Origin of the sequence: Streptomyces sp. NPDC006463 (assembly GCF_042870715.1) — a bacterium.
GTDB lineage: Bacteria > Actinomycetota > Actinomycetes > Streptomycetales > Streptomycetaceae > Streptomyces.
Window position 1 is genome coordinate 395,206 of record NZ_JBIAHP010000001.1, and the last position, 45,448, is coordinate 440,653.

General features: G+C 72.9%; 48 protein-coding genes, 2 tRNA genes and 3 pseudogenes (1 of these 53 cut by a window edge). 24 read left to right on the forward strand and 29 right to left on the reverse strand.

Annotated elements, in window-relative coordinates; genetic code table 11:
* The 9 genes from ACFYOB_RS01925 to ACFYOB_RS01965 form a co-directional block, all read right to left on the reverse strand.
* Positions 1-1,551, reverse strand: partial view of a SpoIIE family protein phosphatase gene (locus ACFYOB_RS01925; protein WP_388553122.1) — the 5' portion only. The gene continues 534 nt to the left of window position 1, outside the view; the window shows 1,551 of its 2,085 coding nt (coding positions 1-1,551); the start codon lies at positions 1,549-1,551; the stop codon falls past the left edge of the window.
* A gap of 100 nt (positions 1,552-1,651) precedes the next feature.
* Positions 1,652-3,778: a xanthine dehydrogenase family protein molybdopterin-binding subunit gene (locus ACFYOB_RS01930; protein WP_388553125.1), complete on the reverse strand. Its 2,127-nt coding sequence runs from the start codon at positions 3,776-3,778 to the stop codon at positions 1,652-1,654.
* A gap of 8 nt (positions 3,779-3,786) precedes the next feature.
* Positions 3,787-4,803 carry an FAD binding domain-containing protein gene (locus tag ACFYOB_RS01935; protein ID WP_388553128.1) on the reverse strand — a complete coding sequence of 339 codons (1,017 nt, stop codon included), beginning with the start codon at positions 4,801-4,803 and terminating at the stop codon, positions 3,787-3,789.
* Positions 4,800-5,360 (reverse strand): 2Fe-2S iron-sulfur cluster-binding protein, encoded by a 561-nt coding sequence (locus ACFYOB_RS01940; RefSeq protein WP_388553131.1) that lies wholly within the window; start codon positions 5,358-5,360, stop codon positions 4,800-4,802. Before ACFYOB_RS01940 ends, ACFYOB_RS01935 begins: the two co-directional genes overlap by 4 nt.
* A gap of 137 nt (positions 5,361-5,497) precedes the next feature.
* Positions 5,498-6,484 carry an NAD-dependent epimerase/dehydratase family protein gene (locus tag ACFYOB_RS01945; protein WP_388553134.1) on the reverse strand — a complete coding sequence of 329 codons (987 nt, stop codon included), beginning with the start codon at positions 6,482-6,484 and terminating at the stop codon, positions 5,498-5,500.
* Positions 6,485-6,607: 123 nt separating this feature from the next.
* Entirely contained in the window at positions 6,608-7,399 is a 792-nt protein-coding gene (locus ACFYOB_RS01950) for a class I SAM-dependent methyltransferase (protein WP_388553137.1), read from the reverse strand.
* A gap of 57 nt (positions 7,400-7,456) precedes the next feature.
* Positions 7,457-9,532, reverse strand: coding sequence for a dynamin family protein (locus ACFYOB_RS01955; RefSeq protein ID WP_388553140.1), 2,076 nt, complete (start codon positions 9,530-9,532; stop codon positions 7,457-7,459).
* Positions 9,532-11,316: a dynamin family protein gene (locus tag ACFYOB_RS01960; RefSeq protein ID WP_388553143.1), complete on the reverse strand. Its 1,785-nt coding sequence runs from the start codon at positions 11,314-11,316 to the stop codon at positions 9,532-9,534. Before ACFYOB_RS01960 ends, ACFYOB_RS01955 begins: the two co-directional genes overlap by 1 nt.
* A 90-nt stretch (positions 11,317-11,406) precedes the next feature.
* Positions 11,407-12,819, reverse strand: a complete 1,413-nt coding sequence (locus ACFYOB_RS01965) for an Ig-like domain-containing protein (protein WP_388553146.1) — start codon at positions 12,817-12,819, stop codon at positions 11,407-11,409.
* A 225-nt stretch (positions 12,820-13,044) separates the two neighbouring features.
* Between ACFYOB_RS01965 and ACFYOB_RS01970 the strand changes: the two genes are divergently transcribed.
* Both ACFYOB_RS01970 and ACFYOB_RS01975 read left to right on the forward strand, forming a co-directional pair.
* Entirely contained in the window at positions 13,045-13,542 is a 498-nt protein-coding gene (locus tag ACFYOB_RS01970) for a GNAT family N-acetyltransferase (RefSeq protein ID WP_388553149.1), read from the forward strand.
* Positions 13,543-13,560: 18 nt separating this feature from the next.
* Positions 13,561-14,670, forward strand: coding sequence for a sulfite oxidase (locus ACFYOB_RS01975; RefSeq protein ID WP_388553152.1), 1,110 nt, complete (start codon positions 13,561-13,563; stop codon positions 14,668-14,670).
* Positions 14,671-14,679: 9 nt separating this feature from the next.
* On the opposite strand, the gene ACFYOB_RS01980 is transcribed toward ACFYOB_RS01975, so the two are convergent.
* The gene (locus tag ACFYOB_RS01980) at positions 14,680-15,420 is read right to left on the reverse strand and encodes an SAM-dependent methyltransferase (RefSeq protein ID WP_388553155.1); all 741 of its coding nucleotides are present in this window, start codon (positions 15,418-15,420) and stop codon (positions 14,680-14,682) included.
* A 98-nt stretch (positions 15,421-15,518) separates the two neighbouring features.
* Positions 15,519-16,025, reverse strand: coding sequence for a GNAT family N-acetyltransferase (locus ACFYOB_RS01985; protein ID WP_388553158.1), 507 nt, complete (start codon positions 16,023-16,025; stop codon positions 15,519-15,521).
* A 106-nt stretch (positions 16,026-16,131) separates the two neighbouring features.
* Between ACFYOB_RS01985 and ACFYOB_RS01990 the strand changes: the two genes are divergently transcribed.
* A tRNA-Met gene (locus tag ACFYOB_RS01990) sits at positions 16,132-16,205 on the forward strand.
* A gap of 51 nt (positions 16,206-16,256) precedes the next feature.
* On the opposite strand, the gene ACFYOB_RS01995 is transcribed toward ACFYOB_RS01990, so the two are convergent.
* The 3 genes from ACFYOB_RS01995 to ACFYOB_RS02005 are packed head-to-tail and all read right to left on the reverse strand — an operon-like array spanning position 16,257 to position 17,507.
* Positions 16,257-16,790 (reverse strand): SRPBCC domain-containing protein, encoded by a 534-nt coding sequence (locus ACFYOB_RS01995; RefSeq protein WP_388553160.1) that lies wholly within the window; start codon positions 16,788-16,790, stop codon positions 16,257-16,259.
* Complete coding sequence (locus ACFYOB_RS02000; protein WP_388553163.1) at positions 16,787-17,128, reverse strand: ArsR/SmtB family transcription factor; 342 nt, start codon at positions 17,126-17,128, stop codon at positions 16,787-16,789. Before ACFYOB_RS02000 ends, ACFYOB_RS01995 begins: the two co-directional genes overlap by 4 nt.
* 4 nt (positions 17,129-17,132) lie before the next feature.
* Positions 17,133-17,507 (reverse strand): VOC family protein, encoded by a 375-nt coding sequence (locus tag ACFYOB_RS02005; protein WP_388553165.1) that lies wholly within the window; start codon positions 17,505-17,507, stop codon positions 17,133-17,135.
* A 93-nt stretch (positions 17,508-17,600) separates the two neighbouring features.
* Here ACFYOB_RS02005 and ACFYOB_RS02010 point away from each other — a divergent pair.
* The 3 genes from ACFYOB_RS02010 (at position 17,601) to ACFYOB_RS02020 (ending at position 19,586) form a co-directional block, all read left to right on the forward strand.
* Positions 17,601-17,674: transfer RNA gene (locus ACFYOB_RS02010), tRNA-Cys, on the forward strand.
* 37 nt (positions 17,675-17,711) lie between these two features.
* Positions 17,712-19,151: an ankyrin repeat domain-containing protein gene (locus ACFYOB_RS02015; RefSeq protein WP_388553168.1), complete on the forward strand. Its 1,440-nt coding sequence runs from the start codon at positions 17,712-17,714 to the stop codon at positions 19,149-19,151.
* 51 nt (positions 19,152-19,202) lie between these two features.
* Complete coding sequence (locus ACFYOB_RS02020; RefSeq protein ID WP_388554000.1) at positions 19,203-19,586, forward strand: VOC family protein; 384 nt, start codon at positions 19,203-19,205, stop codon at positions 19,584-19,586.
* 16 nt (positions 19,587-19,602) lie between these two features.
* Here the strand turns inward: ACFYOB_RS02020 and ACFYOB_RS02025 are convergent, their stop codons facing one another.
* Entirely contained in the window at positions 19,603-20,529 is a 927-nt protein-coding gene (locus tag ACFYOB_RS02025; protein WP_388554002.1) for a DUF5937 family protein, read from the reverse strand.
* A 133-nt stretch (positions 20,530-20,662) separates the two neighbouring features.
* On the opposite strand from ACFYOB_RS02025, the gene ACFYOB_RS02030 reads away from it, so the two are divergent.
* The 5 genes from ACFYOB_RS02030 to ACFYOB_RS02050 all read left to right on the forward strand — a co-directional run bounded on the left by ACFYOB_RS02030 (position 20,663) and on the right by ACFYOB_RS02050 (position 24,616).
* Positions 20,663-21,571, forward strand: coding sequence for an aldo/keto reductase (locus ACFYOB_RS02030; protein WP_388553170.1), 909 nt, complete (start codon positions 20,663-20,665; stop codon positions 21,569-21,571).
* A 119-nt stretch (positions 21,572-21,690) separates the two neighbouring features.
* Positions 21,691-22,188 carry a SigE family RNA polymerase sigma factor gene (locus ACFYOB_RS02035; RefSeq protein WP_388553173.1) on the forward strand — a complete coding sequence of 166 codons (498 nt, stop codon included), beginning with the start codon at positions 21,691-21,693 and terminating at the stop codon, positions 22,186-22,188.
* Complete coding sequence (locus ACFYOB_RS02040; RefSeq protein WP_388553176.1) at positions 22,181-22,564, forward strand: hypothetical protein; 384 nt, start codon at positions 22,181-22,183, stop codon at positions 22,562-22,564. The genes ACFYOB_RS02035 and ACFYOB_RS02040 overlap by 8 nt, the downstream gene beginning before the upstream one ends.
* 87 nt (positions 22,565-22,651) lie before the next feature.
* Positions 22,652-23,851 carry a mannosyltransferase family protein gene (locus ACFYOB_RS02045; RefSeq protein ID WP_388553179.1) on the forward strand — a complete coding sequence of 400 codons (1,200 nt, stop codon included), beginning with the start codon at positions 22,652-22,654 and terminating at the stop codon, positions 23,849-23,851.
* Between the two features lie 24 nt (positions 23,852-23,875).
* Positions 23,876-24,616, forward strand: a complete 741-nt coding sequence (locus ACFYOB_RS02050; protein ID WP_388553181.1) for a tyrosine-protein phosphatase — start codon at positions 23,876-23,878, stop codon at positions 24,614-24,616.
* Between the two features lie 40 nt (positions 24,617-24,656).
* On the opposite strand, the gene ACFYOB_RS02055 is transcribed toward ACFYOB_RS02050, so the two are convergent.
* A complete protein-coding gene (locus ACFYOB_RS02055; RefSeq protein ID WP_388553184.1) occupies positions 24,657-25,283 on the reverse strand; it encodes a response regulator in 627 nt (208 codons plus the stop codon).
* Between the two features lie 18 nt (positions 25,284-25,301).
* Here ACFYOB_RS02055 and ACFYOB_RS02060 point away from each other — a divergent pair, with 18 nt between their 5' ends.
* Entirely contained in the window at positions 25,302-25,862 is a 561-nt protein-coding gene (locus ACFYOB_RS02060) for a 3-hydroxybutyrate oligomer hydrolase family protein (RefSeq protein WP_388553187.1), read from the forward strand.
* 68 nt (positions 25,863-25,930) lie between these two features.
* Here ACFYOB_RS02060 and ACFYOB_RS02065 read toward each other — a convergent pair whose 3' ends face one another.
* A complete protein-coding gene (locus ACFYOB_RS02065; RefSeq protein ID WP_388553190.1) occupies positions 25,931-26,326 on the reverse strand; it encodes a PRC-barrel domain-containing protein in 396 nt (131 codons plus the stop codon).
* Between the two features lie 118 nt (positions 26,327-26,444).
* Between ACFYOB_RS02065 and ACFYOB_RS02070 the strand changes: the two genes are divergently transcribed.
* Together ACFYOB_RS02070 and ACFYOB_RS02075 are read left to right on the forward strand one after the other, a co-directional pair.
* Positions 26,445-26,684, forward strand: a complete 240-nt coding sequence (locus ACFYOB_RS02070; protein ID WP_388553192.1) for an antitoxin MazE7 — start codon at positions 26,445-26,447, stop codon at positions 26,682-26,684.
* A 210-nt stretch (positions 26,685-26,894) separates the two neighbouring features.
* The gene (locus tag ACFYOB_RS02075; RefSeq protein ID WP_388553195.1) at positions 26,895-27,473 is read left to right on the forward strand and encodes a hypothetical protein; all 579 of its coding nucleotides are present in this window, start codon (positions 26,895-26,897) and stop codon (positions 27,471-27,473) included.
* 20 nt (positions 27,474-27,493) lie between these two features.
* On the opposite strand, the pseudogene ACFYOB_RS02080 reads toward ACFYOB_RS02075, so the two are convergent.
* Both ACFYOB_RS02080 and ACFYOB_RS02085 read right to left on the reverse strand, forming a co-directional pair.
* Positions 27,494-27,959: pseudogene (locus tag ACFYOB_RS02080) on the reverse strand (hypothetical protein); the annotation flags it as partial.
* Positions 27,958-28,388 (reverse strand): annotated as a pseudogene (locus ACFYOB_RS02085) (acetyl-CoA carboxylase biotin carboxylase subunit family protein); the annotation flags it as partial. The pseudogenes ACFYOB_RS02085 and ACFYOB_RS02080, both read right to left, overlap by 2 nt.
* A 96-nt stretch (positions 28,389-28,484) precedes the next feature.
* Here ACFYOB_RS02085 and ACFYOB_RS02090 point away from each other — a divergent pair.
* Entirely contained in the window at positions 28,485-29,315 is an 831-nt protein-coding gene (locus ACFYOB_RS02090; protein WP_388553197.1) for a class I SAM-dependent methyltransferase, read from the forward strand.
* A gap of 17 nt (positions 29,316-29,332) precedes the next feature.
* Here ACFYOB_RS02090 and ACFYOB_RS02095 read toward each other — a convergent pair whose 3' ends face one another.
* The gene (locus ACFYOB_RS02095; RefSeq protein ID WP_388553200.1) at positions 29,333-30,292 is read right to left on the reverse strand and encodes a LysR family transcriptional regulator; all 960 of its coding nucleotides are present in this window, start codon (positions 30,290-30,292) and stop codon (positions 29,333-29,335) included.
* A gap of 164 nt (positions 30,293-30,456) precedes the next feature.
* Here ACFYOB_RS02095 and ACFYOB_RS02100 point away from each other — a divergent pair, with 164 nt between their 5' ends.
* Positions 30,457-33,948 (forward strand): M28 family peptidase, encoded by a 3,492-nt coding sequence (locus ACFYOB_RS02100; protein WP_388554004.1) that lies wholly within the window; start codon positions 30,457-30,459, stop codon positions 33,946-33,948.
* Positions 33,949-34,067: 119 nt separating this feature from the next.
* Here the strand turns inward: ACFYOB_RS02100 and ACFYOB_RS02105 are convergent, their stop codons facing one another.
* The gene (locus ACFYOB_RS02105) at positions 34,068-34,361 is read right to left on the reverse strand and encodes a hypothetical protein (protein WP_388553203.1); all 294 of its coding nucleotides are present in this window, start codon (positions 34,359-34,361) and stop codon (positions 34,068-34,070) included.
* A gap of 125 nt (positions 34,362-34,486) precedes the next feature.
* On the opposite strand from ACFYOB_RS02105, the gene ACFYOB_RS02110 reads away from it, so the two are divergent.
* Entirely contained in the window at positions 34,487-34,633 is a 147-nt protein-coding gene (locus ACFYOB_RS02110; RefSeq protein WP_388553205.1) for a hypothetical protein, read from the forward strand.
* Positions 34,614-34,838: a hypothetical protein gene (locus ACFYOB_RS02115; protein WP_388553208.1), complete on the forward strand. Its 225-nt coding sequence runs from the start codon at positions 34,614-34,616 to the stop codon at positions 34,836-34,838. Before ACFYOB_RS02110 ends, ACFYOB_RS02115 begins: the two co-directional genes overlap by 20 nt.
* 2 nt (positions 34,839-34,840) lie before the next feature.
* Here the strand turns inward: ACFYOB_RS02115 and cynR are convergent, their stop codons facing one another.
* Positions 34,841-35,752, reverse strand: coding sequence for a transcriptional regulator CynR (gene cynR, locus ACFYOB_RS02120; protein WP_388553210.1), 912 nt, complete (start codon positions 35,750-35,752; stop codon positions 34,841-34,843).
* Between the two features lie 124 nt (positions 35,753-35,876).
* Here cynR and ACFYOB_RS02125 point away from each other — a divergent pair, with 124 nt between their 5' ends.
* The gene (locus tag ACFYOB_RS02125) at positions 35,877-36,482 is read left to right on the forward strand and encodes a carbonic anhydrase (protein WP_388553213.1); all 606 of its coding nucleotides are present in this window, start codon (positions 35,877-35,879) and stop codon (positions 36,480-36,482) included.
* A gap of 83 nt (positions 36,483-36,565) precedes the next feature.
* A complete protein-coding gene (gene cynS, locus ACFYOB_RS02130) occupies positions 36,566-37,036 on the forward strand; it encodes a cyanase (RefSeq protein WP_388553215.1) in 471 nt (156 codons plus the stop codon).
* 208 nt (positions 37,037-37,244) lie between these two features.
* Here the strand turns inward: cynS and ACFYOB_RS02135 are convergent, their stop codons facing one another.
* Positions 37,245-37,655, reverse strand: a complete 411-nt coding sequence (locus tag ACFYOB_RS02135; RefSeq protein WP_388554006.1) for a rodlin — start codon at positions 37,653-37,655, stop codon at positions 37,245-37,247.
* Positions 37,656-37,769: 114 nt separating this feature from the next.
* Positions 37,770-38,510, reverse strand: coding sequence for a class I SAM-dependent methyltransferase (locus tag ACFYOB_RS02140; RefSeq protein ID WP_388553218.1), 741 nt, complete (start codon positions 38,508-38,510; stop codon positions 37,770-37,772).
* Positions 38,511-38,598: 88 nt separating this feature from the next.
* Here ACFYOB_RS02140 and ACFYOB_RS02145 point away from each other — a divergent pair, with 88 nt between their 5' ends.
* On the forward strand, positions 38,599-40,092 hold the full coding sequence (locus tag ACFYOB_RS02145) for an AMP-binding protein (RefSeq protein WP_388553221.1): 1,494 nt from the start codon (positions 38,599-38,601) through the stop codon (positions 40,090-40,092).
* On the opposite strand, the gene ACFYOB_RS02150 is transcribed toward ACFYOB_RS02145, so the two are convergent.
* The 4 genes from ACFYOB_RS02150 to ACFYOB_RS02165 all read right to left on the reverse strand — a co-directional run bounded on the left by ACFYOB_RS02150 (position 40,089) and on the right by ACFYOB_RS02165 (position 42,301).
* Positions 40,089-41,240 (reverse strand): serine hydrolase domain-containing protein, encoded by a 1,152-nt coding sequence (locus ACFYOB_RS02150; RefSeq protein WP_388553224.1) that lies wholly within the window; start codon positions 41,238-41,240, stop codon positions 40,089-40,091. The genes ACFYOB_RS02145 and ACFYOB_RS02150 overlap by 4 nt on opposite strands.
* 45 nt (positions 41,241-41,285) lie before the next feature.
* Positions 41,286-41,465, reverse strand: coding sequence for a hypothetical protein (locus ACFYOB_RS02155; protein WP_388553227.1), 180 nt, complete (start codon positions 41,463-41,465; stop codon positions 41,286-41,288).
* An 88-nt stretch (positions 41,466-41,553) separates the two neighbouring features.
* Positions 41,554-41,970 (reverse strand): YciI family protein, encoded by a 417-nt coding sequence (locus ACFYOB_RS02160; protein WP_388553229.1) that lies wholly within the window; start codon positions 41,968-41,970, stop codon positions 41,554-41,556.
* Positions 41,971-42,100: 130 nt separating this feature from the next.
* Positions 42,101-42,301 carry a hypothetical protein gene (locus tag ACFYOB_RS02165; RefSeq protein WP_388553231.1) on the reverse strand — a complete coding sequence of 67 codons (201 nt, stop codon included), beginning with the start codon at positions 42,299-42,301 and terminating at the stop codon, positions 42,101-42,103.
* Positions 42,302-42,459: 158 nt separating this feature from the next.
* Here ACFYOB_RS02165 and ACFYOB_RS02170 point away from each other — a divergent pair, with 158 nt between their 5' ends.
* On the forward strand, positions 42,460-42,891 hold the full coding sequence (locus ACFYOB_RS02170) for a GNAT family N-acetyltransferase (protein ID WP_388553233.1): 432 nt from the start codon (positions 42,460-42,462) through the stop codon (positions 42,889-42,891).
* 118 nt (positions 42,892-43,009) lie between these two features.
* Positions 43,010-43,744 carry a hypothetical protein gene (locus ACFYOB_RS02175; RefSeq protein ID WP_388553236.1) on the forward strand — a complete coding sequence of 245 codons (735 nt, stop codon included), beginning with the start codon at positions 43,010-43,012 and terminating at the stop codon, positions 43,742-43,744.
* On the opposite strand, the gene ACFYOB_RS02180 is transcribed toward ACFYOB_RS02175, so the two are convergent.
* Positions 43,741-44,427 (reverse strand): lysophospholipid acyltransferase family protein, encoded by a 687-nt coding sequence (locus tag ACFYOB_RS02180; protein WP_388553239.1) that lies wholly within the window; start codon positions 44,425-44,427, stop codon positions 43,741-43,743. The genes ACFYOB_RS02175 and ACFYOB_RS02180 overlap by 4 nt on opposite strands.
* Positions 44,428-44,744: 317 nt before the next feature.
* Between ACFYOB_RS02180 and ACFYOB_RS02185 the strand changes: the two are divergent.
* Positions 44,745-45,448, forward strand: a pseudogene (locus ACFYOB_RS02185) (Toxic cation resistance protein); the annotation flags it as partial.

Here is a 45,448-nt window from a genome sequence, read left to right on the forward strand (position 1 = left end):
GACGACGAGGACGGTGGTGTCGTCCGGCTGGGCGATGGCGTCGAACCAGTCACCGCCGATCTCGCTGGTGGCCGCGGCCGGCCGGTAGCGGTAGGCGACCTCCAGGCCGGGGGTGGGCGGCGGGTGGTGCGGGAGCAGGTGGTGCTGGAGGGCGAGGGCGGTGTGGTGCGCGTTGCGGTACCAGCGGGCGTTGTCGATGCACACGGCGGCGCGGGCGGCGAGTTCGCCCGCCAGGATGATGTCGTCGTCGTTGAACGGCAGCGGGTTGCGGGTGCGTTTGAGGTCGAGGGCGCCGAGCACCTCGCCGCGTGCGATGAGCGGCACGGCCAGGTAGGAGCGCAGGCCTGCGCGGGCCAGCAGGGCGGCCGCGTCGTCGTCGCGGGCGATGCGCGAGATGTCGTGGGCGTGCACGTGCGCCACCAGTACCGGGTGGCCGGTCGTCACGGACCGGGTGACCAGGCGGTCCGCCGCGTACCGGGCGATGTCGCCCGGGGGGTCCGCGGCGCGGACGGCCTCGCTGGGATAGGCGGCGGCCACGGCCAGGGCCCGGAACACCGCCGGTTCGTGGGCGGAGGACTTCAGGCTCGGCCGGCCTTCGAGGACGGAGTCGAGGATGTCGACCGCGGCGATGTCGGCCAGCTCGGGCACGACGACGTCGGCGAGCTCGCGGGCGGTCTGATCCAGGTCGAGGGTGGTGCCGATGCGCACCGTGGCGTCCGCGATCAGGGCGAGGCGGCGTCGGCTGCGGGCGATCTCTTTGGCAGCCTGGTGGCTCTGGGTCACGTCCACCACGGAGGTCGCCAGGCCCAGGACGCGCCCCGTGGCGTCCTCCAGCCGGTAATACGACACCGACCAGGCGTGTTCATGATGCTGATCGCCGTGGGTGTGCCCGGCGGTGAACTGCTCGACCAGTGGCGTGCCCGTGGCCAGGACCTGGCGCATCGCCGCCTCGACGGCTCCCGCGTCGTCGAGGAAGGACAGGGCCTCGTGGACAGCCCGTCCGATGTGCTCGGAGGCGGGGAGCCCGTTGATGCGCTCCAGCGACGGATTGACCAGGACGTAGCGCAGATCGGTGTCCAGGACCGCCAGCCCGATCGGGGACTGGGCCACCAGACGGGCGGAGAGGGCCAGGTCCCGCTCCAGCTGCCGCAGCCGGGTTCGGTCCGTGGCGATCCCGAGGGCGTACAGGTCCCCGCGCTCGTCCAGGAGCCGCATGTTGCGGAACTCGACCAGGCGCGTGGTCCCGTCCTTGTGCCGTACGGGGAACGCGCCCGCCCAGTCGCCCGCGCCGCCCATGACCCGCGCGAACAGTTCCACGACCAGGTCCACGTGGTCCTCGGACGCCAGCAGGCGGGCGGCGGGCCGGCCGAGGGCCTCCTGGGCCGTCCAACCGAACAGCTGCTCGGCCTGCGGGCTCCACAGGGCTACCCGCCCCTCCCCGTCGAGGACGACCGCCGCGACGTTCAGGACGTCGAGCAGCCCGCTCGGCGGGGAAACCCCGGCCTCGGCGCGCCTTGCGCCGCCCGTCGCGAAGGCATCGGTCGCATCCATCAACGGCGCTCCCTTCCCGGCTGGCTTTCATCGTCCCTCCAAATCGGCCCCGCAGCGTCCGGGCGGGCGTCGTGGGCGGGGACGGCGTGGGCCGTACGGCCTACAAGGCCTCCAGCGCCGGCAGGACCCGTTCCGGGGTGAGGGGGAGCTCGCGCAGGCGTTTCCCGGTGGCGTGGCACACCGCGTTGCCGATCGCGGCCGCCGTGCCGACGATGCCGATCTCGCCGATCCCCTTGCTGCCCATCGGGTTGAGGTGTTCGTCGTGCTCGTCGATCCAGTGCACCTCGATGTCGGGCACGTCCGCGTGGACCGGCACGTGGTAGGCCGCGAGGTCGGCCTCGACGAAGCCGCCGAGGACGGGGTCGACCGTACTGCGTTCCGTCAGCGCCATCCCGATGCCCATGACCATCCCGCCGGTGAACTGGGAGCGCGCCGTCACCGGGTTCAGGATGCGACCGGCGGCGAAGACACCGAGCAGCCGGCGTACGCGTACCTCTCCGGTGACCGTGTCGACCTGGACGTCGGCGAAGTGGGCACCGAACGCGTGGCGGGCGTACGGCGACTCCTGCCGGACCGCCTGGGTGGTGTCGGCCGTCGCCGACAGCCCCTCGGCGGGCAGGCCGTGCCGCAGGCCCGCGAGGCGGGCGGCCAGCGCGGTGCAGGCCTCGTGCACCGCCCACCCCCAGGAGGCCGTCCCGGCGGATCCGCCGGCGAGCATGGCTCGCGGCAGGTCGGTGCTGCCGATGGCCACCGTCACGGAGTCCAGTGGGACGGCGAGGGCGTCGGCCGCCACCTGGGCGAGGACGGTACGGGCGCCCGTCCCGATGTCGGTGGCGTTGATCTCGACGAGGTGGCTCCCGTCGGGCCGGGCGTGGGCCCGGGCGGTCGACGGCGCGATGTAGACGGGGTAGGTGGCGGCGGCCACTCCGGTGCCCCGGAGGAACGGCCCTTCCCGGCGCGGCGTACGCGATGCGGCCCAGCCGAAGCGGGCCGCGCCCTCGCGCAGGCAGTCGACGAGGTGCCGGCTGCTGAAGGGCTTGCCGGTGTCGGGTTCACGCGCGGGCTCGTTGCGGATGCGCAGCTCGACGGGGTCGACCCCCAGCGCTTCGGCCAGCTCGTCCATGGCCGACTCCAGGGCGTACATGCCGGGCGCCTCCCCCGGGGCGCGCATCCAGGACGGCGTGGGGACGTCGAGGGCGACGGCCCGGTGGGCGGTGCGGCTGTCCGGTACGGCGTACATGACGCGGGCGGGGACGGCCGCCTGCTCCACGAACTCCCGGACCCGGGAGGTGTACGTGGTGACTTCGTGGCTGAGCGCGGTGAGGGTGCCGTCGGTGCGGGCACCCAGGCTGATCTCGTGGAGGGTCTGCGCACGGTGGCCGACCACGGCGGCCAGTTGGCGCCGGGGCAGGGCGAGTTCGACGGGGCGTCCGACGTGGCGGGCGGCCATGGCGGCCAGCACCACGTGAGGGCGGGGGGTGCCCTTGGAACCGAACCCTCCGCCGACGTGCTCGCTGACGACCGTGATGTCCTCCTCGGGCAGGCCGAACAGCGAGGCCAGCGCCGTGCGGACCGCCCCCGCACCCTGGCTGGAGTCGTGGACGGTCAGGTGCTCACGGCCGCCCGCGAGGTCCCATCGGGCGGTGGCGGAGTGCGGTTCCATGGGGTGGTTGTGCAGGGGCGGCACGGTGTAGAAGCAGTCGACGCGTACGGGGGCGGCGGCGAGGGCCGCGTCCGGGTCGCCCCGTTCCCGCAGGCCGGGGTACCCGCCGTTGACCTCCTCGGGCGCGTAGGCCTCGGGGTGGTCGGTGCGCAGGCCGACGTCGTGCTCCTCGGTCGCGTAGGTGATCCGTACCGCTTCCGCGGCGGCCCTCGCCGCTTCGGGGGTCTCGGCGACGGCCAGGGCCACGTACCAGCCGCGGTGCGGGACCTCGGTGTTCTGGAGCACCTGGAGGTTGGGGTCGTCCGCGGGGCCCAGACGGGGCGCGTCGTACGGGGTGAGGACGCCCAGCACACCCGGGAGCGCCAGGCCGGGGCCGGTGTCCACGGCGGTGACGCGGCCGCGGGGCACGGTGGCGGGCACGGGCCAGGCGTAGGCGAGTCCGGGCGGGGTGCGGTCGGTGGCGTAGTGCGCGGCGCCCGTGACCTTCTGGGGCCCCTCGGTCCGGGCTGTGGGGGAACCGAGGGCGGGGGCGGGGGCGTCGCGGTCGGGACGGTCGGGGCACATTCCTGCTCCTACGGGGTGCTGGGTCGTCCGTCCTGCGCCCGCCGGGCGAGCGTGGCGAGTGCGTCGCACGCGAGGTTGCGGGCGAGCGTGATCTTGTGGGCGTTGTCGCGCAGGGGCCGCGCCTGGGCCAGCTCCGCGTCGACGGCCTCCCGCACGGCCTCGGCGGTCGGCTCGGCGCCGGTCAGCCGTTCCTCGGCCGTGGCGGCGCGCCAGGGCCGGTGGGCGAGGCCGCCGAAGGCGAGGGCGACGCGCCGCACGCGGCGGGCCGCGGGATCGAGGTCGAGCACGACGGCCACCGAGACCAGTGCGAAGGCGTAGGAGGCCCGCTCGCGGGCCTTGCGGTAGAGCGAGACGGCGCCGGGGGCGGCGGCGGGCAGGAGGACCGCGGTGACGATCTCCCCGTCCCCGATGACCGTGTCCTGCTCGGGCCGCTCGCCGGGGAGCCGGTGGAACGCGGTGGCGGGCACGGTCCGGGTGCCCGTTTCGCCGTACAGCTCGATGTCCGCGTCGAGCGCGGCGAGGGCCACGGCCATGTCCGAGGGGTGGGTGGCGACGCAGTGCTCGGAGTGGCCTAGTACGGCGTGATCGCGGTGGACCCCGTCGCGCGCGGCGCAGCCGGAGCCCGGGTCGCGTTTGTTGCAGGGCGCTGACACGTCCTGGAAGTAGGGGCACCGGGTGCGCTGCAGCAGGTTGCCGCCAGTGGTGGCGGCGTTGCGCAGCTGCGCCGACGCGCCGGCGAGCAGTGCCTGCGCGAGGGCCGGATGGTGCGCGCGTACGAGGGGGTGGGCGGCCACGTCGCTGTTGCGTGCCGTGGCGCCGATACGGAGCGTCCCCGCGGGCAGCAGCTCGATGTCCGCCAGCGGCAGCCCGGAGATGTCGACGAGGGCGGCGGGGTTCTCGACGCCCAGTTTCATGAGGTCCACGAGGTTGGTGCCGCCGGCGAGATAGCGGGAGCCGGGCAGCCGGGCGTGGGCGGCCGTCGCCTCCCGGAGGCTGGTCGCTCGCACGTAGGAGAAGGGTTTCACTCGATCACGTCCAGCACGGCTTCGACGATGCGGGGGTAGGCGCCGCAGCGGCAGATGTTGCCGCTGAGCCGTTCCCTGATCTCCCCCGCGGTGAGCGTGACGCCGCGGCCGGGCTCGGCGAGGACGTCGTCGGGTGTGACGTGCGAGGGGTGGCCCGAGGCGGCTTCCTCGATCGCCGCGACGGCGGAGCAGAGCTGGCCCGGCGTGCAGAAGCCGCACTGGAAGGCGTCCCGGTCGATGAACGCCTGCTGGAGCGGATGCAGTGCCCCGACGGTGCCGGCGGTCGCGGCGACGGCGGCGAGTCCTTCCACCGTGGTGACGTGCGCGCCGTCCTGGGCCACGGCGAGCAGCAGGCAGCTGTTCATCCGCCTCCCGTCGACGAGCACCGTGCATGCGCCGCACTGACCGTGGTCGCACCCCTTCTTCGCGCCGGTCAGGCCGAGGTGCTCGCGCAGGGCGTCGAGCAGGGTGACGCGGTGGTCGAGCGGCAGGACGTGGTCCGTGCCGTTGACGCGGAGCGTGACGCGGGAGGCATGGGACTCCGTCGCACTCGCCACCGCAGGCTCCCTCCGTGTCCGCTACCCGTCGACCATGCCGTCGCGGAGCACGGTGTGCGGCGTGCCACGCGGAGCGTGGCCGACGGCGGAGGCGATCTTCCATCGGTTGGCCCCACCCGGACCCCGCGGGACGGCCCTCAGCGCAGCAGGTCCAGGAGTTCGCGCTCGCGCGCCGGGCTCAGCCCTGCCCGGCGCGGCCGGTCCAGCCCCGCTTCCCGCTCCCAGCGCAGGGTGTCCGCCAGGAGCTCCGCCCGGGGGCGGTGGCGCAGGCCTGCCGCGAGCGCCGCGGCGCCGGTGCGCGCGCTGAAGCCGGCCCATTGCGGGTCGGTCATCCACATCGCGAGCGACTCCTCACCCATGAACTGGCCCACCTGCTGCCCGAGCAGCCAGTCGGTGTCCGCCTCCACCACCGGCCCGGTGTGCCCGCCGATCTCCCGCGACAGTGCGACCCACTCCCCGAAGGGCACGACCGGCCCGACCGCGTCGTACGTGCCGATCGTCCCCTTGCGCGCGCAGTCGAGCAGCCAGGCGGCGAGGTCCCGTACGTCGACGGCCTGCGTCGGCACGTCCGGGGAGTCGGGTACCAGCAGCGGGGCCAGCGGCTCGCGGGCGGCGCGGCCGACCCAGTACCCGGTGCGGCCGCTGTGGTCGCCCGGTCCGCCGATCAGTCCGGCCCGCGCGATGAGCAGCCGGTCCCCCACCGCGGCCGTGGAGGCTTCCTCGCAGGCCGCCTTGGCCTCGCCGTACTGCTCGCGGCCGGCCTCGTCCCGCTCCGCCGCCGGCAGCAGCGCGGCAGTCTCGTCCGCGCCGGGGTCCGCGTGCGAGGCGTACGCGGAGACCGACGACACGTACGACCAGTGGCCCGCCCGCGCGCCGAGCGCGGCCAGCGCCCCGCGGACGAACCCGGGCTGCCAGGACACCTCGACCACGGCGTCCCAGTCCCGGCCGGCCACGCTCTCGTACGCCGACGGGTCGCGCCGGTCGGCGGTGACCAGTGCCGCGCCCTCGGCGGCCTCTCCGCTCTCCCCACGTGCCAGGCAGGTCACGTGGTGTCCCTGTGCCAGTGCCTGCCGCGCGACCTCGCGGCCCAACCATGCCGTCCCGCCCAATATCAAGATCTCCATCGGCCCACCCGAACACCGCCGTGGGGCCTACGCCCGCCTCTTCGCCGAGAGCGGAAGGCAGAGAGCAGTGAGCTTGAAGGGCGGTGAGCTTGAAGGGCGGTGAGCCTGAAGAGCCGAGAGCCGTCAGGCCGCCGAGGCCGAAGTGATCACCAGCGGTGGCCTGGCCCGCTCCGCCGACCAGGTGCGGCTGTTCGCCAGTTCCGGGTCCGCTAGGGCGAGTGCCTCCTCCACCGAGGGACGTTGCTGGACGACGCCCCGGAAGCCGGTGCGCTCCAGCAGGGCGGGGATGACGGCGACCGGCCACGCGTGGTTGCGGACCTCCTGCCAGGATCCGTCCGTGCGCCGGAGCCGTACGGTGAGCCGGGCGCCCGGCCGGTACGCCTGACCCGTCTCGCCGATGCGCAGCGAGGCGTAGTCCATTCCGCCGCAGTCGGGATCGGTGGCCAGCAGGACGAACGGGGCCCCGGGCCGCAGCAGCCGGCGGATCTCGGTGAACACCGCGAGCACCGCCTCCTCGGTCGGCAGCGAGGCGAGCACGTGGTTGCACATCACCGCGTCGGCGCAGCCGTCCGGCAGGCCTGTCACCCGCCCGTTCTCGACGAGGTGGTATTCCGCCACTGCCAAGCCCGAACCGCGCGCCAGTGCCAGCATCTCGGGCGAGGTGTCCACCGCCAGCACCCGCGCCCCCAGCCGCCGGGCCGCCTGATCGGCCACCTTGCCCGGCCCGCATCCGTAGTCCACCAGGACCTCGCCGGCGCCGAGCCGGCGGCCCAGGGTCTTGAAGACGAACGGATATCCGAGGAGCCAGTCCGTGGCCGCCTCCACGGCCGCGAAGGCCTGCGCGCCCTCGCGGCCGGACCAGGCGGCGCCCTCTCCGACACCGGGTCGCCCGGTTTCCTCCGACGAGTCGCTCACCGCCTCACTATCGGTCCGCCGCCGCCTCTTCTCCACCTGCCACGCCGCCGCCCGCCACTAAGCCTGCTCGCGCTCCGCCTCCGACACGAAGGGCTGGAGGAAGACTCCGATGAGCTGCTCCACCTCCGTGATCCGCTGCTCGTACACGTACAGCTGGTCCCTCAGCCCCGCCTTGGACTGTTCGTCGAACCGGGACTCCTCGATGTTGCGCTGGACGATGCCGATGAGGTCCTGCAGCTGCGTGTGGAGCGCTCCGCTGATGCCGCCCCACACGGCCCGCAGATCGGCGGCACGGCTGTCCGCGTACTGACGGGCGGTCAGGCCCGCCGAATCCCTCACGTGGTCGGAGAACTCCTGCGCCGCACGGGACTGCAGCTTGCCGTCGGCGAAGAGGACCGCGCCGGAGGCCATGAGCGGTCCGACGGCCGCTCCAATGGCCGCCGCGATGCCGACCGGCGGCATGGCCAGCCCCAGGGTGATCAGGCCGGCCGTGGCGGCCACGGCCGCACCGCCCGCGACCGCCGCACCGGTGCCCGCGCCGATCGCCATGAGCGAGCTGGGACGGAACAACAGCGGCACGTCGTCCTGGTGGTACCGCCCGCCGCGGCCGTCGCCCTTACCCGCCACGACCGCGAGCGTGTAGAGCAGATGGTCCTGGTCCCGGACCGACTGCGCCCCGGTGAGCTCCGCACGGAGCTTGTCGAGGAGGGTCGCGTGCGCCTGGATCAGCGGTTCGAGCTGGCGCAGCAGATCCGCCTGGCGCTGCTCGATGAGGCGGTCGAGGCTCTCCGTGCAGAAGACCTGCATGCGTTCCTGGAGCTGGACCGTGTACGCCTCCCGCAGCTCGTGCTGGGCCGCCACGCGGCCGCCCTTGGTGAAGGACCGGACGGCCCGGCTCAGGCGCCCCGGCCCGGTCGTGACGTGCCAGTTGGCGATCTCGCCGCTGATTGCGGTCAGGAACGCGCTGAACTTCAGCTGCAGTTCGTTCTCGATGTCGAGAACCCTGGTGGACACGATGTCGCGGATCGCGTCGGCGCTGGCGCGCAGCTGGTCCTGGGTGGCCTGGCTGCGGTCGAGCAGCTCGCGGAGCTCGGCCGTCGACTTCATCAGGATCGCGCCCTCGTCGTGCAGCCGCACGCGCAGGTTCACGGCGTTGTGCCGCAGGAACTCGGCGAGCCGGACGAACTTCACCCGGGCCGCGTCGCGCATGCAGAAGACCTCCAGGGCGTCCTCCAGCCCTCCGATCCCCGAGGCCCGCAGCCCCTCCTCGTCCCCGTCCAGCCGCGACTTCAGTGCCTGGAGAGCGCTGACGAAGAACACGTTGGAGGCGCCGGCCGAGCCGCTGTCCCCCGAGAGCTCGGCCACCGCGTTGCGGCACCGGCTCATCACCTCGGCCCTTTCCTCCTCCTCGATCCGGTCGAACTGGTTGACCACGAAGAAGATGTCACGGTGCCCGAGCTTCTTGACGCGCGTGAGGTAGTTCTCGGTCTCGTGGAGGGTGAACGGCCGTCCCGCGTCGGTGACGAAGACGACGGCGTCCACTTCCTCCAGGTACCGCAGGGTCACCAGCTCGCGGTCCGGGCTCTCGTTGATCCCGGCCGAGTCGACGATCTCCACGGACTTGCGCAGCAGCTCCAGCGGCTGCTCGACGACGGCGAGGGCGAACGACGGGGTCCGCGGCGCTCCGTGCGCGTCGATCTGGAGGGAGACCTCTCGTTTGAACTCCTCCGTCGTGACGGCCTTCTCGCCGCCCCGCCGGTCCGCGTCCCGGTACAGCCAGGCGCGCTCGGTCTCGCCCCAGCGCAGGACCGTGGTGAAGGCGGTGGCCGGATTGGCCTTGGTGGGGAGCAGTTTCTTCCCCAGAAGGGCGTTGATCAGCGTGCTCTTGCCGCTGCTGAACTCGCCGAGCACCATGATGCGGAAGGTCTCGCGTTCGAAGACCGCCCCGTTGATGCCGAGGTCCAGCAGTCCGCCCGGGGCTCCGGGCGGTGCGATGGCCGCCGCCGCCTCACCGGCCACCTGCTGCAGGCTCTGATAGTACGAGCGCAGTGTGCCTATGTTGTCGCTCCAGCCGCGGAACTGCACGGCGGGTGATTCCTGGCCGGCCGCCAACTGCCGGTTGTCGTGCGCCATCAGGCCCCTTCCAGCAGGGATAGGTGAGCGTGCACGGACCGGCTCAGCGACCGCGCCGTGCTCTGGAGTGAACGCCAGTGTCCGATCGAGTCCGGCTGGGCGGCGACCGCCGTCGTGTGCAGCCGCCACCACTGCTCGTCGCGGTCCCGGGCCTGGCTCAGCAGGCGCTCGTACACCTGGCCGATCCGCGCGTCCGTACGGGCCACTTGTTCGCTGAAGGCCGCTTCGACGATCCGCTCCAGATCGTCGATGGTGCGCTCGCGCCGCTCCGCCTGGCCGTGTTCGAGCGCCTCGGTCACCAGTGCCGTGCCGGCCGCCCCGGCGATCTGCGCGACGACCTCGGTGGAGACGGGTGTCAGCACGCTCTCGATGGCGGTGCCGACGAACTCCGGCAGCCAGGAGGCGTCCCAGCCCGTCGCGTCCTGCGATTCCGCGGCCGCCGCCGTGCCCGCCACCCCGGGCAGCGCCGCCGTCGGCACGACCCGCTGGGCGGGTGGGACTGCCAGGCCCTGGAACAGCTCCTCGCCGGGCCGGTTGCGCAGCAGTACGTCGCGCAGCCGGCCGGTGTCCTGTTCGAGCACCCGGTCGACGGTCACGGTGATCCAGGATTCGAAGTGCTGCAGGGCCTCGGCCGTGTACGGGATCGCGTGCAGCCGGATGAAGTGCTGCTCCTCCGGGGTCTCCAGCATCCGGGAGAAGCGCGCCGCGAGTTCGCGTGACGCGGCGGCCCGGCGCCGGCGTGCCTCCGCGGCGATCGTCGCCACGAGCGCGGCGCGCCACTCCCCCGCATCGGCGCTGAGCACGATCCAGTGGAAGCGGGCGCTCTCGTGCGCCGTGTGCCAGATCTGCGCGGCGCGGGCCCTGACCGGGTCGGTCCAGTGCGCGTCCGTCAGCGCCCGGCCGGCCGCCTCCGCCACCAGGTCGCAGCTGGCCGCCAGCAGGTACAGCCGGCGGATCGTGCGTAACGCCCGGCGCAGTCGGACGCCGGCCAGCTGCGCCAGCGCCGAGCGCAGCTGGTCGACCCCGTCCGGGGCGGCGGCCTCCGCGCCGGGTGCCGGGCCCGGGGTGCCGGAGGTGCCGGGTGCGCGTACCGGTCCGGACAGCACCAGCGCCTCGGGAGCCAGCTGTCCCGCGAGGTGGCTGACCCGCCGCAGGATCTCGGCCGCCTCGTCCTCGACCTCGGAGAGCTTGGTGACGACGATCGCGAGCGGTGGCGTGTGCGGGGCGGCGGCCAGCGCCTTGATCCTGGCCTGTTCGGTGGCGAGCATCGCGCGGCGCGCCTCGGTGACCACGACCACCACGTCGCAATCGGCCACGATCCTGGCCAGGGCGGCGCTGTCGGGCTGCCGTACGCCGGACCAGCCCTCCCAGCCGGGGGTGTCCACGAGTTCCACACCGACCCGGGCCGGCCAGGAATCGGCCGGCACCTGCAGACGTACGGTACGGCGCCCCTCCGACACCGCGTCCGCGGGCTCGGCCTCCTCGGAGTCGGCCTCCTCCGGCCCCTCGGCGCCGGTCGGGCGTACGACGACGGGCGGCCCGTCCGTCGCGTGGACGGACACCGGCAGGCAGTCCGTGCCGATCAGTTCGTTGACGAGGCGTGACTTGCCGACGTTGCTGCCGCCGATGACGCAGATGCGGGCCAGTGGTGACTCGGCCCGGCGGGCGGCGCGGCGGATCAGCGAGGCCGCCGAGTCCGCCCCGGCCCGGTCCGCGAGCAGGGCCACCTGTTCCGCCAGTTCTCGCTGCGGCAGATCCCGCGCGTGTATTTCCCTACCGCCCACGGCGCCGCCACCCCACCCCGTCCACACCGACCCGGCGCGACCATGATGCCAACGGACGGCATCCGGCGCCGCCGAATCGGCGTTCCCGGATCAGGTGGTCGGGTGCAGGCGCGACGGGGAGAGCGGTGAACTCTGCGGCCGCGCGCCGTCGGTGGCGGCCAGGGCGCTGCCCTCCAGCCAGGCCGGCCAGTCCAGGTTCCAGTCACCGAAGCCGTTGTCGAACGGGGCCATCTTCGCACCGCCGCTGTTGACCACTTGGACGATGTCCCCTTCGCGCACCGTGTCGAAGAACCACGCGGCGTCCTCGGTGCTCATGCCCGTACAGCCGTGGCTGACGTTCTCCTCGCCCTGCGCCTCGACCGACCAGGGCGCGGCGTGGATGTACTCGCCGCTCCACGTCACGCGCGTCGCGTAGAGCACGGGCAGGTCGTAGAACTCCGTGGTGCCGCGTTTGATGCCGACGGTGTCCCCGCGCATCCGCACCTTGGGCTCCTTGCCCAGCACCACCTTGATGCCGGCGCGCGTCCTGAACCCCGCCTTCCCGGTGGTGACCGGGATCGTCCTGATCACCCGTCCGTTGCGGCGTACCGTCATCTCGTGGGTGGCGGAGTCGGTCAGGGCCTCGATCCGGTCCCCGACGGTGAACTCCAACGGCTCGGAGGGGCCTCCGTAGCCGAGGTCGCCGACCTCGACCCCGTCGAGACCGCTGCTCACGCGGACCACGGTGTGTGCGGGCCAGTACGTGCGCGGCCGGTAGTGGAGGGTCGATCCGTCGACCCAGTGCCAGGCGCCCTCGACGTGCGGCTCGGAGGTCACCTGCAGCGCCTGCTCCACCCGGGCGCGGGCCAGCGGGTCGTCGGCGGGCACCGGCCGGCTGAGCTCCGCCGTGACGATCTCCCCCGCGCCGTACGTGCCGGGGCGGGGACCGAACTCGGCCGTCAGGCGGCCCCCGTCGGCGGGCGGGGCGGTGCTGAAGGCCATGGTCACCCCGACCGGAGTGCCCGCCCCGTCCTGGGCGCCGACCTGCACGGTGTACGTCTCCCCCGCCCGCAGCGGTTCGGTGTTCAGCCAGTACCCGCTGCCCGCGCCGAGTTCGCCGGCGAGGTGGCGGCCGTGCCCGTCCGTCACGGTCACGTCGGTGAGCCGTCCCCGGTCCGCGAGCGCGATCTCCAGCGGCGCGTCGGCGTCGGTGGGCAGCGCGTCCGCTCGGGCGGCGCGCGAGGCGTCGCCGAGTGCCCGCATCCGCAGGACGGATCCCGTGCCGCGGGAGGTGGCCCGGACCCGCTGTTCCCGCCAGCCGCCGCACAGGCCCGGGCGGAACGTGTGGACGGCGCACCGTCCCGCGGACGCCCCGGCGCCCTCGTCCACCGCCCGGCCGACCAGCAGCGTGACCGCCGCCTCCTTCGGCCGGCTCCCCGCCGTGGACCCCACGGTGTCCTCGCCCTGACCGCGGCCCGGCGCCGCCGCTACCACCAGCACGGCCCCCGTCACGGCGGCCACCACGCCCAACGCCTTCGTCGGTCGCTTTCCTCGCGTCGGTGACATAGCCACACAGCCCTCCCAGGTCTCACACGGCCGGATGGCAGTATCAAAACGATCGGGAGCCAAAATGATGATCATGAACTCGGCTCTGCGGCCGAACTGCACCCCAAGAGAACTCGTACGGAGCACACTTCGGGCTCCGGGCCCGTCAGCGCGACGGCCGGGAGCCTTGCGTAGCATCCGGGCATGTCCTCTTCTCACGACCAGGTCCGGCTCCAGCTCCTGCGCCCCGATCACGCCGACGCCCTGCTCGCGTTCGAGCGGGAGAACCGGGCCTACTTCGCCGCGTCGCTACCCGACCGCGGCGACGGCTACTTCACCGACTTCGACGCCCGCCACCGCGCGCTGCTGGCCGAGCAGGCCACGGGGGCATGCCTCTTCCACCTCCTCGTGAGCGACAGCGGAGAGGTGATGGGGCGGGTCAACCTGGTCGACGTGGCGGACGGTTCGGCCGAGCTCGGCTACCGGATCGCCGAGCGGGCCGCCGGCCGGGGGCTGGCCACATCGGCCGTCCGCGAGATCTGCGGCCTGGCCGGTGCGGAGTACGGACTGACCTCGCTGACTGCCGTCACCACGCTCGACAACGCCGGCTCACGCGCCGTACTGGCTCGTACGGGGTTCATCCCCGCCGGCGAGACGGAGGTGGACGGCCGCCCGGGCCTCCGCTTTGTACGGAACCTGTAGGAGCGGGACCATGGGGGCATGGAGGCGTCCCTGAGCGATGTCAGCACACCGGCGCGGGTGGCGGACCCCGGTGAGGGCCTCACCCACGAGGAACTGGCGCTCGCCGCCCGCAACCACGGCCTTCCCCTGGAGGCCCTGCGCTACGAGCTCACCCCGGCGGGCCTGCACTACGTGCTGGTCCACTACGACATCCCGGCCGCGGACGCCGACGGCTGGCACCTCACCGTCGGCGGCCGGGTCCGTACGCCGCTGACCTTGACCCCGCAGTCCCTCGGCGCGCTCCCCGCCGTCACCCGGCGGGTCACCATGGAGTGCGCGGGCAACGGCCGGGCCCGGCTTTCTCCGCGCCCGGTCAGCCAGCCCTGGCTCGTCGAGGCGGTGGGCACCGCCGACTGGACGGGCGTCCCGCTACGGGCCGTCCTCGCCGAGGCCGGTGTGGAGCGGGACGCCGTCGAAGCCGTCTTCACGGGCGCCGACCACGGCGTGGAGCGCGGGGTCGAGCAGGACTACCGGCGCAGCCTGCCGCTGCCGGTCGCCACCGGGGACGATCCGGAGGTGCTGATCGCGTACGCCATGAACGGCCTGCCGCTGCCGCCGCAGCACGGTTGCCCCCTGCGCCTGGTCGTCCCCGGCTGGTACGGGATGGCGCACGTGAAGTGGCTGCGGGAGATCACGCTGGTCGACGCCCCGTTCACGGGCTTCCAGCAGGTGGTGGCCTACCGCTACCGGCAGGATCCGGACGACCCCGGCGAGCCGGTGACACGGATCGCGCCGCGCGCGCTGATGGTCCCGCCGGGATTCCCGGACTTCATGTCGCGCGTCCGCGTCGTGTCCACCGGGCCCGTCCGGCTGGAGGGGCGCGCCTGGTCGGGATACGGGCCCGTGGCCCGGGTGGAGGTGAGCTCCGACGGCGGCGGTTCCTGGAGCGAGGCCGATCTCGCGCCGCAGGGTGCGCACCGCTGGGCCTGGCAGGCCTGGCACATCACCTGGACCGCCACGCCCGGCAGTCACACCCTCCTCGCCCGCGCCACGGACGCCGAAGGCCGCACCCAGCCCCTGGAACAGCCCTGGAACCGGGGCGGCTTCGGCAACAACCTCGTCCAGCAGGTGCCCGTCCTGTGCCGCTGACCGGCTCGGTCAGCGGGGCTGGTCCGCCCGGAGCAGCAGCGTGACGAAGCCCCACGACTCACGGTAGGAGCTCAGCCACTCCCGCCGGTGGAGCGCGGAGGTGGCCAGGGCGTCGGCGGCGGCGGGGTCCTCGGGGTGGTCCAGCGCCCAGGCGGCCAGGGAGCCGGTCCAGGACCACTCGTAGTTGTCGAGCTCCTCGCGGCTGCTGACGTGGCCGAACACGGGCGTCCAGCCGGCTGCGGTGACGTTCTCCAGCGTGCCCGCGAGATCGGCGAAGTCGCCCATCATCTCCACCACTTCGGCGGAGGGTTCCTGCTGCCAGTAGCCGTCGCCGATCAGTACGTGCCCGCCGGGGGCGAGGTGCTTCCGGGCGGCCTCCAGGGTGGGCAGCAGGCCGCCGAAGGCGTGGGCGGCGCCGACGCTGAGGACGAGGTCGTAGGGCTCCTCGGAGGTGTGCTCCTCGGCCGGTCCGTGGTGGAGCGTCAGGCGGTCCCCGACGGCGCGCCGGTCCGCGGCGGACCGGGCGCGGTCGAGGGCCGGCTCCGATATGTCGACTCCGTGGGCGCGGACGCCCGCGTGCATGTCGAGGCAGCGCAGCAGCCACTCACCGCCGCCGCAGCCGAGGTCGAGGACCCGTTCGTCGCCGCGCGGCAGGCCGCGCTCCAGCAGACCGTGCACCGAACTGTCCGAGAGGGGTGCGGCGATGGGGTGGTGGGTATGGGCCAGAAGAGAGATCATTTCGCGGTTCACCGCGGCAGGCTGTCAGCCGGGCGCCAAGGCTGCAACTGCTTTTCTCCGACGCGCCGCGGACCTCTTCGCCCACCGCGGGCAGGTGCCGTGAGGCCTGATCACAGGGCTCGGCGCATGCAGACGCGCGGCCACCGGTCCAGGCCGTGCCGCGCTTCCTGTTCGCGGATCTCCCGCAGGCCGGGCGTGAGCCCGCCCTCGGCCAGCGGCCGGAACCCGCAGCGCTCGTAGTACGGGGCGTTCCACGGGACGTCGGTGAAGGTGGTGAGGGTCAGCGCCGGCACGCCGTCGCGCGCGGCCCGGTCCGCCAGGTGGTCCAGCAGGGACCGGCCGACACCGCGGCGCGCGCTGTCCGGGTGCACCGACACCTGCTCGACGTGGAGGCCGCCGTCTACGGGGTCGGCGATCAGATACGCGACGGGGGCGTCGGCCCCGTCGACGGCGACCCAGGCCAGCCCGTCCCGCTGGTAGCGGGCGAGTTCATCGAGCGGGAGCGGCTCGTCGTCGGCGATCTCGGGCATGCCGATGTCCCGGAAGCACAGCCCGGCCGCCCTCTCGATGTCCTGGAGGAGGGGCATTTCGTCGAGGCGTGCTGCTCGTATGCGCATGGACGCATTGTCGCGGCCCGGCCGGGCGTTGCCATCCGATTTGGGCCGCCCTCGTACCGGGGTGGTCGGCGACGGCCCCGCAGTGCCGTAGGCTGGTGTCTACCGACGCGGGGTGGAGCAGCTCGGTAGCTCGCTGGGCTCATAACCCAGAGGTCGCAGGTTCAAATCCTGTCCCCGCTACTGAACGGCGAAGGCCCGGATCCTCACGGATCCGGGCCTTCGTCATTTCTTTCAGAGCCGGTCCAGTACGGCGCCCAGGGCGTCCATGACGTGGCCGCGCCAGCCGCCGCCCATGATCTTGCGGGCCGCCATCTGCGCCGGGTCGTCCGGGTCGAAGCCCTCGTGGACGAGGAAGAGCCTGGTCCCGCGGCCCTCCGGTTCGAGGGTCCACGTGATGGTCCAGTCAGCCGTGTTCGCGGCGGAGGCGTCGGTCCAGCGGACCGAGAGCATCCGTCCCGTCTCGTAGGCGAGGACCTCCGCCGCCGTCGTACCGGAGTAGCCCGTGTTCGGGCGCGGCAGCGAGGTCATCGTGTAGCGGTGGCCGACCTCCAGGCGGAAGTCCGACGGCATGAGCCACTGGGCGATCAGCTCGGGTTCGGTGAGGGCGCGCCAGACCTTGGCCGGCGGGTGCGGCAGGAACTGGTCGACCCGGACGGTGGTGAGGTCGTCGGGGCCGGCGGCTTCGAGGCCGTGCCCAGCGTCGCGCCCGTGGTCGCGGCCGTGGTCGTGGTCGTGGTCGTGGTCGTGGTCGGATGCTGGAGTCATGTCTCATCGTCCGGCAGGCGGTCCAGGAGCTCGCCGAGGTCCTTGAAGCGGTCCCGCCAGAACCGCTCGTACGGATGCAGCCAGTCCTGCACGTCGGCCAGCGGCGCGGCCTCCAGGCGATAGATGCGCTGGCGGCCGGCGCGCTCCTCCGAGACGAGCCCGGCCTCCCGCAGCACCTTCAGGTGCTCCGAGAGGCTGGGGCGGCGCATGTCGAAGTGGTCGGCGAGGGACTGGACCGGCTGCGGGCCTCGCTCGCGCAGCAGTCGCAGGACTTCACGGCGGGTGCCGTTGGCGAGCGCGGCGAACACGCGGTCCTCGTCGGCAGCCGTCGTGATCATGGGTCTAGAAGCCTTCCTTCTCCGTGAGCAGCATCAGGCCGTTGCCGTCGGGGTCACTGAGACCGGCCATCCGCCCCCAGGGGGCGTCGTCCGGACCGCTCACCTCGACCCCGGCCGCCACGAGCCGCGCGCAGTCGGCATCGACATCGGCCGTCACCAACATGATCCCCCGGGCGGAGCCGGGCGTGAAATCTCCCATCCCCGGGCCGGAAAGCGTGAAGACGGTCTGCGCGCCCCGCGGTGCGACCTGGAGCCAGCGCACGGGCCCGACCTGGCGGTCCGCGCGGAGCTCGAAGCCGAGAACGTCGGTGTAGAAGGCGAGGGCCCGGTCCTGGTCGGCGACGGGGAGAGTGACGAAGGAGGCGTGCGTGATGTTCATGGCTCCACGATAGGTAGGTAATCCCCTACGCGTCAACCGTAGGAAATTTCCTACCTGTCGATCTCGGTCGTCGCTCGTTACGATCACCGCGGCAGGGCCGTAGCGCAGAGGTCGTCGCACCTGGCCTGCACAGCCGGAGGACGTCGGTTCGAATCCGACCGGCCCTGTCTCCCTCCCGCTCCTCCCCCGATCGGCGATGAACTTGTGAGCAGAAAACCGCTCGTGGGCGGGCTGCCCGTCGAGGAGCTCGCCCTGTGGCACCTGGCCCGGCGGTACGCGGTACCGCGATGGATGATCGAGGGCGCGACCGAGGCCCGGTCGGCCGGCGACTGGCGGTCCGCCTGTGCGGTCTCGGCCGTGGACGTCGCCCTCGACCCGGTGCGGATCATGGAGCACTACGGCGCCGCTGTGTGGGACTCCGTCGCGGACGACCTCGCACACCTGGCCCCGGACCTGCTGCGCTGGCACCTGCCCCGGCTCGCGTACGGCACCGTGCTGGCTCCGCGCCGGGTGATCCTCCTCGCCCGCCACGGCTCCCCGGCCGACGCGGAGGCGGCGTACCTGGCCGTTATCACCCCCGCGCGGTACGACGGTCCGCAGCGGCTGGTCCTGGACTTCCTCGCCGCCGAAGCCCCCGAATTGAGGAGCGGTGGCGTCGTCGAGGACTGGACCCTGACGCGCCACCTCTGGGACGCCCGGCACGCCCCGGAGCTGCGCGAGCGGTGCGGCGGCGCGGGACGGCTCCCCTTCTTCCACGCGGACGGCACCCCGCTCGGACCACGGGAGCTGCCCGACACCGACCCCGCGGCCACCGACCCCGCCGCCACCGATCCGGCCGCGCGGGAGGAGTGGGTCGCCGTCCTCCAGGCCCGCGGGGACATCGCCGGCGCCTTCGCCGCAGTGGGCATCGACGCGGATCTGACGATCCTGCCGCGCGCTCCGGACGTCATCGCGGGGCTTCCCCTGGACCTGCCCCGAATGGACCGTGAGGTACGGCGCCTGCTCTCGGCCGGTGTCGCCGACCGGTTCCGGATTCCCGGCGCGTACGGCGGCAACGTCCTGCTGGAGCCGGCCGGCCCCGGCGCTCACGTCCCGCTCCGCGCCCGCGCGTGTGAGCTCTACCGGCACAGTTCCGCGCCCACGGTCCCGCGGACCGCGTGGCGGCGCCTGCCCGACCTCCAGCTGGTCCGCACCGGGCGCGTCGCACCGGAGGAACTCCATCCGCTGGTGACGGCCGCCCTCTTCCCGGCCGCGGGTCCGGCGTACGGGCCACCCGGACCGCCCGCCGCCCTGGAGCCGGTACGGGTCCGGTGCGGCGGCGAGTGGCACCTGATCGCCTTCCGCGACGGGGAACTCCGGATCCCGCACAGCGCGCGGGAACAGCAGCGCGAGCAGGCCATGCGGGCCTTCGGCGGCGCCGTCGCGGGCTGCTTCGCCGTACAGCAGGCCTGGGCCTCGGGGCGGGGCCGGCTCCCGCGCGCCCTGCGGCCGCTGCGGCGAGAACTCTTCGAACGCGCGCGGCACGGTGACGCCCCGGGCGTGGCCGCCCTGCTGGCCGCCGGAGTGGACCCGGCGGTCCGGGACAACGGGACGGGGCAGAGCCTTCAGGACGTGCTGGGCCCGCTCGGCCCCGAGGCGGGCTGACACCGCGGGGAGGAAGATGGGAAAGGGACGCTGCGGCACATGGGAGTGATCATGTTCCAGGACACCAAGGCATTCAGCGGGTTCTCTGTGGACGACGTCGGGAAGGCCAAGGAGTTCTACGGCGGGACGCTCGGCCTGCGGGTCTCGGAGGAGAACGGCATGCTCTTCCTGAACCTCGGGGGCGGCGGGACCGTTCTGCTGTACCCCAAGGACAACCACCGGGCGGCGGACTTCACCGTGCTCAACTTCCCGGTGACCGACATCGAGAAGACCGTCGACGAACTCACGGCGCTCGGCGTGGGCTTCGAGCGCTATCCGGGCTTCGACCACGACGCCAAGGGCATCGTCAGGGAGCAGGGGGAAGGCATGCCGTCGATCGCCTGGTTCAAGGACCCCGCGGGCAACGTGCTGTCCGTACTCGAAGAGCCTGCCTGACCCCGATTCGCCCCGACTACGGCGGGGCCGGCGCGAGAAGGGATTCCGCGACCGAGGTGCGGGCGTAGAGCACCGAGCGCCCGGCCCGGTGGGCGGTGACCAGGCCCGCGTCACGCAGGGCCGTGAGGTGCTGGGACACCCCTGCCGGGGAAAGACCCGTACGGTGCGCCAGTTCGGTGGTGGAGGCCGGGCTTTCCAGTTCGGTCAGGAGCAGGGTCCTGGAGCGGCCGAGTACGGCGGCGACCGCGGCGGTCCTGGCGACGGGCCGGGGTTCCCACAGGGCGCCGACACCGCGCGCCGGATAGGCGAGCTGCGGCGGCTCCGGCAGGCTCACCCGGGTGAGCACCCCGGGTCCGGTGAACGCCGAGGGGATGAGCAACAGCCCCGCCCCCGCGGTCTTACGGGACATGGCCCACCGGCGTCGGATCAGCAGCAGCTCGTCGGCGTCCCAGCTCACCGAGGGGTGCAGGTCCTTGAACAGGCCGGCCGCGCCGTACTCGGCGACCTGCCGGGCCCGGTGGAAGACGTCGGCGTCGAGCACCGACCGGATCCGCGCCCAGTAGGGGGCGAGGGCCAGTTCCCAGTACGTCTCGATCTCTTCCACGACCCGGGGCAGGCGTGCCTCCGGATCCGCGTACAGGCTCCGTGATCTGGACCCCTGACGCCCCTGCTCCCGGGCCAGGCGGTCGAGGTCGTGGCGGACCCGGGCGGCGGGAGCGGCCAGGATCGCGGCCAGCTCGCCCGCCAGCGTGGGGGCCGGTCCGGCCGGGGCCGGGTTGAGGAAGTCGGCGACGTAGCCGGAGGGCGGGATCAGTTCGGCGAGCCAGCCCCGGTCGAGGCCGGCGGCCGCCACCCTGGGCCGGACCTGCTCGGCCCAGGTCCGGTGCACGGGATGGGCGGAGCCGGAGCTCAGCAGCCGGAAGCTGGTCCCGACCTCCCACATCGGCGAGACGGCGAACCGCGTCTGCGCCAGATCGCTCGCGGAGAACACCAACTCCTGCAGGAAGACCACCTCGTAGGATTCGGTTGGAGCTGAATCAATGGTGGCGAGCGTATCTCGTGGCGATCATTCCGGCATGACCTCAGAGACGATCAACGCAGCGGCATCGGGTACCTGGAAGCTCGGCGACCTGGAGATCAACCGGATGGGCTTCGGCGCGATGCGCCTGCCGCAGAACGGCGAGGCGTTCAGGACCGACGCCGAGCCGAGCGACCGCGGCCGGGCCATCGGCGTACTGCGCCGCGCCGTCGAGCTCGGCGTGAACCACATCGACACCGCGGCCTTCTACTTCTCCCCCCTGCGCTCCGCCAACGAACTGATCAACCGGGCACTGGCCCCCTACCCGGACGACCTCGTCATCACCACCAAGGTCGGGCCGGGCCGGGACCCGTCCGGCGAGTGGGCGCCCCACGCCACCCCGGAGCAACTGCGCGGCCAGGTCGAGGAGAACCTGCGCCAGCTCGGCCGCGACCACCTCGACGTGGTGAACCTGCGCGTCGTCGGGACCGGTTCGATCGCCGAACGCTTCGGCGCGCTGGCCCGGCTGCGCGAGGCCGGGCTCATCCGCCACCTGGGCATCTCCAACGTCACTCCCGGACACCTCGCCGAGGCGCGGGCCATCGCGCCCGTGGTGTGCGTACAGAATCCGTACGGCCTCGGCGTGCGGCCCGAGCAGGACGAGCTGCTGCGTACCTGCGGTGAGCTGGGGATCGCGTTCGTCCCCTTCTACTCGATCGCGGGCGCCGGAGGCCAGGCCGGCGTGACCGGCGCGGAGAGGGAGGAGGTGCTCGCGGTGGCGCGGGCGCACGGGGCGAGCGCGGCGCAGGTGCGCATCGCGTGGACGCTGCACCGCGGACCGCACGTGCTGTCCATCCCCGGCACCGGCAATCCGGATCACCTGGCCGCCAATGTGGCCGCGGGCGCACTGCGCCTCTCCGAGACGGAACTGTCCCTCCTGGAGCGGCTCCACGGGACCGCTCGCTGAGTTCCGCCACGGCCCGCCTGTGACGGCACTCACACGAGTTCCCGGTGTCCCGTGTCAACCGGATCCGGTGCGGCGGGCGTATGCCCCGTGAGAGGGACACATGGATCCGGGAGCGATTTTTGACCGTCGAGGAGTTCGAACAGTTCTACGCGCAGGCGGCGGGACGGCTGACAGGCCAGTTGTACGTGATGCTCGGCGATCACCATGAGGCGCAGGACGTGGTGCAGGAGGCGTTCGTCCGGGGGTGGGGACGCCGGCGTCAGCTGGACCACGACGGCAGGCCCGAGGCATGGATCCGCACCGTCGCGTGGCGGCTCGCGGTGAGCCGGTGGCGCGTACGCCGCCGTACCGCCGACGCCTGGCAGCGCAGTGCCCCCGCGGGCCATGTGGAGGGACCGGGGCCGGAGGCTGTCGCGCTCGTCGAGGCGCTGCGGCACCTGCCCGCCAAGCAGCGCCGGACGCTGGCCCTGCACTACGTGTGCGATCTGACGGTCGAGCAGATCGCCGCGGAGACCTCCCTGTCCGCGAGCACGGTCAAGACGCACCTGACCCGGGGCCGGGCCGCCCTCTCCCGCCAACTGCAGGACCCCCGCATTGAGGAGGCTCCCGATGCCTGACTCCCACGATCCGCTGCGGTCCCTGTTCCGGGAAGCGGCCTCCGCGGGGCGGTCCGGGGCCGGCCTGCCGCCCGTCTCCGTCATCACCCGGCGCGGCGAGCGGGCCCGGCGTCGCCGGATCGCCGGCATCGCCGTCGCCTGCTGCCTCGTCCTCGGCGGGTCCGGGGTCGCCCTGGACAGCGTGCTGCCGCGCGAGGCGGGCCCGACCCTCCCGGCGACCACTCCCACCCCCTCTCCCGGACCGCCGTCCCCCCTGAAGACCTCCCTGCCGACCCCCCTGCCGACCTCCCCGAGCACGACCACGACGCCGGCCGCCCCTCCCTCCGCGACAGCGGATCCGGGGATGTCCCCCACCCCCACGCAGCCCGCTCCGTAGCCCCGCCCGCCCCGTCGACGGCGGACACCGGCCCCGCCACCACGGCCGGCGGTTCCGCGTGCCCTCTGCCGATCAGGAGATCCCGACATGTCCGTTTCCGCCCCGCCCCGGCCCGTCGAAACGCCCGGCAGGCCCGCCACGCGCCGGGCGTTCCCGTGGCGCCCCGGTCGTGCGGACCGCGAGGTGTTGTGGCTCTACCTGCTGACCCGCGTGGGCCTGTGGGCCACGGCGGAATCCGTCCGCTGGCTGTTCCCCGCCGACGGCGAGACACGGCGGCCGCCTTCGCTCCTGTCCCCCTGGCAGCAGTGGGACTGGTGGCACTACCTCCACATCGCCAGGGACGGCTACTTCCCCGGCCGGGCCGGTCCCTGGACGGCCGGCTGGGACAACAGGGAGGCCTTCCTCCCCGGTTTCCCCCTCACCTTGCGCGCGGTCCACGCGGTCGTCCCCCACTGGGCGGCGGCCGGAGCGCTGATCTCGTTCGTCGCGGGCGGGGTCGCCGTCCTTGCGCTGGCCCGCATCGCCCGCCTCCAGTTGCCGGACCTGGACGCCGGGCGGCGGACGGTGCTGTTCTTCCTGTGCTCGCCCTGTGCCGTGTTCCTCACCGCCGGCTACACCGAGGCACTGTTCCTGGCCCTGGCCCTGCCCGCGTGGCTGGCGGCCCTGCGCCGGAACTGGCCGGCGGCCGCCGCCCTGGCCTGCCTCGCCTGCTCCGTGCGGGTCACCGGGCTCTTCCTGGTGGGCGCGCTCGTCCTCCAGTTCGCCCTCACCGCGCGCGGGCGACGCGCCTGGCGCGCGGCGCCCTGGCTGTGCCTCCCCGCCCTCGCCCCCGCGCTCTTCAGCTGGTACCTGCACGCGCGGACCGGGGACTGGATGGCCTGGAAGCACGCCCAGGAACGCGGTTGGTACCGGGAGTTCCACTCGCCGTGGGAAGCCTGGGCGAACACCTGGGACGCCGCCTTCCACCACGTCCACCCCACCGGTTACGCGCTGATGTGGCAGGCCGAGCTCCTGGCCATGCTGGTCGGCGTCGTGCTCCTGATCCTGCTCGTACGCCGCCGCCGCTGGCCCGAGGCCCTGTACACCGGCCTCACCCTGTGGGCGCTGGGCACCTCCTACTGGTACACGTCCGTTCCCCGTTCGACGCTGCTGTGGTGGCCGCTGTGGATCGGCCTGGCCTCCTGGAGCCTGCGGCGCCCCCGGGTGCAGAGCGCCTACCTGTGCGTCGCAGCCCCGCTGGCCACGACGGTCGCCGTCACCTTCCTCAGCGGGCGCTGGGCAGGCTGAGCGATCACCGCATAGAGTCCGCGTGTGGACAGACACATATCGTTCGAGCGGTTGCACAACTTCCGTGATCTGGGCGGCTATACGACCGCGGACGGCGGGCACGCGGTGAGGTGGGGCCGGCTGTTCCGCGCCGACTCCCTCGGCAAGCTGCGGGGTCCGGACTGGGAGCGCTTCCTGGAACTCGGCGTCGAGGCCGTCATCGACCTGCGGTACTCCTGGGAGATCGACGCGAAGGGCAGGGTGCCCGAGCATCCGTCGCTCGCCTATCACCACCTCAGCATCGAGCACCGGCCCTACGACCAGCCTTCCCTCGGCCCGGACGTCGAGACCGGGCCGTACCTCGCCGAGCGGTACATGGAGGTCGCCCACGACGGCGTCGTGGAACTGCGCGCCGCCCTTGAGGTGATCGCCGGCCAGGACGGCCCCGTGGCCTTCCACTGCGCGTCCGGCAAGGACCGCACCGGTCTGCTGGCGGCGCTGGTCCTGGCCCTGCTGGGGGTCCCCGAGGACGCCATCGTCGAGGACTTCGCCCTCACCGGGCTCGCGACCGCCCGGCTGCTCGCGGACTGGCGGGCCGACCACCCCGGCCAGGAGCCTCTCTGGCCGGGCTACGGCCGGGCGCCCGCCGAGGTGATGAGCCTGTTCCTCGCGGCCGTGACCCGCGAACACGGGTCCGTACGGGAGTACGCGGCGGACCTGCTCGGCGTGGACGACACCCTCGTCGCCGCCCTGCGCGAGAACCTGCTCGAACCCGCTCCGCGATAGGTCTGAGCCGTACGGTCCCGGCTCGGCGGGCCACCGGACGCTACAGGAGGCCGTGGTCGCGGGCGTATATGGCGGCGTGCGTGCGGTCGCGCAGGCCCAGGCGGGACAGGACCCGGGAGATGTGGTTCTTGACCGTGCCCTCGCTGAGGTAGAGCCGGCCCGCGATCTCGCGGTTGGTCGATCCGGTGGCGATCAGGCGCAGTACGTCGGTCTCCCGCGCGGTCAGGACCTCGGGGCCCGGACCTTCCGGGACCTGTGGCGCGGGCTCCGCCGACGCCGGGCGGGCGCGGGCGAGGCCGGCGGCCAGCCGGCCGGCCACGGCCGCGTCGAGCTGGGCGACTCCGGCGTGTGCCAGGCGTACGGCCGCGGCCAGTTCGGCCGAGGGCAGGTTCTTGAGGAGGTAGCCGACGGCGCCCGCCGCGAGCGCCTGGACCACGTACTCGTCGTCGTCGAAGGTCGTCAGCATGATCACCCGGCAGTCGGGGGCGCGCTCGGCCAGTACGCCCACGGCGGTGACCCCGTCCATGACGGGCATCCGGACGTCCATGAGGATCACGTCGGGGCGGTCGGACACCGCCGCCTCGACGGCCTGGAGTCCGTCCGGGACGGCCCCGGTGACGGTGATTCCGGGCTGGATGCCGAGCAGGGAGGCGATCCCCTCGCGCACGAGTTCCTGTTCGAGGAGATGGTGGCCGCCGGATATCCGGCCGCGTCCGAACCGATGTGGGAGTTCCACTACAAGAACCAGTGGGACTCGCTGCAGCGCATCATGCGCGAGGAGATCGATCCGGGTTACGACGGCGACCGGGAGGCCGGCACCCCCTTCTGTCCGGCGGGCGCCGGGCAGGGCTGCGACACCGACTACGTCTACGCGGACCGGCCCGCGCGCGTCCACAAGGCGGTGGAGCGGCTGTCTCTGACCGGCCGCATCGGCAAACCGCTGATCACCCTCCAGGGGACGCTCGACACCCTGCTGCCGATCTCCAGGAGCGGTGACGTCTACGCGAGGATGGTCGAGGACTCCGGGCGGGGCGACCTGCACCGCTACTACCGGATCACCGACGGCACCCACTCCGACGGCCTGTACAAGGCGTTCCCGTCCCTGGTCCGGCCGATGTCGCCGTGCCTGAAGACGGGCTTCGACGCGCTGGCCGCGTGGATGGCGCGGGGCGCCGCCCCGCCACCGGGCCGCACGGTTCCCAGGGCCCCGGCCGGGACCGACACCGTCAACACGTGCTCACTGTGACGCGTCGGTCCGGCCGCTGATCCCCGTCCCGGCCGTGCCCCGCCAAGGCGGTGCGGCCGGGGCCTGCCTCAGGCGCGGTGGGAACCGCCGAACGGACCGCCGAGCGGCCCGCCGTACGGGCCTCCGATGCCGTAGTGCGTCGTCAGCTCCTCCCGGTAGCCGGCGTCACCGAGGTGCTTCTCGCGGTGGAACTCCGGAGCTGCCTTGATCTGTTCCTTGGTGGCGTCCACGTGGACGGTCTCGTTCTCCAGGTCGACGTCGGTCACGGCGCCGGCCGGGATGAGGACTTCCTTCCCGAAGATCCACACACCGGTGTCCACCACCAGGTAGGCGTCGCCGACCTCGTCGTTGTGCTTGTCCACCTTGCCGATGCCGCCGTCCGTGGCCTCGACCTTCCAGCCGCTGAGGTCGGTGCCCGCAAGATGGCGCGCGGTCGGCCGGTAGCTCCACACGTGCTCAGTCACGCGAAAACAACTCCTCCGGTCGATCGGGCAGCGGGTCCTTCCCGCCGCACATCGCGCCTGCCCCGTAACCGGAGCCGTAACCACCCCGCCGCCGCTGCGGACCGCGCATACTCGGACCATGGCTGACACCACCACAGTCGAGGTCGACACCGATGTCCACGACCGGCTCGCCGCACTCGCCGCGGCCCGTGGGCTGAGCCTGCCCGCGTACCTGGCCGAACTGGCCGCCGCCCAGGAGAACGAGGCCGCTCTCGCCCGCGCCGCCCGCGCCTTCGAGAAGGCGGTCGCGCGGCCCGGGTTCCGCGAGGGGTTCGAGCACGACTTCGGCCCCGGACCTTCCGGCCCCCGGGTGGCGTGAGGCGCTCCCGTCAAGCCCAGGGACGCCGACGGCGCGAGGTGCAGCCGGTGCGTCGCGAGACGTGCACGCAGCGTGTGGCCCAGAGGGGCGGAAACACGCCACGTCACTCCACGTTGACGAAATTTAACGCTTAGGGCAGCCTTACCTTCGCTCGCGCCGTCAAAGGCGCGGGCCCACCCTCGCCTGCACCTCCCCCGCCATCGGAGCACCATGTCCACCGCAGATGCCGCCTCGATCCGACGAAGATCCGGGCAGCCGTCCGATCTCCTCCAGGTTCCGCAGTGGTGTGCACCCGCCCTGGCCTCGCTCGCCGTGTGCGCCGGATGGGGAGCCAGCACCTGGGTGGCCATCCACCTCCGGGCCGACGCCGTGCTCCACACCGTGGCCCTTTTCGTCCACCTCGCCTCCCTCGTCATCGGCTTCGGCGCGGTCCTCGTGATCGACTACTACGGGGCCCTCTGGCTCAGCGGCCGCAAGTCGCTGCGTGACGTGGTCGAGTGCACCACCCCCCTGCACGTGCCGGTCTGGGCCGGGCTCGCCGGGCTCATCGCCAGCGGGGCCTTCCTCCACCCGGACCTCTCCTCGCCCCTCACCTGCGTAAAACTCGGCCTCGTCCTGCTCCTGGCCCTGAACGGCGTGCAGGCGGGCGTCCTGCACCGCCGGCTGGCCGCCCTCGGCGGCCGGCCCGCCACCCGCGCGCTCCTGCTCCGGGGCGCCCTGACCGCGACCGTCTCGCAGGTCGCCTGGTGGGCCGCCGTCGCCATCGGGTTCCTCAACAGCCGCCGCTGACCGTCATCGGCGTGGCGCCTCCCGTTGCCCAGGGTCATGCCGGAGTCGAGGACGGCGGCGCAGCGCTCCAGCTCGGCGTGAGGTGCCGGTCAGGACGGGCTCGCCCCATTCGGTGGCGCCGCCCTTGAGGTCGCACGGGGCGTACGGACTCCGCGCTCGCGCAGCTGTTCCAGCAGGGAGTTGACGACGCCGACCACCAGGACCCGCTCGACGCCGGCCTGAGGGAGCAGGTCGGCCACGGCGCGGGCGCGCCCGGGAGCGGTGCAGCGAGCTCTCGGCCGAGATCGCGTACGGGCGGGCGCCGTTGCCGGGGTGTGCGGGCGTACGTGCATGAGGTAGGTCCAGCGCGGCGATCCGTACGGGCAACAGCGGATGCCCGAGCAGGTCGGCGACGGTGGCGCCCACGCAGACGTCGAGCGCGGCGGCGGGCAGGGCGCCCGGTTCCACGGCACAGGAGCCGACGGCCGCGGCGAGGCGCAGGCTGAGCCACGGTCTCGACGCTGACCTCGGGCCGGTGAGCAGCTCTTCGAGGAGCAGGACGGGAGCGCGGTGCTGTCCCCGTGCGTTGACGGGGAATTCGGCGAGCGCCCGGCAGGCCCGGTCCAGCTCGCGTTCGTCGCGTACCTCGCGGACCAGCATTGCGGCGCACAGGTCGGCCGGTTTGACGACGAGCGGGTAGCCGGTCCGGCGGGCGGCGGTGACGGCCTCGGCGGTGTCGGCGCATACGGCGAAGCGCGGGCCGGCCACTCCGGCCCGGGCCAGTACCCGGCGGGTCAGGTCCTTGCGGCAGGCGTTCGCGACGGCTTCGGCTGCGGGGCCGGGCAGGCCCAGCCGCTCGGCGGTGCGGGCCGCGGCGGGCGGGTAGCAGTCGCAGGACGGGACCACGCCGTCGAAGGCGAGCAGCGTATGGAGCCGCCGGGCCAGGCCCCGCCGCCGGTCGACAGGCTGGGTCGGCGAAAGCTCCTTATGCTCGGAGAAAGGGGCTGCTCAGACCCCTGAAGGGCGGCTGTCATGACCGAGCCGAGCGATGCGGTCCAGGCCGACCGCGCCCTGAAGGCCAAGCACCGCACGATGTGGGCGATGGGCGACTACCCGTCGGTCGTCTCCCACGTCATCCCGGAGTTGGGCGCCCTGCTGGTCCGCGAGTGCGGTGTACGGGCGGGCGACAGCGTCCTCGACGTCGCGGCGGGCTCCGGCAACGCGGCCATTCCGGCCGCCCTGGCCGGGGCCGACGTGGTGGCGTCCGACCTCACCCCCGAACTGCTGGAGATCGGACGGCACCTGGCCGCCGTACGGGGCGTGCGGCTGGAGTGGCGGGAGGCGGACGCGGAGGCACTGCCTTTCGCGGACGGCGAGTTCGATGTCGTGATGTCGTGCGTCGGCGTCATGTTCGCCCCGCACCACCAGGCGGCCGCGGACGAAATGCTGCGCGTCTGCCGCTCCGGCGGCACGGTCGGGCTGGTCAACTGGACTCCGCAGGGATTCGTGGGCCGGATGTTCGCCACGATGAAGCCGTACGCGCCCCCGCCGCCGCCCGGGGCACAGCCGCCACCGCTATGGGGGGACGAGGAACACGTCCACGAGCTCCTCGGCGATCGCGTCACCGACGTCGACTCCCGCCGGGAGACCGTCCACGTGGACCGGTTCGCGCAGCCCGCCGACTTCCGCGAGTTCTTCAAGGCCTGCTACGGGCCGACCGTCGCCGTCTACCGCAGCCTCGGCGACGACCCCGAGCGTGTCGCCGCCCTGGACGCCGATCTCGACGCCCTCGCCGGCGAGCACCTGCGGGACGGCGCCATGGAGTGGGAGTACCTGCTGCTCACCGCCCATCGGCGAGGCTGATCACAACGCCCGTACGGTCACTCCACCGCCGGATGCACCTCCGGATGGGCGTCCCACCACTCCTTGTGGAACGCGTTGTTGCCGACATTGGCCACATACGCGCGGGCCGCAGCGCGGTAGAGCAGCTCCGCCTGGCCGGCCGAGACCGCGGAGCGGCCCCAGGCCAGCCGGATCCGGCCGGTGACCGGGGCCCCGACGAGCGGGCGCATCACCGTGCCCTCCGCCGCCGGGGCCGTGGGCTGGCTGAGGGAGATCGCGCGGCCCGCGGCGATCAGGTCGTAGTGCATCTTGCGGTCGGTGATCCGATAGCGCAGTGACGGGCTGAACCCTGCCTTCGCACAGGCGGCGACCAGGGCTTCGGGGCCGCCGTCGTCGTCCTCCACCAGCGTCATCCACGACTCGCCGGCAAGGTCGGCGAGCTCGATGCGGTCCGCGCCCGCGAGGCGGTGGTTCGCCGACAGCCGGATGCAGAACGGCTCCTTCGCGATGAGCGTCCTCGCCAGGGCCCCCTCGGGGAGCGGCACCCGGTGGTCGTTGACCTCGCCGTACACGATGGCGTCGTAGCGTCCGGCGCCGAGCATCCGGGTCAGCGCGGTCACCGAGTCCTCCAGGTCGACCGTGATCTCCTGGCCGGACAGGAACAGGTCGGTCTGCGCCAGCAGACCGTCGATCAGCACGAGCAGGATGCAGCCCAGCCTCAGCGGGGTCCCGGTGTCGACGGCCCGCGCCTCCGCGCCCAGCGCGTCCATCTCGCTGAGCACCCGGCGCGCCTTGGCCAACACGAACTGGCCCAGCGCCGTGGGCTCCACCCCGCTGCGGCCCCTCACGAAAAGCTCGCCGCCCGTGACCCGCTCGATGCGGCGCAGCTGGGCCGAGAGCGCAGGCTGGGACACCCCGAGGCGCCGCGCCGCTCCCCCCAGACTGCCCGCCTCGGCGATCCGGCAGACAGCTTGCAGATGCCTCAACTCCAGCTGCATCCGGGCAGCGTACGCAGCGCGCCGCCAACGCACCATAACGCGGACCTTATGTCCGCCGGGATGTCCCAATCCCGTCATGTACACGCTCATACTCGGCCGCGAACGTGCACGCACTCCCCCACCCACCCCCACGATCGGAGTGGACGTTGCAGCCCACCAGATGGATGGCGGCCGTGGCAGCGATGGCGCTGACCGCAAGCCTCGCCGGAACCCTGGCCGGGACGGCATCGGCAGCGCAGCACGCGCAGCCCGCACCGTCCCAGCAGGACACACCGGCCGCACGCGCGGTCGCCGCCGCGGACCAGGCCGTCGACAGCGGTCTCGACTCCCTGGTCAACTCCTCGCAGGAGCGGTACGAACGACGCCTGGTCACCCCCTGGGTGAAGGACCTCTATTCCGTCGCGTACGAGCGCAGCTACCGCGGCCTTCCGGTCGTCGGCGGCGACGCGGTCGTGCTCGCGGACGGCGCGGGCAAGGTACGCGCCCTCCAGTCGGCCTCCTCCGTACGCATCGACGTGGCGACCCGGCCTTCGGTCACCGCGAAGGACGCCGAGGCCACGTCGCGGGCGAAACTGGCCTCGGTCGACAAGGTCGAGAGCAGTCGGCTCGTCGTCCGGCTGAAGGACGACAAGCCGTTGCTGGCCTGGGAGACCGTCCTGACCGGGCGGACGCGGACGGCGCCCAGCAAACTGCACGTGTTCGTGGACGCCCGCAGCGGCGCCTTCGTCGACAGCTATGACGACGTGGTCGCCGGCTCCGGCAGCAGCAAGTGGAACGGGCCGAACCCGCTCACCGTCGACACCACCAACTCGGGTTCCACGTACACGCTGCGCGACCCGAACCGGACCGGCCTGAGCTGTGCGGACTACAGCACCGGCACGGTCTTCACGAAGTCGTCCGACTCCTGGGGCACCGGCAACCCGACCAGCAAAGAGACCGGCTGCGTGGACCTCATGTTCGCCGCGCAGAAGCAGTGGGACATGCTCGGCCAGTGGCTGGGCCGCAACGGCGTCAGCGGCAACGGGCGCAGCTTCCCGGGCAAGGTCGGGCTCGGTGATCTCAACGCCTACTGGGACGGCAGTTCGGTCACCATCGGGCACAACCAGGCCAACGAGTGGATCGCCGGCGTGGACGTGGTGGCCCACGAGTACGGGCACGCCATCGACTCCAACACCCCCGGCGGCACCAGCGGTCAGGAGGCCGGGCTCGGCGAGGGCACCGGTGACATCTTCGGCGCACTGACCGAGGCGTTCGCGGGCGAGCCTTCTCCGTACGACACTCCGGACTACACCGTCGGCGAGATGATCAACCTCGTGGGCAGCGGTCCGATCCGCAACATGTACAACCCGTCGGCCATCGACAACGACCCGAACTGCTACAGCTCGGCGATACCCGGCACCGAGGTGCACGCGGCGGCGGGCCCGCTGAACCACTGGTTCTACCTGCTCGCCGAGGGCAGCAACCCGGGCGGCGGCAAGCCGAACAGCCCCACCTGCAACCAGTCCACGGTGACCGGCGTGGGCGTCCAGAACGCCGGAAAGATCTTCTACGGCGGAATGCTGCTCAAGACGAGCAGCATGTCGTACAAGAAGTACCGGACGGCGACGCTCAGTTCGGCCAAGTCGCTCGACACCACCTGTGATCTCTTCAACAAGACCAAGGCCGCCTGGGACGCGATCAGCGTGCCCGCCCAGTCCGCCGATCCGACGTGCACCCCGAGCGGTCAGAACAACGACTTCTCGATGGCGCTGAACCCGGCGTCCGGCACCGTCCAGCAGGGCGGCACGGTCACCACCACCGTCGGCACCACCGTGACGACCGGGACCGCGCAGTCGGTGACCCTGACCGCCTCCGGCCTGCCGGCCGGGGTGAGCGCCTCCTTCAACCCGGCCACCGTGCAGTCCGGCCAGTCCTCGGTGCTGACCCTGACCGCCACCGCCAACGCGGCGCCCGGCGCGTCCACCGTCGTCGTCAAGGGACAGGGGAGCACCCTCTCCCACACCGTCGACTACTCGCTCAACGTCGGCGGGACGCAGCCTCCCAACGACCCGCCGGACATCAGCGTCGCCAACGTGCAGGCGCACCTGACCCAGTTCAACACCATCGCGACCCAGAACGGCGGCAACCGCCGGGCGGGCAGCGCCGGTTACACCCAGTCGCTGGCGTACGTGAAGGGCAAGCTGCAGGCCGCCGGTTACACGGTGACCGAGCAGAACTGCACCTCCTGCACCTACCCGTCGAACAACCTGATCGCCGACTGGCCGGGCGGCCCCGCCGACCAGACGGTCATGTTCGGCGCCCACCTCGACAGCGTGTCGGCCGGTCCCGGCATCAACGACAACGGCTCGGGCTCCGCGACGCTGCTGGAGAACGCGCTCGTTCTCGCCCAGAAGAACCCCACCATGACGAAGCACGTCCGCTTCGCCTGGTGGACCGATGAGGAACAGGGCCTCAACGGCTCCGAGTTCTACGTGGGCCAGCTGAGCAGCGCCCAGCGCGCGACCATCAAGGGCTACTACAACTTCGACATGGTCGGCTCGCCCAACGGCGGCTACTTCATCAACAACGTCAACTCCACCACCGCCGCCCCGCTCAAGGCGTACTGGACCTCGCTGAACCTGGCGCCCGAGGAGAACACCGAGGGCCAGGGCCGCAGCGACGACTACTCCTTCCAGCAGGCCGGCATCCCCACCTCCGGCTACGCGGCGGGGGCCAGCGCCCGCAAGACCTCGGCACAGGCGGCCAAGTGGGGCGGCACCGCGAACGCCGCCTACGACTCCTGCTACCACAGCGCCTGCGACACCGCGAACAACATCAACGCCACGGTCCTGGACCGCAGCGCCGACGGCGTCGCGTACACCGTCTGGAAGCAGGCCGTCGGCGGGGAGACGCCCGCGCAGGACTTCTCCCTCGGCACCAGCCCGTCCGCGGGCACCGCGGCTCCCGGCGGCTCCACCTCCGCCACGGTGAACACCCAGACCGTGAGCGGCGCCGCGCAGACGGTGGCCCTGTCCGTGTCCGGCGCGCCGGCCGGGGTGAGCGCCACCCTCAGCCCGACGTCCGTACAGTCCGGCAGCTCCTCGACGCTGTCCGTCCAGGTCGGCGCGAGCACCGTACCCGGCACCTACACCCTGACGGTCACCGGCTCCGGTACCGTCAGCCACACCACCACGTACACGCTGACCGTCAGCGGAGGCGGCACGTGCACCCCGCGCCAGCTCGTGGTCAACGGCGGCTTCGAGAACGGCGCCAGCCCGTGGACGGCGACCGGGGGCGTGATCACCAACCAGTCCGGGCAGGTCCCGCACGGCGGCGGCTACATGGCGTGGCTGAACGGGTACGGGTCCACCCACACGGACAGCGCCTCGCAGTCCCTGACGATCCCGTCGGGCTGCTCCTCGTACCAGCTCGCGTTCTTCCTCCACATCGACACGGACGAGGACGAGAGCGTCGTCTACGACCGGTTCACCGTCTCGGTGGGCGGCCAGACCCTGGCGACCCTCTCCAACCTGGACGCGAACTCCGGCTACGTGCAGAAGTCGTACGACCTCTCGCCGTTCGCCGGCAAGACCGTCACCCTGAAGTTCAACGGCGTGGAGGACCAGTCACTGCAGACCTCCTTCGTCGTGGACGACGTCACCGTCCAGGTGAGCTGACGCCCGCCTGACAGCCTGAAGTCCGGCCCGGTCCCGCACTGCGGGGACCGGGCCGGACGCACGCCGTACGGCTGCGACCGGCCGGCGCCGCGATCTCGGCGGCGGACGGGCGGTGCGGTCTAGTGCTTCCGGCGTGTTCCCTTCCGGGGTTCGGGGGCGATGAGGGCCGTCATGCCGGGGTCCAGCTCGAAACCGTCGACGAGCAGGGCCTCGACCGTACGCGACACCGGGTCGATGTCGGCCTCCATCCCCTCCCCGGTGTAGCGGGGGTAGCCGGAAGCTCCCGTGGCGCCGGTCGCCTCGACCACGGCCGATCTCAGGGGATGGTCCACCTGGGGCGCGGGCGCACCGGCCCGGTTCTTGACGTGCTCGGGCACCAACAGGATCTCGAAGCGCTGCGGCTCGGTGGTCATGGCCCGACGCTAGACACCCTCACTCCGGGCATGCAAGAACCCGTACGCTCTGCGAGGACTACGGCGGGCAAAAGTCACGAGGTCGGCTCTGTGGACCGGCCGGCATCGGAGGGAAAGAGGACACCATGAGCAGCGCTTCCCCGGACAAGATCCTTCTCGTGGCGAAGGACCGTACGCTCCGGACGCTGCTGGAGCGCCTCCTCGCGGGCGGGGGCTTCGCGGTGGTCGACGGCGGGACCGGGGGCGGACGCCGTGGCCCTGCTGGACAGTGAGGGTCCGATCGCCCTGGTGGTGTGCGAGCGCACCGGGCCGGGGCTGGACGAGGTCGCGTTGTTCGAGGAGATCCGCCGGTCCCCCGGTCACGGGCGGGTGCCGATCCTCGCGCTGGAGGCCGGTGTGGACGACTGCCTCGCGAAGCCCTTCCACCCCAAGGAGTTCCTGACCCGCGTCGGACGCCTGGCCCGGCCGGCGGTCTGACACTAGGCCGGGCGGTATCCGCGCGCGCCGATCAGACGCCGCAGCAGTCCGGTGAAGGCGCGCGCCGCCGCGCTCTCGTAGGCGCTCTCCCGGCGCAGCAGGACGACCGTCCGCGGCGGGATGGCCGGGTCCAGCGGGACCGGGCGCAGGTGCGGGTGGTCGTCGGTGACGGCGTCCGGCAGGACGGTGGCCAGGGAGGTGCGCCGGACGATCTCGGTGAGGGCCTGGACGGAGTTCGCCTCCACGGCGACATGCGGTTGCACCCCGTGGGAGGAAAGGTAGGCGTCGACGTGTCCGCGGGTGGCGAAGTCCCCGCTGAGCAGGGCCAGTCGGCGCTCCGCGAGAGCCCGTACGGGGAGCGCTTCACCGGCGGGCGGGTGGTCCACGGCTCCGTCGTCGGCGACGACCAGGCCGAGGGTCTCGGTGAACAGCGGGGCCGCGGCGATGCCGGGCAGGTGCGGCCGGTCGAAGGCGAGGCCGAGGTCGTGGTCGTCGGCGAGCAGCCCGGCCTCGATGCGGTCCTGGGGCATCTCGCGGACCTCGACGGTGATGCCGGGGTGGGCGGCGTGGAGTCCGGCGGTGAGCGGGCCGACGAGGTACGCGGTGAAGGTGGGGGTCAGCGCGAGGCGCAGGTGGCCGCGGGAGAGGTCGGCCAGGTCCGTCACGGCCCGTTCGGCCGCCGCCAGGTCCCGTAGGGCGCCGCGCGCGTAGTGGGCGTACGTGGCGCCCGCGTCGGTGAGCCGCACGGCGCGGCCGGTGCGGTCCAACAGCTGTGCACCCACGGTGCGTTCGAGTTGCCGGACCTGCTGGGACAAGGTGGGCTGGGAGATCCGCAGCTCTTCGGCGGCGCGGGTGAAGCTGCCGTGTTCGGCGACGGCGATCAGATAGCGCAGGTGACGCAGTTCCAGAGCCATGACAGCAACTATAGATGAAACCAATAGCAGGCATGAATATTGCGTCTTGGACACAATAGATGCAGCTCATGCATGGTGGAACACGTCAAGCCCCGCGGGGCGCATCCCACCAGAGGGAGTGACCATGCCCGATCTTTCGGACGGCCTCTCGGACGGCGTCGCACGCTTCCAGCAAGAGGTTTTTCCGGCGAAGGCACGGCTCTTCGCCGAGCTGGCAGAGGCCCACCGGCCGGCGACCCTGTTCATCGGTTGCTCGGACGCCCGCGTGGTGCCGGAGCTGATCACCCAGAGCGAGCCGGGCGAACTGTTCGTCATCCGCACCGCCGGAAATCTGGTGCCCGCCTACGCGCCGGGGCCGGACGGGGTGACGGCCAGCATCGAGTACGCCGTCGCCGTCCTCGGCGTCACCGGGATCGTCGTGTGCGGGCACTCCGCCTGCGGGGCGATGACCGCGCTCGCGGAGGGCACGGATCTGAGCGCCGCTTCGTCGGTCGCCCGCTGGCTGCGGCACGCGGACGCCTCGGTGGCCCGCACGGCGGGCGTCGGTCCCGGCCGGGTCGCCGCTCTGGTGCGCGAGAACGTACGTGCCCAGCTGGCGAACCTGGCCACACATCCGTCGGTCGCCCGCGCCACGGCCGAGGGGCGGCTCACCCTGCGGGGCTGGGTCTACGACATCCCCACCGGCGGTGTCGCGGAGGTATCGGCGCCCACGGCCGCCGTCGCGCTCTGACCCGCCCCGCCCCGGTTCCCGACCCCCGCTCTCCGTTCCGCTTCCCCGCTCCCCGCTCCCCGCTCCCGAAAGGACATCTCCCCATGCCGCACGCCCAGTTCGACCCCACCGCCCGCCAGGCCCTCGCCGTCGCAGTCGTCGAGGCCAAGACCCGCAAGGACCTCTCCTGGCAGCAGCTCGCCGACTCCGCCGGCCTGTCGGTCGCCTTCGTGACCGCCGCGCTGCTGGGCCAGCACCCCCTGCCCGAGTCCGCGGCGAGGCCGGTCGCCGAGCTGCTGGGCCTGGACGAGGACGCGGTCGCGCTCCTGCAGACGATCCCGACCCGCGGCTCTGTCCCCGGCGGCGTCCCGACCGACCCGACGATCTACCGCTTCCACGAGATGCTCCAGGTCTACGGGACCACTCTGAAGGCCCTGGTCCACGAGCAGTTCGGGGACGGCATCATCAGCGCGATCAACTTCAGGCTGGACGTCCGGAAGGTCACCGACCCCGAGGGCGGCGAGCGTGCGGTCATCACCCTGGACGGCAAGTACCTCCCGACCAAGCCCTTCTGACGGACCGGAACATCGGCGGAACGCCAAAAAGCCTCCCGTCCGACAGGACAGGAGGCTCTCCGACGTGAGGACGGGTGCCCATCTCGACGACCTCTCGGCCGCCGCACGCCTGCGGAAGGGGCGGATCCGAGGATCCGGGTGGAACAAGCCGGGGCCCCGTGGGCACTCGCGCAGGCGTCTGAGGCCCCGGCTCGCAGAGGGGACTGCGTCAGCTGCCCTGCGAAAGGTTGCCCGAGAGGACCGGGATGTTGTCCAGGATGTGCGAGAGCGGCTCGTCGCCCTTGGCCTGGGTGGAGTTCTCGGTGCACTGCTGGTTCTGCGGGTTCGACAGGACGTTGATGTCCTGGACACCGATGTTGACGAGGGCAAGGATCGACTGGGCGTTGACCTTGGCCGGCAGACCGATGCAGGGCTTGTTCAGCGTGCCCTGGACCAGGCCGAGCTGCGGGCTCAGGTCACCGTGGGTCTTCTGGTTGCCGTAGATCTGCTGGGAACCGTTGCCGTTGACGGTGTTGACCCCGTTGTCGTTGCCGATGGCCATTGCCGGGGCGGCCACGGCGGCGCCCGCGCCGACGATGGAAGCGGTGGCGGCGGCGGTGGCCATAATCTTCTTGATCATCATGGGTCTTTCTGTGTGCACGAGTGCATGGTGGTGAGCGCTTTGATCAACGGCCGGACCCGCCACAGGTTCCGCCGGTTCACCCGAACAGCCCCTGACCCGGGTCCTTCGCGGTCACGCACCGTCGCGGACGGCCACGCTCAGATCGACCACGTAGTGCTCCTCGACCATGCCGTCCGGGAACCGGCCCATGAGCAGGGCCCGTTCGTCGGCGAGGAAGGCGTCCGTGCCGGGCTCGCCGACGAGGAACAGGGAGTGCGTGGACAGCTTCGCCAGATGCGTGTCGACCGGAACACGGCGCGACCACGGCAGAAGGCGGGTGGTGAAGCGCAGTCCACCCTGCGAGCGGGCCCGCTCGTTGATGTACCAGCCCGGGCCGAACCGCTTCTCGATGCGGTCCTGCTGCTCGGAGATCCATCCGACGGAGACGTCCGGATCGTTCGACCAGACCGCCAGTGCCCCGCCGGGGCGCAGTACGCGCAGTGCCTCGGGGACCGAGCGTTCGGGGTCGGTCCAGTGCCAGGACTGCGCATAGGTCAACAGGTCCACCGAGCTGGTGGCGAGGGGCAGTTGGTTGCCGTCGCCGCGTACGATCGGCGTCCGCGGATTACGGCGCCGGAACTCGGCGGCCATGCCCTCCCCCGGCTCCACCGCGATCACGCGGGCCCCGCCCGCCTCCAGCAGGGCGGTGGCGATGCCGGTGCCCGCCCCGACGTCGGCGACCCGCGCCCCGGCCGGCGGGAAACCGGCCAGCTCGGCCAGAGCGGTGAGGAGCGCGGGCGGGTACGAGGGGCGGTGGTCGGCGTAACGGGCGGCCGCGGCACTGAACGAACGAGCACGGGATTCGGTCGTCATACCGTCCATGATGCCGGGGGATCGGGGGTCCGGGCAGTGGGGGAGGCTTGTACGGTACGTCGGCGGGACACGGAGAGGCGGGTTGCGCATGGCGCGGGCACGGTACGTCACGGAACTGGCAGAGGCGCTGGAGCGGTACGCCGACCGGCCCGCCATCGGTGTGGGGCCCGCCGTCATGACGTACTCGGACGTACGGGAGGACACCTGGCGGCTTGCGGGCGCCCTCGTGGAGGCGGGGGTCGGACGCGGATCGGGGCTGGCCTGTGTGGCGGGCGGGAACCGGCCCGCGGTGCTGCTGGTACGGCTCGCCGCGCACCTCCTGGGGGCGCGGCTGACCCAGGTCCTGGCCGGACCGGCCCTGTACGGGCTGGAGTTCATCCTGCGGGACTGCCGGCCGGACCTGGTCCTGCACGACGTCCCGGTGCCCGACACGGGCGCGCCCCGGCTGGGCCTGGACGAGGTGCTGCGGCGGGCGGCGGGGCGTGAGGCGGCGGAAGTGGCCGTACGGGCACGGGAGGACGACGTGGCCCGGGTGACCTACACCGGCGGGACGACGGGGCTGCCCAAGGGGGTGGCCTCCACCTTCGGCGCCATGGCGGCGCGCAACACCGTTCGCGCGGCCGGGTGGGCGGAGCCGGTCTACCTGTCGGTCACCTCACTGGCCCAGAGGTCCGGCGGGCGCACCCTGGAACAGCTGCTGGCCGGCGGCAGGGTGGAGGTACTCGACCCGTTCTCGCCGCGGGAGTTCGCCGCGGCCTGCCGGCGCCTGGGGCGGGTGTCGACGTACCTGACGACGTCGATGGTGTACCGGCTGCTGGACGACCCCGGGACCGCCGCGGGTGTGCCGGGGCTGGAGGTGGTCTCGTACGGCGACTCGCCCGTCCTGCCCTCCCGGCTGCGCGAGGCGGTGACCCGCTGGGGCGGGCGGTGGCAGCAGGGCTACGGCATGAACGAGGCGGCGGTGATCTGCCGCCTCACGCCAGCGGACCACGAGGCGGCGGTGGCGGACCGGCCTGAGCTGCTGGCCTCCGTGGGGCGGCCCGTGGCGGGGGTGGAGGTCGAGGTGCGCGACCGGGACGGGACCGCGGTGGGCGCCGGGCGCACCGGGGAGGTGTGGATGCGGTCGGCGGCGATGATGGCCGGGTACTGGGGCCGGCCCGGTCTGACCGCGTCGGTCCTGCGCGACGGGTGGCTGCGGACGGGAGACCTCGGGCACCTCGGCGAGGACGGCTACCTGTACCTCGACGACCGGGTCAAGGACGTGGTGATGGTCGACGGGGACAACGTGTACTGCGTGCCCGTGGAGGCCGTGCTGGCCCGGCATCCGGCCGTGGCCGAGGCGGTGGTGGTCGGCCGGCACAGCGACCTGACCGGCGAGGAGGTCTGCGCCTTCCTGGTCGCGGCGCCCGGGTGCGCGCCCGGCGCCGAGGTGGCGGCCGAGGCCTGCGCCCTGGTCGGGCGGGAGCTGTCTCCGGCACACCGGCCGACCACGGTGTTCTGGGAGGACGCGATCCCGCTGACCGCGCGGGGGAAGCCGAACAAACGCCGCCTGCGGGACCGCGCGGCCGGTGAAGGGCGCTAACCCCTCGCGGCGTAGGTCCAGAACTCCTGCATCAGCGGGGGCGAGGCCGGGCCGCTCAGTTCGCGCTGGGTGAGGAGGATGGTGACCGCGCCGGTGGCGGGGACCACGTGGGCGGCGGTGCCGGTGCCGCCGATCCAGCCGTAGCGGCCGGGCACGTTCCACGGGTCGAGGGGAGCCACGTCGACCGAGCCGCCGAATCCCCAGCCCTGGCCCTCCAGGAAGAGGGCGCCGCCCTCGCGCTGCTCCGCCGTGAGGTGGTCGGTGGTCATCTGCCGTACGGACTCCGGCGAGAGCAGGCGCCCGCCCCCGTACGCGCCTTCCGCGAGCAGCATCCGGCCGAAGGCGAGCCAGTCGTCGACGGTGGAGACCAGCCCTCCCGCCCCGGAGGGGAAGGCGGGCAGGGTGCTCCATTGCCCGTCGGCGGGGTCGACGGGCTGCAGCGGGCCGCCGTCCGGCGCGGCGCGGTAGTAGCCGGTGAACCGGTGGAGCCGGTCGTGCGGTACCGCGAATGCCGTGTCACGCATGCCGAGCGGCTCGAAGACGCGCTCCGCCAGGAGGTCGGGGAGGGACTGTCCGGCCGCGCGGGCCATGAGCACTCCGAGGATGTCGGAGCAGGTGTTGTAGAGCCATGCCCGGCCCGGCTGGTGGAGGAGCGGGATCCGCGCGAGGGCCGCCATCCACTCGTCCGGCGGAGCGATCCGCTGGGGCTCCGGTGGTCCCTGCCCCAACTCGCTGAACAGCAGCCGGACGGCGGGCAGCGAGAAGTCCGCGGGGAAGCCGTAGCCGGCCCGGGAGGTGAGGAGGTCTTCGACGGTGATCGGGCGCTCGGCGGGGACCACGTCGTCGACGGATGAGGACGGCGTACGGACGACCATCGGCGCCGCGAGTTCCGGCAGCCAGCGGGTGACCGGCATGTCAAGGGCGAGCAGGCCGTCCTCGATCATCGTCATCGTGGCCGCGGCGGTCACCGGCTTGGTGAGCGAGGCGACCCGGAAGAGTGAGTCGCGTGCCATCGGGGCGCCGCCGGAGGTGTCGAGGGAGCCGACGGCCGCCACCTCGATGTCATCGCCCCGGGCCACCAGACCCACCGCGCCGGGCAGTCGGCCGTCACCGACGTGGGCCCCAAGGAGCCTGCGCAGACCGCTCATCGTCCACCTTCTCCTCGTACGTGCGGGGCGACGGAAGGGGCCCCGCTACGCCGCGGGGACGACCGACGCCCGTATCGCGGAGGCCCACTCCGCCAGCAGCATCGCGTGCCGCACGCGCTCGGCGTCGGACAGGCGGCCGTCGGCTCGGGCGAAGAGGCCGCGGATGTCGGCGTTGATCTCGGCGAGGGGACGCTCGGGGGCGAGGTTGTCAGGGGTCGGACTCACGTGATCAAGAGTAGGCGGGAGGTCTGACAACCGTGGCCGGCGTCCGGCATGCGGACGCCGCCTTCCGGATCGCGGATCGGGCGGGTCGTCACTTGTCGGTTTCCGGGGCGTCGCCCACGGGGTGGACGACGACCGGGTAGGTGGGCGCGCCCTCGGGGACCGGGCAGGCCTGGGCGCGGGCGGCGATCTCGGCGGCCCGGCCGAAATCGGGGACGTCGACGACCCAGTACCCGGCGATGACCGCGCTCTTCTCGCCGTACGGCACGTCGGAAACCACCGGGGCGCCGTCGGCGTCGGCGGTCACCAGACGGGCCTGGCGGGGTTCAGCCAGTCCCTGCGCGTCGACCAGCTCGCCCGCCGCGTCCAGTTCGTCGTTCAGCGCGCCCATGTGGTCGAACATCGCCTTGAGTTCCGCCGCGGACCAGGCCGGCCTGTCACCGCTCGCCTTGCCGCTCATGGCTTCGTAGTCGGCCTGCTTGCCCAGGACCATCAGCATGTACTTCATGAGGTGCCACTCCTGCCGCTGGTAACGGTCCCTCCCCTTGCTCTCCCGGTCCCCTCCCCTTGCGACATGCCGGGCGCGGCCGCGCGAGGCGGCCCCGCCCCACGTGGGACGGGGCCGCCTCGCCGCCTCGTCAGTTGTTGGAGCCGACCGTGTTGTCGTGGCCCGCGTTGAACACGTCGTCGCCGGCGATCTGGAACCAGTCGCCGAAGACGATCGTGTACGAGTTCTCGAACGGGGCGTAGACGTTCACGTCGGCGGCGGCCGCGGACGCGCCGCCGAGGACGATCGCGCCGGCGGCGAGGACGGAGAGCACGGTGCGCACGGAACGCATGGATCCACCTTTTCTAGGAGGCTGGGGACACCCAAGAACCTAAAGAAGGAGTCGGCGCGGTGTCCCGGCACCCGGCCGGGCACGGCCAAGTCCAAGCCGATTGGCGGACGCCCCGCCCACCCGACTGCGCACCCTCAGGAGCCGATTACGCTGACTCCATGAAGATCATCGACCTTGAGCCCGGCGACTCGCGACTGACCGAGGACCTGCTCCCCGTACTGCTCGAACTGCGCCCCCACCTCACCGAGGACCTCTTCCTCTCCATCCTCGCCGAGGGGCAGAGCCAGGGGCTGCGCTTCACCGCCGCCTACGACGCCGACGGCGCGTGCGTGGGCGCGGCCGGCTGGCGGATCGTCGCGAACACCTACCAGGTCCGCAAGCTCTACGTCGACGACCTGGTCACCACGTCGGCCGCCCGCTCCACCGGTGTGGGCCACGCGCTCCTCGGGCACTTGGAGGAACACGCCCGGGCAGCCGGCTGCACCTCGCTCACCCTGGACTCCGGAACCCAGCGGACCGACGCCCACCGGTTCTACTTCCGTGAGCGGATGGCAGTGACCGCGTTCAACTTCGAGAAGCCTCTGGGCTGACGCTTCGCGGCCGGCGCCGTGACCCAACCGTCGCCGCTTCGATGCCCGCCCGGGCTCGTCGGCGCGGTGCCCGCTTGTTAGGTTCCTGCCTCAGCCGACCTGTAGGGGAACCGATCTCATGCCCGCCTCCGCCGGACCCCGCCGGGTCCTGACCGCCGCGACCGCGGCCGCCTTGCTGCTGACGGGCCTGACCGGCCTGACGGGATGCGGGGAGAAGGACGGCGGGGGGCCTGGGGGCGCGTCCCCGTCGGCCTCCGCTTCCGGATCGGCGTCCCCGTCGGCCACGTCCGCCGAGTCCGCCGCCTCGCCGCCCGTGTCCGCCTCCGCGTCCCCGGCCGCGACTCCTGCCGCCGCTTCCTCCGGGCCGTCGGCCTCCGCCACGACCCCGGCCGCGCCGCCCGCCGCCTTGACCCGGCTGAAGGTCGCGGTCGACACCCGGGGCGGCGCACTCGCCCTCGTACGCGCAGGCGCGGCGCAGGAGTTCACCGTCACCCTGCGGAACGGGAACTCCGCCGAGTACCGGCACCTGCTGGTCGCCTTCCAGATGGAGATCCTCGTCGGCGAACCGGGCGACCGGCCGGGCAGCGGACCGGGCTTCCTGCTGGAGCGCTTCGACCAGGCCTCGGGTACCTGGCGCGCGGCGGCGCTGCGCCTCGCCAACGACCGCATGCCGGAGTCGATGTACACCGGCGGCGGTCCGCTCGCCCGCGAGGGCGTGCGCGTGGAGCGCTACCGGCTGCGCGCTACGGCCGGCGGGCCGACGGGCAGCAGCCCGCTGGTGGTGTCCGTCATCGACACGGACGCCGGCGGGGAGGCCGCGGCCCACGTGGTCCTGCCCCACACCACCCGCTAGGAGCCGTCACGCCGCGGCGGCTCCTGACCCGGCCCGGCGAGTTCACCGAGCGACAGGGCCGCGGTGCGCCAGGCGGCGGTGACGGCCTCGCGGGCCCGCTCCGTCGCCTCCGGGACCCGGTCGGGGAGGCGGAGCGGCGAGCCGATGTGCACGTGGAGGCAGGGCCTGCGCAGCGGGGCCGTGAGGGCTCCGGCGATCTGCTTGGCGCTGCTGCCGGAGCACAGGCGGCGGGCGCCGGCCTGGCCCACGGGTACGACGGGGGCGCCGGTCGCGGCGGCGAGCCGGGCCAGGCCGCTGCGGAAGGGGCCCGGGGCGGACTCCCCCGCGTCGCGGCGGCCAGGCAGCCGGCCCTCTCCGTAGAGCAGCACGCTGCGGCCCGAGGCGAGGGCGACGGCCGCGGCATCGAGGGAGTCGGCGGCCCGGTGGGTTCCGCGGTGGACGGCGATGTGCCCTTCGCGCCGCAGGGCGGACCCGAGCAACGGCACCCGCCACAGCCCGCTGGTGGCCAGGATGACCGGCTCGATCCCGTACCGGCGCAGCGCGGCGACCACCACGGCGGGGTCGGCGAGCGAGGTGTGGTTGGCGACGAGGATGCTGCCGGCGGCGGGCCGCGCTCCGGGGTCGGCGGTGACCGTCAGGGTCCCGCAGGCGGGTACGACGGCGGCGGCGATTCGGCTGAGCATGGACGTCCCCGTTCGGGTGGCGCGGTGGTGGTGTCGTCCATGGTCGGCCGGGGCCGCGCAGCGGTCATGAGTAGCCCTACTCACCGTCCCTGGGCAAAGCGACGTGCCCCGGATGCGCACTCCGCCCAGACAGCGAATATGACCGAACGGTCACAGGATCCACAGGGAGGAACGGGTGGGTCGCCGCGGGCATCTAGGTGATCGGCGAGGCTCCGTGGAGGGCCTCGCCCGACGTATCGGCAAGACCGGCGGGCCGCCCGTCACCGCGTGGGCGGTGGCGGGCGGCCGTCGGGTGTGAGCGGCAAGGCGGGGCTGGGATGAAGGCGGAAACGGTGGCGGGCGGTTCCTCGGAGAAGTCGGAGACCGAGGAGAAGACGGCCCGGGAGGCGGAACCCGACACGGTCGTCGAGGAACCGGCGGGGGCGGATGCCGCGGGGGCGGAGGCCGCGGGGGCCGAACCCGCGGCGGACGTCGAGGCCGAGCCGGAGCCGGAGGCCGACTCCGAGGCCAAGCCCGAGGCGAAGGCCGAGCCTGAGGCAGACACCGAACCCGAGGCGGAGGCAGAGGCAGAGGCCGAGGCGGACCCCGAGGCCGAGCCCGAGCCCCAACCCAAGGCGGACGCCGAGCCCGAGGCCGGGCCGGAGACGGACGCTGAGCCGGAGACGAAGGTCGAATCCAAAGCGAAGGCTGATCCTGAGGCAGCCACCGAAACCGAGGCAGAGGCCGAGGCGGACGCCGAGCCCGAGGCCGAGCCGGAGACGGAGGCCGACTCCGAGGCCAAGCCCGAGGCTAAGCCCGAGCCTGAGGCAGCCACCGAAACCGAGGCGGAGGCCGAACCCAAGGCAGAGACGGAGACGGAGGTCGTGTCCGAGGCCATGCCCGAGGCGGACGTCGAGCCCGCGGCCGAGCCGGAGGCGGAGGTCGAGTCCGAGGCCAAGCCCGAGGCGGACGCCGAGCCCGAGGCCGAGCCGGAGGCGGAGGTCGAGTCCCAGGCCAAGCCCGAGGCGAAGGCCGAGGCGTA

Coding starts and splice junctions, on each gene's coding strand:
- ACFYOB_RS02175 (WP_388553236.1), top strand. CDS start 43,010: ATGCCCGCCTCCGCCGGACCCCGCCGGGTCCTGACCGCCGCGACCGCG.
- ACFYOB_RS02105 (WP_388553203.1), bottom strand. CDS start 34,361: ATGACCACCGAGCCGCAGCGCTTCGAGATCCTGTTGGTGCCCGAGCAC.
- ACFYOB_RS02140 (WP_388553218.1), bottom strand. CDS start 38,510: ATGACGACCGAATCCCGTGCTCGTTCGTTCAGTGCCGCGGCCGCCCGT.
- ACFYOB_RS02045 (WP_388553179.1), top strand. CDS start 22,652: ATGTCCGTTTCCGCCCCGCCCCGGCCCGTCGAAACGCCCGGCAGGCCC.
- ACFYOB_RS02060 (WP_388553187.1), top strand. CDS start 25,302: ATGGTGGCCGCCGGATATCCGGCCGCGTCCGAACCGATGTGGGAGTTC.
- ACFYOB_RS02020 (WP_388554000.1), top strand. CDS start 19,203: ATGTTCCAGGACACCAAGGCATTCAGCGGGTTCTCTGTGGACGACGTC.
- ACFYOB_RS02110 (WP_388553205.1), top strand. CDS start 34,487: ATGAGCAGCGCTTCCCCGGACAAGATCCTTCTCGTGGCGAAGGACCGT.
- ACFYOB_RS02005 (WP_388553165.1), bottom strand. CDS start 17,507: ATGAACATCACGCACGCCTCCTTCGTCACTCTCCCCGTCGCCGACCAG.
- ACFYOB_RS01970 (WP_388553149.1), top strand. CDS start 13,045: ATGTCCTCTTCTCACGACCAGGTCCGGCTCCAGCTCCTGCGCCCCGAT.
- ACFYOB_RS02095 (WP_388553200.1), bottom strand. CDS start 30,292: ATGCAGCTGGAGTTGAGGCATCTGCAAGCTGTCTGCCGGATCGCCGAG.
- ACFYOB_RS02160 (WP_388553229.1), bottom strand. CDS start 41,970: ATGAAGTACATGCTGATGGTCCTGGGCAAGCAGGCCGACTACGAAGCC.
- ACFYOB_RS02070 (WP_388553192.1), top strand. CDS start 26,445: ATGGCTGACACCACCACAGTCGAGGTCGACACCGATGTCCACGACCGG.
- ACFYOB_RS01930 (WP_388553125.1), bottom strand. CDS start 3,778: ATGTGCCCCGACCGTCCCGACCGCGACGCCCCCGCCCCCGCCCTCGGT.
- ACFYOB_RS02145 (WP_388553221.1), top strand. CDS start 38,599: ATGGCGCGGGCACGGTACGTCACGGAACTGGCAGAGGCGCTGGAGCGG.
- ACFYOB_RS02025 (WP_388554002.1), bottom strand. CDS start 20,529: ATGTGGGAGGTCGGGACCAGCTTCCGGCTGCTGAGCTCCGGCTCCGCC.
- ACFYOB_RS02090 (WP_388553197.1), top strand. CDS start 28,485: ATGACCGAGCCGAGCGATGCGGTCCAGGCCGACCGCGCCCTGAAGGCC.
- ACFYOB_RS02040 (WP_388553176.1), top strand. CDS start 22,181: ATGCCTGACTCCCACGATCCGCTGCGGTCCCTGTTCCGGGAAGCGGCC.
- ACFYOB_RS02030 (WP_388553170.1), top strand. CDS start 20,663: ATGACCTCAGAGACGATCAACGCAGCGGCATCGGGTACCTGGAAGCTC.
- ACFYOB_RS02135 (WP_388554006.1), bottom strand. CDS start 37,655: ATGATCAAGAAGATTATGGCCACCGCCGCCGCCACCGCTTCCATCGTC.
- ACFYOB_RS01975 (WP_388553152.1), top strand. CDS start 13,561: ATGGAGGCGTCCCTGAGCGATGTCAGCACACCGGCGCGGGTGGCGGAC.
- ACFYOB_RS02000 (WP_388553163.1), bottom strand. CDS start 17,128: ATGATCACGACGGCTGCCGACGAGGACCGCGTGTTCGCCGCGCTCGCC.
- cynS (WP_388553215.1), top strand. CDS start 36,566: ATGCCGCACGCCCAGTTCGACCCCACCGCCCGCCAGGCCCTCGCCGTC.
- ACFYOB_RS02180 (WP_388553239.1), bottom strand. CDS start 44,427: ATGCTCAGCCGAATCGCCGCCGCCGTCGTACCCGCCTGCGGGACCCTG.
- ACFYOB_RS01945 (WP_388553134.1), bottom strand. CDS start 6,484: ATGGAGATCTTGATATTGGGCGGGACGGCATGGTTGGGCCGCGAGGTC.
- cynR (WP_388553210.1), bottom strand. CDS start 35,752: ATGGCTCTGGAACTGCGTCACCTGCGCTATCTGATCGCCGTCGCCGAA.
- ACFYOB_RS01995 (WP_388553160.1), bottom strand. CDS start 16,790: ATGACTCCAGCATCCGACCACGACCACGACCACGACCACGACCACGGC.
- ACFYOB_RS02165 (WP_388553231.1), bottom strand. CDS start 42,301: ATGCGTTCCGTGCGCACCGTGCTCTCCGTCCTCGCCGCCGGCGCGATC.
- ACFYOB_RS02150 (WP_388553224.1), bottom strand. CDS start 41,240: ATGAGCGGTCTGCGCAGGCTCCTTGGGGCCCACGTCGGTGACGGCCGA.
- ACFYOB_RS02170 (WP_388553233.1), top strand. CDS start 42,460: ATGAAGATCATCGACCTTGAGCCCGGCGACTCGCGACTGACCGAGGAC.
- ACFYOB_RS01985 (WP_388553158.1), bottom strand. CDS start 16,025: ATGCGCATACGAGCAGCACGCCTCGACGAAATGCCCCTCCTCCAGGAC.
- ACFYOB_RS02100 (WP_388554004.1), top strand. CDS start 30,457: ATGGCGGCCGTGGCAGCGATGGCGCTGACCGCAAGCCTCGCCGGAACC.
- ACFYOB_RS02125 (WP_388553213.1), top strand. CDS start 35,877: ATGCCCGATCTTTCGGACGGCCTCTCGGACGGCGTCGCACGCTTCCAG.
- ACFYOB_RS02075 (WP_388553195.1), top strand. CDS start 26,895: ATGTCCACCGCAGATGCCGCCTCGATCCGACGAAGATCCGGGCAGCCG.
- ACFYOB_RS01955 (WP_388553140.1), bottom strand. CDS start 9,532: ATGGCGCACGACAACCGGCAGTTGGCGGCCGGCCAGGAATCACCCGCC.